The sequence below is a fragment of the Brackiella oedipodis DSM 13743 genome (assembly GCF_000621025.1).
In the GTDB taxonomy this organism is placed as follows: Bacteria; Pseudomonadota; Gammaproteobacteria; order Burkholderiales; family Burkholderiaceae_B; genus Oligella; species Oligella oedipodis.
This window is the reverse complement of sequence record NZ_KK211205.1, coordinates 443192-500862: the sequence shown is the minus strand read 5'-3', so window position 1 is coordinate 500862 and position 57671 is coordinate 443192. Positions and strand designations below refer to the sequence as shown.

The 57671-nt window shown below is 46.5% G+C and carries 52 protein-coding genes and 1 tRNA gene (2 of these 53 running past the window's edge); 29 read left to right on the top strand and 24 right to left on the bottom strand.

The genetic code is table 11. From position 1 onward, the window contains the following. From Q335_RS0105645 to Q335_RS09450, 3 genes are all read right to left on the bottom strand, one after another. Nucleotides 1-192: the 5' portion of a response regulator gene (locus tag Q335_RS0105645; RefSeq protein ID WP_028357796.1), read on the bottom strand. It extends 459 nt beyond the left edge of the window; the window shows 192 of its 651 coding nt (coding positions 1-192); its start codon is at nucleotides 190-192; its stop codon lies beyond the left edge, outside the window. A 12-nt stretch (nucleotides 193-204) separates the two neighbouring features. Beyond that, nucleotides 205-2133: a histidine kinase gene (locus Q335_RS0105640; RefSeq protein WP_156929890.1), complete on the bottom strand. Its 1929-nt coding sequence runs from the start codon at nucleotides 2131-2133 to the stop codon at nucleotides 205-207. A gap of 315 nt (nucleotides 2134-2448) precedes the next feature. Beyond that, nucleotides 2449-3597, bottom strand: a complete 1149-nt coding sequence (locus tag Q335_RS09450) for a YbfB/YjiJ family MFS transporter (protein ID WP_051532327.1) — start codon at nucleotides 3595-3597, stop codon at nucleotides 2449-2451. A gap of 230 nt (nucleotides 3598-3827) precedes the next feature. Between Q335_RS09450 and Q335_RS0105625 the strand changes: the two genes are divergently transcribed. Continuing rightward, a complete protein-coding gene (locus Q335_RS0105625) occupies nucleotides 3828-4682 on the top strand; it encodes an AAA family ATPase (RefSeq protein WP_028357793.1) in 855 nt (284 codons plus the stop codon). 45 nt (nucleotides 4683-4727) lie between these two features. Beyond that, the gene (locus Q335_RS0105620; protein ID WP_028357792.1) at nucleotides 4728-5897 is read left to right on the top strand and encodes a vWA domain-containing protein; all 1170 of its coding nucleotides are present in this window, start codon (nucleotides 4728-4730) and stop codon (nucleotides 5895-5897) included. On the opposite strand, the gene Q335_RS0105615 is transcribed toward Q335_RS0105620, so the two are convergent. The 9 genes from Q335_RS0105615 to Q335_RS09430 all read right to left on the bottom strand — a co-directional run bounded on the left by Q335_RS0105615 (nucleotide 5890) and on the right by Q335_RS09430 (nucleotide 16454). Beyond that, a complete protein-coding gene (locus tag Q335_RS0105615; RefSeq protein ID WP_028357791.1) occupies nucleotides 5890-7161 on the bottom strand; it encodes a Y-family DNA polymerase in 1272 nt (423 codons plus the stop codon). The two genes, Q335_RS0105620 and Q335_RS0105615, sit on opposite strands and share 8 nt — an antisense overlap. Nucleotides 7162-7174: 13 nt before the next feature. Continuing rightward, the gene (locus Q335_RS10125) at nucleotides 7175-7864 is read right to left on the bottom strand and encodes a LexA family protein (protein ID WP_038369427.1); all 690 of its coding nucleotides are present in this window, start codon (nucleotides 7862-7864) and stop codon (nucleotides 7175-7177) included. 193 nt (nucleotides 7865-8057) lie between these two features. Beyond that, the gene (locus tag Q335_RS09445; RefSeq protein WP_051532326.1) at nucleotides 8058-9965 is read right to left on the bottom strand and encodes a cation:proton antiporter; all 1908 of its coding nucleotides are present in this window, start codon (nucleotides 9963-9965) and stop codon (nucleotides 8058-8060) included. 67 nt (nucleotides 9966-10032) lie between these two features. Continuing rightward, nucleotides 10033-11511 carry a phospholipase D family protein gene (locus tag Q335_RS0105600; RefSeq protein WP_051532325.1) on the bottom strand — a complete coding sequence of 493 codons (1479 nt, stop codon included), beginning with the start codon at nucleotides 11509-11511 and terminating at the stop codon, nucleotides 10033-10035. A gap of 316 nt (nucleotides 11512-11827) precedes the next feature. Continuing rightward, nucleotides 11828-13405, bottom strand: coding sequence for an acetolactate synthase large subunit (locus tag Q335_RS0105595; RefSeq protein ID WP_028357788.1), 1578 nt, complete (start codon nucleotides 13403-13405; stop codon nucleotides 11828-11830). Between the two features lie 141 nt (nucleotides 13406-13546). Continuing rightward, a complete protein-coding gene (ddpX, locus tag Q335_RS09440; RefSeq protein WP_425393516.1) occupies nucleotides 13547-14143 on the bottom strand; it encodes a D-alanyl-D-alanine dipeptidase in 597 nt (198 codons plus the stop codon). After that, on the bottom strand, nucleotides 14140-14940 hold the full coding sequence (locus tag Q335_RS09435) for a 5'-methylthioadenosine/adenosylhomocysteine nucleosidase (RefSeq protein WP_038369424.1): 801 nt from the start codon (nucleotides 14938-14940) through the stop codon (nucleotides 14140-14142). Before Q335_RS09435 ends, ddpX begins: the two co-directional genes overlap by 4 nt. Before the next feature lie 13 nt (nucleotides 14941-14953). Then, the gene (locus Q335_RS0105580; RefSeq protein WP_028357787.1) at nucleotides 14954-15907 is read right to left on the bottom strand and encodes a 5'-nucleotidase; all 954 of its coding nucleotides are present in this window, start codon (nucleotides 15905-15907) and stop codon (nucleotides 14954-14956) included. A gap of 13 nt (nucleotides 15908-15920) precedes the next feature. Next, nucleotides 15921-16454 (bottom strand): methylated-DNA--[protein]-cysteine S-methyltransferase, encoded by a 534-nt coding sequence (locus tag Q335_RS09430; RefSeq protein ID WP_084493552.1) that lies wholly within the window; start codon nucleotides 16452-16454, stop codon nucleotides 15921-15923. A gap of 70 nt (nucleotides 16455-16524) precedes the next feature. On the opposite strand from Q335_RS09430, the gene Q335_RS10335 reads away from it, so the two are divergent. Both Q335_RS10335 and Q335_RS0105560 read left to right on the top strand, forming a co-directional pair. Continuing rightward, nucleotides 16525-17022, top strand: a complete 498-nt coding sequence (locus Q335_RS10335; protein WP_211248246.1) for a hypothetical protein — start codon at nucleotides 16525-16527, stop codon at nucleotides 17020-17022. 215 nt (nucleotides 17023-17237) lie between these two features. Further along, a tRNA-Pro gene (locus Q335_RS0105560) sits at nucleotides 17238-17314 on the top strand. Between the two features lie 488 nt (nucleotides 17315-17802). Here Q335_RS0105560 and pnp read toward each other — a convergent pair. Next, nucleotides 17803-19968, bottom strand: coding sequence for a polyribonucleotide nucleotidyltransferase (pnp, locus tag Q335_RS0105555; protein WP_028357785.1), 2166 nt, complete (start codon nucleotides 19966-19968; stop codon nucleotides 17803-17805). Between the two features lie 127 nt (nucleotides 19969-20095). After that, the gene (gene rpsO, locus Q335_RS0105550) at nucleotides 20096-20365 is read right to left on the bottom strand and encodes a 30S ribosomal protein S15 (protein WP_028357784.1); all 270 of its coding nucleotides are present in this window, start codon (nucleotides 20363-20365) and stop codon (nucleotides 20096-20098) included. A gap of 439 nt (nucleotides 20366-20804) precedes the next feature. Here rpsO and Q335_RS0105545 point away from each other — a divergent pair, with 439 nt between their 5' ends. The 3 genes from Q335_RS0105545 to pssA all read left to right on the top strand — a co-directional run bounded on the left by Q335_RS0105545 (nucleotide 20805) and on the right by pssA (nucleotide 23017). Then, nucleotides 20805-21332, top strand: coding sequence for a hypothetical protein (locus Q335_RS0105545; RefSeq protein ID WP_028357783.1), 528 nt, complete (start codon nucleotides 20805-20807; stop codon nucleotides 21330-21332). 187 nt (nucleotides 21333-21519) lie between these two features. Then, complete coding sequence (locus Q335_RS0105540) at nucleotides 21520-22197, top strand: phosphatidylserine decarboxylase (protein ID WP_028357782.1); 678 nt, start codon at nucleotides 21520-21522, stop codon at nucleotides 22195-22197. Nucleotides 22198-22207: 10 nt separating this feature from the next. Continuing rightward, complete coding sequence (gene pssA, locus Q335_RS09425) at nucleotides 22208-23017, top strand: CDP-diacylglycerol--serine O-phosphatidyltransferase (RefSeq protein WP_245588287.1); 810 nt, start codon at nucleotides 22208-22210, stop codon at nucleotides 23015-23017. A 57-nt stretch (nucleotides 23018-23074) separates the two neighbouring features. On the opposite strand, the gene pcaF is transcribed toward pssA, so the two are convergent. Both pcaF and Q335_RS0105525 read right to left on the bottom strand, forming a co-directional pair. Then, nucleotides 23075-24289, bottom strand: coding sequence for a 3-oxoadipyl-CoA thiolase (pcaF, locus tag Q335_RS0105530; protein WP_028357781.1), 1215 nt, complete (start codon nucleotides 24287-24289; stop codon nucleotides 23075-23077). A gap of 215 nt (nucleotides 24290-24504) precedes the next feature. Then, entirely contained in the window at nucleotides 24505-26595 is a 2091-nt protein-coding gene (locus tag Q335_RS0105525) for a 3-hydroxyacyl-CoA dehydrogenase NAD-binding domain-containing protein (RefSeq protein ID WP_028357780.1), read from the bottom strand. Nucleotides 26596-26833: 238 nt separating this feature from the next. Here Q335_RS0105525 and Q335_RS0105520 point away from each other — a divergent pair, with 238 nt between their 5' ends. The 6 genes from Q335_RS0105520 (at nucleotide 26834) to Q335_RS0105495 (ending at nucleotide 32658) form a co-directional block, all read left to right on the top strand. Beyond that, complete coding sequence (locus Q335_RS0105520; RefSeq protein WP_028357779.1) at nucleotides 26834-28027, top strand: acyl-CoA dehydrogenase family protein; 1194 nt, start codon at nucleotides 26834-26836, stop codon at nucleotides 28025-28027. A gap of 15 nt (nucleotides 28028-28042) precedes the next feature. Continuing rightward, nucleotides 28043-29167, top strand: coding sequence for an acyl-CoA dehydrogenase family protein (locus tag Q335_RS0105515; protein WP_028357778.1), 1125 nt, complete (start codon nucleotides 28043-28045; stop codon nucleotides 29165-29167). Nucleotides 29168-29172: 5 nt separating this feature from the next. Then, entirely contained in the window at nucleotides 29173-29607 is a 435-nt protein-coding gene (locus Q335_RS0105510) for a PaaI family thioesterase (protein WP_028357777.1), read from the top strand. Between the two features lie 78 nt (nucleotides 29608-29685). Next, nucleotides 29686-30663: an NAD(P)H-dependent flavin oxidoreductase gene (locus Q335_RS0105505; RefSeq protein WP_028357776.1), complete on the top strand. Its 978-nt coding sequence runs from the start codon at nucleotides 29686-29688 to the stop codon at nucleotides 30661-30663. Between the two features lie 66 nt (nucleotides 30664-30729). After that, nucleotides 30730-31881 carry an acyl-CoA dehydrogenase family protein gene (locus tag Q335_RS0105500; protein WP_028357775.1) on the top strand — a complete coding sequence of 384 codons (1152 nt, stop codon included), beginning with the start codon at nucleotides 30730-30732 and terminating at the stop codon, nucleotides 31879-31881. A gap of 174 nt (nucleotides 31882-32055) precedes the next feature. Then, the gene (locus Q335_RS0105495) at nucleotides 32056-32658 is read left to right on the top strand and encodes a nitroreductase family protein (RefSeq protein ID WP_028357774.1); all 603 of its coding nucleotides are present in this window, start codon (nucleotides 32056-32058) and stop codon (nucleotides 32656-32658) included. Nucleotides 32659-32908: 250 nt separating this feature from the next. Here Q335_RS0105495 and Q335_RS09420 read toward each other — a convergent pair whose 3' ends face one another. The 4 genes from Q335_RS09420 to ilvB form a co-directional block, all read right to left on the bottom strand. Beyond that, nucleotides 32909-35179: a monovalent cation:proton antiporter-2 (CPA2) family protein gene (locus Q335_RS09420; protein ID WP_084493551.1), complete on the bottom strand. Its 2271-nt coding sequence runs from the start codon at nucleotides 35177-35179 to the stop codon at nucleotides 32909-32911. Between the two features lie 158 nt (nucleotides 35180-35337). Then, entirely contained in the window at nucleotides 35338-36354 is a 1017-nt protein-coding gene (gene ilvC / locus Q335_RS0105485) for a ketol-acid reductoisomerase (protein ID WP_028357773.1), read from the bottom strand. 42 nt (nucleotides 36355-36396) lie between these two features. Then, the gene (gene ilvN, locus Q335_RS0105480; RefSeq protein WP_028357772.1) at nucleotides 36397-36891 is read right to left on the bottom strand and encodes an acetolactate synthase small subunit; all 495 of its coding nucleotides are present in this window, start codon (nucleotides 36889-36891) and stop codon (nucleotides 36397-36399) included. Between the two features lie 9 nt (nucleotides 36892-36900). Continuing rightward, complete coding sequence (gene ilvB, locus Q335_RS0105475; RefSeq protein ID WP_028357771.1) at nucleotides 36901-38616, bottom strand: biosynthetic-type acetolactate synthase large subunit; 1716 nt, start codon at nucleotides 38614-38616, stop codon at nucleotides 36901-36903. 451 nt (nucleotides 38617-39067) lie between these two features. On the opposite strand from ilvB, the gene Q335_RS09415 reads away from it, so the two are divergent. From Q335_RS09415 to Q335_RS0105455, 4 genes are all read left to right on the top strand, one after another. Continuing rightward, a complete protein-coding gene (locus Q335_RS09415) occupies nucleotides 39068-41296 on the top strand; it encodes an FUSC family protein (protein WP_051532322.1) in 2229 nt (742 codons plus the stop codon). Beyond that, complete coding sequence (locus Q335_RS0105465; protein ID WP_028357770.1) at nucleotides 41283-41867, top strand: NUDIX hydrolase; 585 nt, start codon at nucleotides 41283-41285, stop codon at nucleotides 41865-41867. The genes Q335_RS09415 and Q335_RS0105465 overlap by 14 nt, the downstream gene beginning before the upstream one ends. Then, complete coding sequence (aat, locus tag Q335_RS09410) at nucleotides 41842-42615, top strand: leucyl/phenylalanyl-tRNA--protein transferase (protein ID WP_051532321.1); 774 nt, start codon at nucleotides 41842-41844, stop codon at nucleotides 42613-42615. Before Q335_RS0105465 ends, aat begins: the two co-directional genes overlap by 26 nt. Nucleotides 42616-42686: 71 nt before the next feature. Beyond that, on the top strand, nucleotides 42687-43733 hold the full coding sequence (locus Q335_RS0105455; RefSeq protein ID WP_038369422.1) for a quinone-dependent dihydroorotate dehydrogenase: 1047 nt from the start codon (nucleotides 42687-42689) through the stop codon (nucleotides 43731-43733). A gap of 6 nt (nucleotides 43734-43739) precedes the next feature. On the opposite strand, the gene Q335_RS0105450 is transcribed toward Q335_RS0105455, so the two are convergent. Beyond that, nucleotides 43740-44132, bottom strand: coding sequence for a thioredoxin family protein (locus Q335_RS0105450; RefSeq protein ID WP_028357768.1), 393 nt, complete (start codon nucleotides 44130-44132; stop codon nucleotides 43740-43742). Between the two features lie 97 nt (nucleotides 44133-44229). Between Q335_RS0105450 and Q335_RS0105445 the strand changes: the two genes are divergently transcribed. Further along, nucleotides 44230-45021: a competence/damage-inducible protein A gene (locus Q335_RS0105445; protein ID WP_028357767.1), complete on the top strand. Its 792-nt coding sequence runs from the start codon at nucleotides 44230-44232 to the stop codon at nucleotides 45019-45021. Nucleotides 45022-45228: 207 nt separating this feature from the next. Next, nucleotides 45229-45828: a TIGR01841 family phasin gene (phaP, locus tag Q335_RS0105440; RefSeq protein WP_028357766.1), complete on the top strand. Its 600-nt coding sequence runs from the start codon at nucleotides 45229-45231 to the stop codon at nucleotides 45826-45828. A gap of 48 nt (nucleotides 45829-45876) precedes the next feature. Here phaP and Q335_RS0105435 read toward each other — a convergent pair whose 3' ends face one another. Continuing rightward, entirely contained in the window at nucleotides 45877-47283 is a 1407-nt protein-coding gene (locus Q335_RS0105435; protein WP_245588286.1) for a DEAD/DEAH box helicase, read from the bottom strand. 430 nt (nucleotides 47284-47713) lie between these two features. Here Q335_RS0105435 and Q335_RS0105430 point away from each other — a divergent pair, with 430 nt between their 5' ends. Further along, a complete protein-coding gene (locus tag Q335_RS0105430) occupies nucleotides 47714-47926 on the top strand; it encodes a zinc-finger domain-containing protein (RefSeq protein ID WP_028357764.1) in 213 nt (70 codons plus the stop codon). Nucleotides 47927-47991: 65 nt separating this feature from the next. On the opposite strand, the gene Q335_RS09405 is transcribed toward Q335_RS0105430, so the two are convergent. Then, on the bottom strand, nucleotides 47992-48927 hold the full coding sequence (locus Q335_RS09405) for a cytochrome c oxidase assembly protein (protein ID WP_038369420.1): 936 nt from the start codon (nucleotides 48925-48927) through the stop codon (nucleotides 47992-47994). 135 nt (nucleotides 48928-49062) lie between these two features. On the opposite strand from Q335_RS09405, the gene dusB reads away from it, so the two are divergent. Genes dusB through ruvB form a run of 6 tightly spaced genes read left to right on the top strand, consistent with a single transcriptional unit; the run spans nucleotide 49063 to nucleotide 54159 of the window. Beyond that, nucleotides 49063-50052, top strand: coding sequence for a tRNA dihydrouridine synthase DusB (gene dusB / locus Q335_RS0105420; protein WP_028357763.1), 990 nt, complete (start codon nucleotides 49063-49065; stop codon nucleotides 50050-50052). Nucleotides 50053-50087: 35 nt separating this feature from the next. After that, nucleotides 50088-50327, top strand: a complete 240-nt coding sequence (locus Q335_RS0105415; RefSeq protein WP_028357762.1) for a helix-turn-helix domain-containing protein — start codon at nucleotides 50088-50090, stop codon at nucleotides 50325-50327. 3 nt (nucleotides 50328-50330) lie between these two features. Then, nucleotides 50331-51920, top strand: a complete 1590-nt coding sequence (gene purH / locus Q335_RS0105410; RefSeq protein WP_028357761.1) for a bifunctional phosphoribosylaminoimidazolecarboxamide formyltransferase/IMP cyclohydrolase — start codon at nucleotides 50331-50333, stop codon at nucleotides 51918-51920. Nucleotides 51921-51932: 12 nt separating this feature from the next. Beyond that, entirely contained in the window at nucleotides 51933-52472 is a 540-nt protein-coding gene (ruvC, locus tag Q335_RS0105405) for a crossover junction endodeoxyribonuclease RuvC (protein ID WP_028357760.1), read from the top strand. A gap of 15 nt (nucleotides 52473-52487) precedes the next feature. Next, nucleotides 52488-53054: a Holliday junction branch migration protein RuvA gene (gene ruvA / locus Q335_RS0105400; protein WP_028357759.1), complete on the top strand. Its 567-nt coding sequence runs from the start codon at nucleotides 52488-52490 to the stop codon at nucleotides 53052-53054. 49 nt (nucleotides 53055-53103) lie between these two features. Beyond that, nucleotides 53104-54159 (top strand): Holliday junction branch migration DNA helicase RuvB, encoded by a 1056-nt coding sequence (ruvB, locus tag Q335_RS0105395; protein WP_028357758.1) that lies wholly within the window; start codon nucleotides 53104-53106, stop codon nucleotides 54157-54159. On the opposite strand, the gene recQ is transcribed toward ruvB, so the two are convergent. After that, nucleotides 54151-55998 carry a DNA helicase RecQ gene (gene recQ, locus Q335_RS0105390; RefSeq protein ID WP_028357757.1) on the bottom strand — a complete coding sequence of 616 codons (1848 nt, stop codon included), beginning with the start codon at nucleotides 55996-55998 and terminating at the stop codon, nucleotides 54151-54153. The genes ruvB and recQ overlap by 9 nt on opposite strands. Nucleotides 55999-56065: 67 nt before the next feature. Here recQ and Q335_RS0105385 point away from each other — a divergent pair, with 67 nt between their 5' ends. The 3 genes in view from Q335_RS0105385 to Q335_RS0105375 are tightly spaced (at most 12 nt apart) and all read left to right on the top strand, a layout consistent with a single transcriptional unit that may run on beyond the window. After that, nucleotides 56066-57163 carry an FAD-dependent oxidoreductase gene (locus Q335_RS0105385; RefSeq protein WP_028357756.1) on the top strand — a complete coding sequence of 366 codons (1098 nt, stop codon included), beginning with the start codon at nucleotides 56066-56068 and terminating at the stop codon, nucleotides 57161-57163. Nucleotides 57164-57175: 12 nt separating this feature from the next. Next, entirely contained in the window at nucleotides 57176-57388 is a 213-nt protein-coding gene (gene thiS / locus Q335_RS0105380) for a sulfur carrier protein ThiS (RefSeq protein WP_028357755.1), read from the top strand. A gap of 2 nt (nucleotides 57389-57390) precedes the next feature. Beyond that, nucleotides 57391-57671: the start of a thiazole synthase gene (locus Q335_RS0105375; protein ID WP_028357754.1), read on the top strand. The gene runs 532 nt beyond the window's last position; only the first 281 of its 813 coding nucleotides appear in the window; its start codon is at nucleotides 57391-57393; the stop codon falls past the right edge of the window.

The following is a 57671-nucleotide window of genomic DNA, read 5'->3' as shown; positions in this document are numbered from 1 at the left end:
CATGACCGGCATATTAAGATCGAGCAACACAATATCAGGTTGACTTTGCTGCATCTTTTTGATGCCATCTAAGCCATTGACGGCTTCGTCACAAACCTCGAAGGTATCCGTGCTCTGAATCAAAAACTTAAGACCAGAACGGAATAAACTGTGATCATCTATTAATAAGATACGCGGTTTAGAAGTAGTCATAAATTACTAAAATTAAACAGGATTCGTCTTAAAACTTAAGCTTACCAAAGTGCCTTGATGCGGATGCGATTGAATGCTTAAGTGACCATGAATACTATGCGCGCGTTCTTGCATAATCCGAGTGCCCACATGGTCTGGTTGCTGTGTATCCTGCAAGGTTTGCATATCAAAGCCGACCCCATCATCGGCGATGTTTAAACAAAACTGCCCATCCTGCTGTTGCAGACGAATAGTAACGTGTCGAGCCGAAGCATGCTTACGTATATTCGATAAGGCTTCTTGCAAAATAAAAACCGTTTGCAACTGTTGCTCAGGGCTCAAAGATTGGTTTTGCTTGGGCATCTCTATGCCTACCGCTATCTTGGTCTGCGCCTTAAAGCGTTGTACCACCTCCTGAATAGAGTCTTCAAATGAGCGTTGGCTTAATTGCACCCTGAAGTTATTGAGCAATTCACGCACATTCTCATACGACTCTTGAATGCCGGCCTTTAAGAAGCGCATGGCTTGCTCGCTAGTGTGTTTATCTTGTTTTTGTAGGGATTTTTCGAGCACTTGCATTTGCATATTCAGAAAGGATAGATTTTGGGCGATACTGTCATGCAAACCCTGAGCCATAAAATTACGTTCTTCTAGGACTGCCAAATACTTATTGAGTTGATTAAGACGTAGATTCTCTAACGCTATCGCAAATTGCGCCGCAATCGTTTTGAGTAACTGAATACTGTGCTTATTGAGTACTTGTCGCTCAGCGAAAAACAGCACCAATACGCCTGCATTACCATTACTCTGCTCTATCAATAAACTCATATAAGTGTCCAAGCCCGCTTTTTGCAGCGCCGTGTGTTGCGCAAGATTGAGGGGCAAGTCCGAACAGCGCTGTAATCGCAGGTTCTCTAAATTAGCAGAGGTTGAACCCGCCCGATCTTTGAGTAATTGCAAAAAACGATGTTCTAAAAACTCAGCGGCTAAGCCTTTGCCTTTAAGGACATTGATTTTGAGGCCTTTGGTGGCGTCTTGCAAACTAAAAGCACTGGCCTTGGCACCAGAGTAATGGATTAAATGATTCAAAAAGGTTGCCGTTAAATCATCCAAATTGTGGTGATATTGCAATACGGTAGAAGTTTTGTACAAAAACGCTAAGGAGCGATTACGCTTTGATAGGCGAATAGTTTTGGCCTGCACCATCTCCTCTAGATGTGTATACATACTGTTAATCTGTGCGGCCATGCGATTAAAGCCACGCGTCACGCTACCAAATTCATTATTAATGTTGATCGGAATGCGCACCGCAAAATCCCCTTGACGTATTTTGTCCATGCCACGCCACAACGTATAAAGCGGTTGAATGACCAAGTACCGTAATAAAAATAAGGATAGGGCAGCAGACAAAATCGCCATCACAATTAACGCATATTGATAAATGCGCAAAAATCGAATGGAGTCTGTATTATCTTCTTCAAATAGCAGCACCACTTGGTCAATCCCCTGCTCCAATTGTGCGCCTGTGCGCACATAGTCTTGGTGACTCAGAGCTTCTGGGCTACGGCCGTGTTTCAGCATTTGCCTTTTAAAGGCCAAAAACAGCTGCTGCACACGCGGCAAATCCTGCTGCAGTTGAGCATAGCGCTTATGCTTTACAAAATCCTCTGGCGCTACGCTGTCCAAATGATGCAAGATTTGTTCAAAATCTCTAAGATCTTGGCGCAATGAAGGCGCCCGCTCAGCATCAAAAGCGTATAGCATCATACGATACACACGCTTGCGTAAACTACCGATCTCATTGATGGTATGACCTTTATTTTCGAGGTTCCAGGACGTATGTAGACTCATGCCGACCAGGCTCGTAGCACCGAGCAACCAGCCAAAAATCAAAATAATAAGGACAGTAGATAAATGATGTTTGGTCGCCAATAAAGCACGCCAACATGGAGCTATTCGCACTTTTAGTAACCTATGGGTGAGTACCTTTACACAGTGGCTAAGAACAGCCTACAAGTAGCGCTAGCCAGTGCAAAGACGTCAATAATGAATCAAAGTAATCTTTTTATTGTAGAGGAATTCAAGCTGACTTTATATAGTTATTTTGGGGGAGAAACCGCAGCCATATCCCTAATTTGGAACCAGAATGCGATCGCTATATACAATGCCAAAGCAACGCAGATTAGAACCGAGATAGCGCTGACTGCTTGCAGCCACAGCTATCTACAGTTAAAAAGCACAGAGTCACGCGATAGCAGAATCTAAAACGCTAGATCATTACAGGCTGACTGTGAGATTTTGCTCTTTACCTAAATAAATGGCCCCAAGATAGAGCATCAGACCCAAGGCAATCGCCACAGCACTGAGGGCAAAGGCTCCTCGAATACTGTGTGCCAAAAACAAAGCAACCATGACCGGCCCTACTACCTGTCCCCAACTATACCAAGTCGTCATTGCCGCCGCGGCACTAGGAATGTGATACTGTGCCGCTATACGGATAGACATCATAGAAATACCTATAAAGGTACCTCCAAAAAATACGGCAGCAATAATGGCAGCCGTCGCACTTTGCCAGACAACAGGTACGCCAATACCGAGGCATTGTAGTAAAAAGGCCAGTGCGAGCGCTTTATGCATACCAATTTTTTCGGTAACAAAGGTCCATATCCCCGTAGAAACCATAAGGCAGGCGCCCGCGATAATCCAGACGACAGGTGCTGCTGCGGCCCCTAGCAGCGGTTTAGCTAAGACCACTAAATAAGTACCCACAATAATATAGCCAAAACCCTCAAGCATATAACTCGCTTTCAGGAGCCAGTGGCTTAACGGCACCTTCTGAGTACTCAACGACACCTTGGGATGCTGTGACACATGCGGTGCATGAACAATCGGCCAGTTAATAACGAGTAACGACAGGATCAGGGCAATACTGCCCGTGATATACCAAAGCTGTTGCCAATTTTGCCCATTGCTAGCAAGCAAGACGATCAGACCAGAAACAATAATCCCTATCCCTACCCCTGCATACGCAATGCCCGTGGCGGCCCGAGCTTGTGGCAAATTAGCGAGCGTGTTAGAAATATGCACAAAAATAATGGCGGAGGCTATGCCCGCCAAACCGCGATTTAAAATAAACCAACTATTGTGTTGTATAAGAGGATAGCTTAGCAATAACAACACGTTAGCGATCAAACTAAAACGAAAGGTGCGCACCTGTATCCAGTGGTAGTTGCGTTTGAGCCCCCACGAACCCAGTAGATAACCAATGAAATTAGCCGCTGCAATAATGGCGCTCATGGCATTGCTCATAGGCAGCATGACTAACATAATGGGTAACACGGGGGTATAAAAAAATCGACCTAAGCCCATCGCGACACTTAGAGCGATATTACCTTTGAGACCAATTTGCAACGGTGACTGATTCATAATTTTCTCGTACGGGATGAATGGTAAGCGATCTTTGATGGCAGCTTACTGAGGAGCTACTCAACCAAGGAGGCTAGTTAAAAACCACTCGTTTTTATAAAAACCACAGGTTAGAGTAGCTCATCACCCTTCTGCTTTTACTGTAAACCCTGATACCTTGTCAATTCGTTATTACGCTAGAATAATAGCCATCGTTTCTTATTTTATTTACACCTAAGACGTTGATTTCTATGACAAATACACCAGAACAATTTAGTGGCACCGATCACTACGTCGCCACCGATGATCTTAAACTTGCGGTAAATGCGGCTCTCACACTGCAACGGCCATTGCTAGTTAAAGGTGAGCCTGGTACGGGCAAAACTATGCTGGCAGAACAAGTGGCTGCCAGTCTGGGGCGCCCTTTGCTCCAGTGGCATATTAAATCCACTACTAAAGCCCAACAGGGCTTATATGAATATGATGCCGTTTCACGTTTGCGCGACTCTCAATTAGGCGAAGACCGGGTTCACGATATCAAGAATTACATCCGCCAAGGGGTGCTATGGCAGGCTTTTACAGCAGAGCAACCCGCCGTCGTATTAATCGACGAAATCGACAAGGCGGATATTGAATTCCCAAATGACTTATTGCGTGAACTTGATCAAATGGAATTCCACGTTTACGAAACGGGCCAGACGATCCAAGCTAAGCAGCGCCCTTTGGTGATTATCACCTCCAATAACGAAAAAGACCTCCCTGACGCTTTTTTACGACGTTGCTTTTTTCATTACATTCAGTTTCCTGACCCAGAAACTTTGGCACAAATTGTCCATGTGCATTATCCGCATATCGACACAGAACTTCTACAAGCCGCGTTAACCCATTTCTTTAGTTTGCGCGCCACCGATGGGCTCAAGAAAAAACCTTCGACCTCTGAGTTTTTGGATTGGTTAGCCTTACTCACTGCTCATCAAATTGATGCCGAGGACTTAGCCCACCAAAAAGTTCCTCCTATGCTTGGTGCCTTACTCAAGAACGAACAGGATCTCAATTTAGTACAGCGTTTGGTCGCCATGGCCGGTCATTTCCAAAAACGCAGCTAAGGATATAGCCCCGAGTCGACACCATATTCATAGGGTTTGATAATGATTTTGTTGGACTTTTTCTATCATTTACGCAAAAGCGGCTTGCCGGTCTCGGTCAAAGAATTCCTGACCCTGCTGGAGGTGCTACGCCAAGCCATCATGCCGCCCACCTTAAATGATTTTTATGTGACGGCGCGGATGACGCTAATTAAGGATGAGTCGCTCTACGATCGCTACGATCGGGCTTTTTCAAGTTTTGTAAAGGGCGCCGAACCCATCTTCGAAACGTTCAAAGAAATTCCGGCTGATTGGCTCATCAGTAAATTCAAAAAAGAACTCAGCGATGCCGAAAAAGCCGCCATCGAAAAACATGGGCTCGATAAACTCATGCAGATGTTTCGCGAACGCCTAGAAGAGCAACAGGAGCGTCATGCGGGGGGTAACCGCTGGATTGGTACGGGGGGAACCTCACCCTTTGGCAACAGTGGCTATCATCCCGAAGGGATCCGCGTAGGCGGCGCTTCTGCCAATCGAAGCGCAGTTAAGGTTTGGGATGAGCGCTTGTTCCAAGAATATGATAATCAACAGGAATTAGGCGCTCGTAACTTTAAGATGGCCCTGCGCAAACTGCGCAATTTGGCGCGTGAAGGGGTGCCCGAAGAACTGGATTTAGACGGTACGATTCGTAGCACCGCCAATAATGCAGGTTACCTTGATCTCAAGATGCTGGCCAAAAAGCGTAATAATGTTAAAGTACTGATGTTGTTAGATACCGGTGGCAGCATGGATGATCATGTGCAGCGTGTCGAGCAATTATTTACCGCGGCAAGCAGCGAATTTAGGCACCTTGAGGTGTATTACTTTCATAATTGTGTGTATGAACGTGTCTGGCGCTATAACGCCAATGGCCGCCGCAACTATACCGATACTTGGCATCTGATTCATACGTATAACCCCGAATGGAAATTGATTTTTGTCGGCGACGCTTCTATGGGGCCTTACGAAATCATGTATCCGGGTGGCTCCATTGAGCATATGAACGAAGAAACTGGCGCCACCTGGTTACAGCGCTTAACCGAGCATTTCGATAAGTCCATTTGGCTCAATCCAGAGCCACAAGGTTTTTGGCAATACCGGCATTCAATTGCAATTATTCATGAGCTTATGCAAAAGCATATGTATTCCGTCACAGTATCGGGACTAAATGACGGCATGAAGTATCTTTCTAAATAACCGGAATATCACACCAACGGGTCGTAAAGCATGGGCTCAAAAAATTTCTTTGCATGCGCCAATCATTCGGCCCCAAAGCGTGACCTAATTGTAAGGCTTGGCGCCCAAAACGCTGACTTAACTCATCCCATACCTGCATTAGGGCCGTATGATCAGGCAAGTTCTGAGCCTGCCATAAATCGATTTGTTGAGCCTGCGTGCTAGTTTCGAGAGCGGTCAGTTCGACACCACATTTTTTGTATTGCACCTGATCGTTATAAATCCGCTGCAAAACCTGTTGAGCCAGCTGATTGAGTACTAGGGTATCGTCGCTGGCGCAATGCAAAGCGGCATGTCCGACGCCATGATATTGTGCTAAGTCCTCACGAAAGCGATTACTATGAATAAAAACCCGCACCAACCCTGCCCTGAGATGATGCTGCCGTAAATGAGCGGCCGCATCTTGCACATGATGGCTTAGCGCCGCTTGCAAGCTGGGCAAGCTCGTGACCATTTGCGCAAAACTGCGACTGCGTACAATCGATTGCTTAGGATCCTCGGTGACCACTAAATCCTCACACACAATGCCACGCATCTCACGCTGCGTGCGTTCAAGCATCACGCCGAACTGCCGCCGCAAGGTAGGCGTATGCGCCTGCACAAAATCCCAAGCGGTCTGGATGCTTTGTGCTTGTAATTTTCGACCGATGCGACGCCCAATGCCCCAGATTTCAGTGACAGGGGCGCTTCTCAAGGCTCTTTCTTGAATAGCGGGTGACCAATCATCCCACACCACCACGCCCGCAAAAAACTGTTTATGACGCTTGGCTAAGAAATTACAGAATTTTGCCAAGGTCTTGGTGCGCGCAATGCCGACACAAGTCGGCAACCCCACCCACTGCCAGACTCGCGCTTTGATGGCTAGCCCCAAAGGACGCAAGGCACTGATAGCGTGTAATTGCCCCATATCGGCAAACGATTCATCGATGGAATAAACTTCTACCTCTGGTACCAAGGAGCGAATGCTTTGTACCATACGATCAGAAAAATTATGATAGAGCTCATAATTACTGCTAAATACAGTGAGGCGTTTTTGTTTGACGAGATGCTGGACCTGAAAAAAAGGCGTTCCCATCGCCACGCCCATGGCCTTAGTCTCTTCGCTACGTGCCACAACACAACCATCGTTATTGGAGAGCACCGCCACGGCCTTATGTCGTAAATCAGGTCGAAAAACTCGCTCACAAGAACAATAAAAGTTATTGGCATCGATTAAAGCAAACATAATGCTAGCCAACCTACCGGCGCTGAGCGTCTTTGATGATGTAGGTCACCACACCCACAATCATCAGTTGATCATTATCCTTAAAACTAAAATTTGGGTAGCATTGTTGCTTATTTTCGGAGTGCAGCTCGACGCCGCCATCGGCTTTTTTGATGAGGCGTTTGATAGTGTATTCATTGCCTAGATCGGCCATTACAATATCGCGATGCTTGGCCTCTTGGGAGCGATCAATCACCAGTAAATCGTTTTTGTCTATGCCTGCATTGAGCATAGACTCGCCACCACTTCGCACCACAATCGTAGCCGCACGATTCTTAATCAGATACTCATTAAAATCTAAATAATCCTCTGCATAAGATTGTGCTGGACTCGGAAAACCAGCAGGTATTTTGTCACTCGCTAGAGGCACTTGCGCTTGCGATAACAAAGGCGCCAGTGCTAGGAAGTCACCAATACCCTCGTGAAGAGCGGCAGCCGTAGGCGCTACTGAGGCATGATTGGCCACTTGCACTTGCTGGGCTTGGGTCAATTGCGTGATTAAGTTGTCAATTTGTGGCACGATTTGCTGCGGCACACGTTTAACAATCATGGGCTGCCCCGTTTTGCTTTTGCGACCCGCACCTTGTCGGGCACCGCCGCGACCTAGACGCGCCGGTGCCGGGCGCTGTTTAGGAGGATCGCTGACTGTTTTGTTTGAACTCATGGCTAACCGTATTTTGATTTAGTAACGTTTTCATTATAATCAAAAATACCTAGTCAATCGTCAGTTAGCTATGCTTTTTTTCATAAATCCATGCCTACAGCCCCAGCCCCCTCAAAGCGCTCAGCACATCAAAAAAAACGCCACCCTAGTCACAGACTACGATGGCGCGTTGTAAGACGATTCGGCAAGCAAACTACGTGTGGCTTGGTGATGCCGATGGCGTTTGCTTTGTGGTGTTAGCTACCGTGGATGCTGGCTTGTTGAACGCCGCTTTGGACTTATCCAAAGCGTCTGCTTTAGGGGCATTTTTCGGCTGCGAAGGTTTATTGTCAGGCACCATAGAAATTAATTTAAAACCGCCCTCTACTTCCTGCAAATGGGTATGATCGGTAATCGGCTTTAAGTCATTATTTTTATCAATAAAAAACAAGGGGACGGCTTTTTTGTTGGCCTCGCGGTAATCCTGATAGGTATAGGTTTTGTTGATACTGGTGGTTTTGAGCTTAGCGCCTTTGGCCAACAAACTCGCCAACTTATTAAAGGTCACATCCTTACCAAACAATCGATGCGAGACCAGATCTTTGGCACGTTGCTGCGCATCAGACACATTGGCCTCATTACCAATACTCAGTCTATAAATATGACGCTCACCAAACTCATGCCTAAAATGCATTTCGGCTAAGGTATTGAGTTCCTTATCGGTACTCATCGCAAACAAATGACCCATGCCTACTAAATCCATATTTAGTTCTGCGTGATTCGACACTGGATTGCCATAGTAGGTGCGCAGTCCCTCCATACGGGCTTTGGCAATATTCGAATAGTTGGGGTCGGCCATCAAGACCTCATACCCCGCTTCTTTAATCAACTGCGCCACCTTTAGGGAGACCTTATTGGCCCCGACTATCAACACACCACTATTAGACGGTTGACGCACTTTGAGTAAGGTAGCGATGATTTTAGAGCCTAAGCCCTGAATAATCACAGTACCCATAATCACTAAAAACACTAGTGGGACGAGTAAATGCACGCCTTCTAGGTCAGTATCTTTGAGACGAATGGCAAACAAAGAAGAGACGGCGGCGGCCACAATACCGCGCGGTCCTATCCAACTAATCATGAGTTTTTCGTTGAATTTGAGATTAGACCCGATTGAGCATAACCATACGGTTAGTGGTCGAGCGATAAACATCACGATTAATAAGAGAATAATGCCGTTAATACCGACGCCATACAAATCCGTCAAATTGATGCGTGCCGCCAAAATAATAAACAACACTGATATCAATAAAGTGGTGATCGATTCGTGAAACTCCAATAAATGATCACGCGGAAAGCCCTTCCAATTGGCCAAGATCACACCCAAAATCGTCACGGTCAGTAAGCCAGATTCACTCTCAAGATGGTTGGAAACAGCAAACATGAGTAAGACGTACGCCAAGGTAAAGACAGCACGCAAATACTCGGGTACCCAATAACGTTTAATCAAAAACGCCAGAATCAAAGCACCAAAAAAGCCTAGGATAGAGGCCAGCAAGACAATCTTGCCAAAAACCAATAAGGAGTGGCCTTGATTACCCCCAGAGACAATATATTCATACACCAAAACGACAGCAATGGCGCCTAAAGGATCGATAATAATGCCTTCCCATTTCAGGACATTACTAATGTTTTTGTTGGGGCGAACACTGCGCAATAAGGGCTGAATCACGGTCGGGCCGGTGACACACACCAAGGCGCCAAACAGTACGGCTACCAAGATATTCATATCAAAAAGCCAGTACGCCCCAGCCGCAATCACAGCCACGGTACTCAAAATACCAATCGTGACCAGATTTTGGACCACGCGGCCATGCTGCTTAATTTCGTGTAGATTCAGCGTGAGCGAGCCTTCAAACAAAATCACCGCCACGCCCAAAGAGATGAAAGGAAATAGTAAATCACCTAGCAACTCATCGGGTTGGAAATAATTTAAGACAGGGCCAACAATAATACCAATGATTAATAAAAATAAAATGGAGGGTTGTTTGAGAGCCCAGGCTAACCATTGAGCCCCAATACCGAGGGCGAGTAAGACAGTTAAAAGTAAAGCGATATCCATTCGTCGTCCTTTTGCTACTTGATCTGAACGCTGTGATTGACAGTAATCAGACGCTAGAGATCATTACTTAAAGAAGCCATTCAATAGGCAGAAAACCATAAATTTTGAGTAGAGTTCGTTTAAATAAATTCGTATGCGGTTCTGTATCGAAACGAATCACTTGCCCCGCTTCAACCGTACTCCATTGCAAATGGCCGGCCGGCGTCAAACTCACTTTGTAGACGCTTTCCGAGTGCGCTGCAAGGTTTTGCGTCATTTTTTGGGCTAGCTCTGGCACTGTAAAAATCGCCCCTAATTCAGTATTGAGTTGTGCTGAGCGCGGATCCATATTGAAGGAACCGACAAACAGTTGCTGATCGTCGATTTCAAAAGTTTTAGCATGCAAACTTGCGCCCCCACTCTTACGGAACGTGTCATTTTTTTGGCGTACGGTGACCTCGGGTTTAAGTTCGTAGAGCTTAATACCCGCTTTGAGTAGACGCTCACGGTATTTGGTATAACCGGAATGCACTAAGCCGACATCATTAGCTGCATAAGAATTGGTCAGCACAGAGACATCCACACCGCGCCCAGCAATGCTCTCCAAAAGATCACACCCCTTGTCCGTCGGCACAAAGTAAGGTGACACAATCACTAAGTGCTTTTTAGCCGCTTGCATGATGGGCACGAGCTCGGCTAAGACATTTTCGGTGTCCTTGCTTTGAGCCAACCCCTTGGCTGGATTATCACTCACAAAAGTGGAATCAGCCCAGATAAAACTTATATCTTGGTGCGCTATTTTTTGGGCAAAATCACTTTTTTGCAGACGTTGCACATAATCTTGAGTCTCGCCATCGAGCTCATGCTGCACTGGGAAAGGCTTATCGACAGGCTTATTGACAATTAAATCAATGGGATATGACGATTGACTATTCCAATAACGATCAAAGTCCTGCGCGATTTCGGGCACAATCGCCCCAATAACCGCCACATCCATGTCGGCAAACACCACACCATTGCCTGCATTGAAGTACTCATCACCGATGTTACGACCACCAATAATACTGGTCACGCCATCCACCGTGAGTGACTTATTGTGCATACGACGATTAAGTCGAGAAAAATCCGTCAAAAAGCCTAAATAACGTAACTTTCTTTGCATAAACGGATTAAAGAGACGGACTTCGATATTTTTGTGGGCATTGAGCTGCATCAGCAAGTCATCCTTGCCGGCGCCATTATTATCATCCAAAAGCAGACGGACGCGCACACCGCGCTGAGCCGCCTGATAAATATGCTGGAACAATAAATGCCCAGAAATATCGTCATGCCAAATATAATATTGCAAATCGAGCGAATCATGAGCCGCATCCACTAAGGCCAGCCGCGCGATAAAAGCATCCTTACCATCGGCCAGCGGATAGACACCACTTTGCTCGGGATGCTCTTCTGTCAAAGGTAAAATGCCTTTGACCAAGACGCTGTCTTGATTGATCGGCAAGACTTGACTGTCTTGGCGAGATAGCAATGAAGGTAAATCCTTAGAGGCGATACAAGCCGTGATCATGACGATAAATCCTAAAGTGAGAATACAAAAAAGAATACGTTTAAGCAAAGGATGCTCCCGCCCAAATTTAATAAAGCTAGTATTTTAAGTAAATTAAATGTATTTATAATGAATTTAATAACTATTCTGTAATTTTCTTGTGTTTTAGACGGTTCTTTGCAGAAATTAACAACTTTTTTATGCAGCAATGAGTTCTGAGCTCTCCGAGTCAGCTTAGTACCGTGCTCACACCTACCAAGAAAAAACCGTCAAATCCAAGTTTATAGACTTAACGGTTTTTCTGGTTTACGCCACTCTAAAGACCAGCGCGGAGGATTTATTTGCTGGGCTTGTGAAGTTTGCCAACTCGTAAATCAATCAAAAATGGCCCGTCCGCTTTAAAGCTATCTTGGAGCAGTTGATTAAATTGCTCCAAGTTATTGGCAGTGGCAGCACGAACACCCATGGCTTTAGCCATACTGACCCAATCAATGGCAGGATTATCCAGATCGAGCATATTCATCGCTGTTTGACCCGGCTCGGCCCCCACATTATAGTATTCACCGATCAGGATTTGATATTGACTATTATTAATGATGACGGTGGTCACTGGCAGCTGCTCACGCGCCTGGGTCCATAGGGATTGCACGGTATACATAGCGGAACCGTCCGCTTGCATATTTAAGACGCGGCGTCCCTGTTTCTTAGAGGCCACCGCCGCTCCAGTCGCTAATGGTGGGCCACCTCCGATAGCTCCGCCAACGACATGCAACCAGGTATGCGCTGGCGCATTCGCGGTATTTTTGTAGAACCCACGACCAAAGGTGATACTTTCATCGACAATAATCGTACCCTCTGGAATAACCGCGGCGATACTCTGAGCGACATTTTCTGCACTCAACTCGCCCGTCGCAAGGGCTGGACGCTTACCGATAGCGGGTTTTTCTGCCTTAGACAAGTCAATCGCTAAGGCCTTAGCGACGGCTTTGAGAGCCACAATGGGATCTTGGTTCGGACGCGTTAATGTATGCAACACGGTATCGGCACGGTACTTAGTAGAAGGCATCCCTGGATAAGCAAAAAAGCCCACAGGTGCCTTGGCATTGACCAAGACAATATGATCATAAGGTTTGAGTACCTCTAGAGAGCCACCTAGGACATAAGGTAGGCGCTCTATGGGTGGACGTCCTTGACCACGTTCCACATGCCCGATTTGATAGTCAAACAAGATATCCACGCCTTGCGCTTGAGCAATTTGCCAAGCCATGATTTGTGCTTCTTTGCGGCAAGCCATACCCCCCAGCAGAATAAGTACTTTAGAGGCTTCACGCAGAATCTCTGCAGCCTCTTGCACCGCCTGAGGATTCAAATCGGCGGCGGCACCCGCAGTGGGTATCTGCTCCGGTACGACACCGCCCTCTTCCCATGAGGCATTGGCGGGCAAGATCAAAGAAGCGATCTTGCCGGGAAAGGTATTGGCGACTTGTACGGCCTGAGCCGCATCACGGCCGACATCTTCGGGTTTGTGACTGGTGCGCACCCAGTCAGAAATCGCGGTGCAAAGTGCTTCTGTATCTCCAGTGAGCGGAGCATCATAAGGTCGATGAAAAGTAGCCTGATCACCGACAATATTGACCATCGCAGACTCGCCGCGATGGGCATTATGGATATTAGACCATCCATTGGCCAGGCCAGGGCTACAATGCAGTAGCGTACATGCGGCTTTACCCGTCACGCGGTAATAACCATCGGCCATCCCCGTGACCACATTTTCTTGTAAGCCTAACACGCATTTCATGCCGGGAATTTGATCTAAAGCCGCCACAAAATGCATTTCACTCGTTCCTGGATTCGCAAAGCAGGTATCTACCCCCGCTTGCAGCAAGGTATTCACTAAGCTTTTAGCGCCGTTCATAATGCTTCTGTCTCCTGTTGTATGGTGGTTGCACTCATGCTTTTATTGTTATGCAGGCAATTGCCCTACAATTTTTGTCTTTTTGAGTGTAGCAGATATCAAATCGCACTGCCCGAGAGCCACTACAAGCCAGTATTAGCCCTAGTCTTTGGTAGGTAGCCAAACATCCTCATACGTGCAGGTTGGTACCACTTCACTATCGATAAGTGGATAGCGTTTGAGGGCATTGGGCAATTCATAATGCCACCATTCGGTGGCCAAATGCTGCATGCCAGCCGCGGCCATAATGGCGATCAATAATAAGCGATTGTGGTAGACCTGCGCACTTAGGTCTGGGGCAAAATGGTGTGAGGCCGTTTCCATACTATCAAAGCCTGTGCCCATATCCAGCTCTTGGCCATTGGCATCGACCAGGGTCAAATCAAGCGCCACACCACGGGTATGATTTGAGCCGATTTGCGGCGGCTTGACATAGGTGGCATCGGGCAAAGCATGCCACAACTGCCATTGCGCCGCGGCCGGACGATAGCCATCAAAGACCTTTAGTTGTAAGCCCGCTTGCGCGGCTAGCTTTACAGCTTGCCGCAACACTTGGGCGGCATCTGGGTGCAGTGCTAACACAGGGGCTTGATAAATAGGTCGAGCCGTAATGTTGTGATGGGTGGCGTACGGCATATCAATAATAATAGGCAAATCTTGAGGGCTGATAATTTCTAACACCGCTTCACTCATGCTCAGTCTCCTACTGTCGTTGTGTTTGGGACCTGGACTTGGTGCTGCAAAAATTGCTGCAAAATACCAGCGCCCATAAATTTAGCAACACTATTTAAAAAACCATCAAAATCAATATGGGCTTGACCATCGGCAAGGTCAGAAATCACTCTCAATACCGCAAATGGTAGCCCATACTCATAACATACCTGCGCCACGGCAGCCCCTTCCATCTCGACACATAATGCCTCTGGCCACGCCGCATGCACACGATCGAACGACTGACCTTGTTGAATAAAACGATCACCACTGAGTATTTGGCCGTGCCAGACCTTGGGCTGATGTTGACAGTAGGCAGATAAACTTCCAGCGTCTAAGTCTCGTGCCATGTGCTGCTCGATATACGTATGGGCGGCTTGATCTAGCGCCTGGCTGAGGGTCTGATTACTCTGAAACTGGCTGAGGCCCAGTAAAGGGATTTCATAGCGCGGGAAAAATGGACTCGCATCCATATCGTGCTGACTCAGGCTAGTCGCAATCACCACATCCCCTATACCCAGTTGCGCATTGAGCGCCCCCGCTGTCCCGGTGAATACTAAAGCGTCAATCTTAAACACGTTGATCATGGTGGCTGTGCTGGCCGCTGCCGCCACCTTACCGACACGCGCCAGAACAATAACACAATCAACACCATGTATTTGTCCTGTATAGTAGTCGCGTTTGGCAATGGTTTGTTTTTCTAGATTGTTTTCTATCAGAGAGAGCAACATGGCGAGTTCTTGTGGTAGGGCCGCCATAATGCCAAGACGTTGGTATGGTTTCATGAATGTCTAAGCGTTAATTGGGTTCTGGTATCTGAGCAGACTCCTGGTTACGTACCCCAAATGGAATGTGCACCGCAGGGACAAACTGCTGAGCCTTCTCGATGTGGCTGATCTGATCTTCAAAATAAATATGCGGTTTCAGTACTTCTAAAATACATCCCTTATTAATACCGCCTAAGAAAAAAGCATCATTCAAACGCACGCCCCAGTCTTCGAGGGTTTTGATAGCGCGCTCGTGAGCTGGCGCATTACGAGCCGTGACCAAAGACACTCGCAAACGGTTTTGGTAGTGTTTGTCAGTGCGTTTTCGCGTTTCTTCGAGATTTTGGATTCTGTTAATCTTGACCAAAAAATCCTTAAGCGGCCCAGGATTGTGAGGCGTCAGAACATTTTGTACCTCATGATCCTGAAAGCCATCTAAACCCCGTTGTGCAAAAATCGCTTCAGATTCGTCGCTCGCAATCACACCATCAAAGTCAAAAGCGATGCGTAACACATAATCCTCTTCGTCATCGACAAACTTGGAATCTAGCACTAAGCCCGCTGGAAAACTCGCTTCAATGGCGGTTTTGACATCGCTGGCATTGCCAGATAAAAATAAAGAGATATTCAGGGCTTTGATATATTCATATGGCGCTTTACCTTGGGTAAAAATCGCCCGGGTAATATTGAGTCCATAATGCTTAATCGTTTCCATGACCCGTAATCCCGTATCTGGATCATTACGAGACAATAAAATCACTTCGACTAAGGGATCATCAGGACTCTGCAGCGAGTTGAGTTCCAACATGCGCCGTATGAAGGGATAGGCGATGCCCTTTGGTAATGGCTTATAGAGATTCTCTTTTTGGTAGAGACGGTATTTCTCCTCACCTTTTTGTTGGAAAACGCTGTCGGATTCCTTGAGATCAAAGACGGCACTAGAGGCAACACCAATGACCAAACGATTCTGCAAGTCGTAAGGCATACGAACCCTTTACTTAAAACTGCAATTGTGAATTTTCTAATTCTAGCAAAGCTTTTTTGCGATCTGTACCCGCACTATACCCTACTAATTTACCCGTACTACCAATCACGCGATGACAAGGCACCAAAATCGCGATCTTATTGGCGCCATTGGCCGCCGCCACAGCGCGTACCGCCTGAGGCCGTTGTAGGGCGTTGGCCTGCTGCTGATAACTCCACGTTTGACCATAAGGAATTTGCAACAACATTTGCCAAACTTGTCTTTGAAAATCGGTCCCGATAAATTCTATCGGTACACTAAATTGTTGTAGTTGTCGCGCAAAATACAGATCTAGTTCACGCGTCAATAATGGGTATAAGGGCGCCTCTTGGGCACAATACTTACGGCCTAAAGCGTTCGCTAGCTTTTGCAGCATGACCTCGATATTGGCTTCGTTGGCAAACGCTAAAAAACACAGCGCTTGCTCATTAAAGACCGCCACCATAGGGCCTAGCGGTGTCTTAAGAACGTTCTTGTAAAGCGATTTTTGCTTACGATTCTCTGTCATGGAGATACTAGGAAGTCACAAAAAAGTATAGGATAATCTGTTAATACCATCGTTATCATACACGCCTATCATGTTTAAATTTTTAATCCCAAGACGCAAGCCGTCTACTTCATCATACCGACGATTATTGAGTGCTATTGCTTGCCTTAGCGTCGTCGCCCTGACGGCCTGTGTCTCGCCTACACACGATGGTGTCGGCTATTACGGCAGCCGCACGGTCTATCATCGCCAACCAAATACATACTACGCTCAACCTTATTTCGGCCCCCGCTACTACCACTACTACGATTATTACGATGATTATTATGGGCCTAGATACCGTGCCGATTCGCGTTATTACAAAGAAATGCGCAAGCGCTACTACGAAGCCGAGGAGCGTCGCATCACTGAACATAACCTACGCCAAGCCGCTCGCATCATGGAAGCACAACGTCAAGGCCGCACACCGCCCGCTTATGAACCACCGGCCATGCCTAGCGCGGCCATACGGCCCCCTAGCCCTAGCCCTGCGCTTCGTCAGCCTCCCGCCACAAGACCCTCACCCATGCACCGTTACGGCATAAACTAATAAACTAATCGGGCTGTCATCATTTTTGATGAATAATCAAACAAGCATTGCCTTTTAGGAAATTTTTGGGTAGAATGCTCCTTTACCTTTTGTGAGCAAGCCACTCATTTAGAATTACTATTAGGTAATCATCAATTAAGGTAGATTTCTAAAAATAATTTTAAAAAAAGCTTGCATAAATTTACAAACAGTGTAGAATAGATAGCTTAATGATTCGGGGCATAGCGCAGCCTGGTAGCGCATCTGGTTTGGGACCAGAGGGTCGTAGGTTCGAATCCTACTGTCCCGACCAATCATTACATCGGCTTAGTAAATTAATCTTTAGTAATTAATTTTTATGATGGCCAGATATCCACTGTCAGCAGTTTAAGAACCTTTTTAGTATTGGCTTTTTTTGAGCAACACTAAAAAGGTTTTTTTATTGCCTGGAAGATTTACAGATACATCTACACATCACTGTCTATTTATCAAAATCATGACTTCTAAAGTCGTACAAAACCTCAGAAAGCTTACAGAACAATAAAAGCAAGGGCGGCCAAAGAAGGAGACAAAAAAGACTTTACACCTACCTTTCTTGTCTAATGTGACTTCCTCTAGTTAAGTCCTAGTACTATTACTTTATTATCTTCACCTGTCGTGTATAGCAATGTGCATCGACGATCTCATTCTGACTGCACATAAAAAAACTCCCCCACTGTCATGGAGGAGTTTAGGATGGGCTAGCACTTAAGCAAGCAGATGATCAACACTCACCTGCTCGTCTTTAGGCTCAGCCTGGGTTTAGTTCTGTGCTTGATTATCAGCATTACCAGACTCAGAATCGATCGGGTGTGAGCCCTCAAGCCCTTCCAATCCACCTAAGGCTTTAGCAGATAAGCGGATACGACCGCGATCATCGGTTTCGATGACTTTAACTTTGACTTTTTGACCGACTTTTAGGACATCATTAATGTCTTTGATACGGTAGTTGGCAATTTCAGAAATGTGTAATAAGCCATCTTTGCCAGGCAAGATTTGCACAATACCACCAAAGTCTAATAAACGTTGCACAGTCCCTTCATAGACTTGACCCACTTCGACCACCGCTGTTAAATCAGCAATGCGTTGCTGCGCTGCTTGCGCTTGCTCGAGGTCAGCACTCGAAATAGTAACCACACCTTCGTCACTAATATCGATTTGACAACCCGTTTCTTCAGTCAAGGCACGGATAGTCGCCCCGCCTTTACCGATGATGTCGCGGATTTTGTCGGGGTTGACTTTCATGGTGATCATGCGTGGTGCGAAGTCAGAGAGTTCTTGGCGAGAACCACCGATGGCTTCTTGCATTTTACCTAGAATGTGCATGCGACCTTCATTGGCTTGTTGTAGCGCCACTTGCATGATTTCTTTAGTGATACCTTGGATCTTGATATCCATTTGTAAGGCGGTAATACCGTTTTTGGTACCGGCCACTTTAAAGTCCATATCCCCTAGATGATCCTCATCACCAAGAATATCGGTCAACACGGCAAATTTATTACCTTCTTTGATGAGACCCATGGCAACGCCCGCAACGTGATCAGTCACAGGGACGCCGGCATCCATCATGGCTAAGCAACCACCGCATACGGACGCCATAGATGACGAGCCATTAGACTCGGTAATTTCAGACACAAGGCGAATGGTGTACTGGAACTCTTCGCTATTGGGTAGCGTCGCGACCAGTGCACGCTTAGCCAAACGACCATGACCGATTTCACGACGTTTTGGTGAACCAAAGCGACCCGCTTCACCGGTAGCAAATGGCGGCATATTGTAGTGCATCAAGAATGAATCACGGTACTCACCCATCACAGAATCAATGATTTGTTCGTCTGATTTAGTACCTAAGGTGGCCACAACTAAGGCTTGCGTTTCGCCACGTGTAAATAAAGCACTACCATGTGTGCGCGGTAAAACCCCTAGGCGGATAGAAATCGGACGTACGGTGCGAGTATCACGACCATCAATACGTGGTTCACCATTTAGAATTTGACCACGCACGACAGCGGCTTCTAAATCAAAAATAATGCTATCGACTTCAACCTCATCGATTTCTTGCTCGCTATTAGCGGCTTGTTCTTGTAGTTTTTGTTTGACGTTCGCGCTGATTTCTTTAAGTTTGGCTGAACGCTCTTGTTTTTGGCGAATTTTGAAAGCCTGAACAAGCTCTTCTTGAGCCAAGCCTTTGATGGTGTTGATCAGTTCTTGATTTTTGGGGGCGGCTTGCCAATCCCATTCAGGTTTGCCCGCTTTTTCGACAAGATTGTGAATCGCGTTAATAGCCACTTGCATTTGTTCGTGACCAAACACAACTGCACCCAGCATCACTTCTTCTGATAGTTGTTGGGCTTCAGATTCCACCATCAGTACAGCACTTTCGGTGCCGGCTACCACTAAATCCATTTGTGATTGCTTAAGTTGATCGACAGTTGGATTTAATACATAGTTGTTATTGACATAAGCCACACGTGCGGCACCAATAGGACCATTAAATGGAATACCAGAGATTGCCAAGGCCGCAGAACTACCAATCATGGCTGGAATATCGGGATCGATTTGTGGATCCACAGATAAGACATGCACAATCACTTGCACGTCGTTATAAAAACCTTCTGGGAATAATGGGCGTAAAGGACGATCAATTAAACGAGACGTTAAGGTTTCTTTCTCTGAAGGTTTACCTTCACGTTTGAAAAAGCCACCCGGGATTTTGCCGGCAGCGTAGGTTTTTTCGACATAGTCAACGGTCAAAGGGAAGAAGTTTTGGCCTGCTTTGGCTTCAGCAGCAGCGACTACAGTGGCCAATACCACAGTATCGCCCATAGAGACGACTACCGCACCAGAGGCTTGACGAGCAATCTCACCCGTTTCGAGAACGACTGTATGATCACCATACTGAAAGGTTTCGGAGAATTTATTAAACATTGAATTTCCTTTACACAATAAAAGCTAGCACATATCACGATACCATATGCACTAGGTAATAACAAAAAGCCGTCCACAGCACTAGGTGCCGCGACGGCCTTTCAAAAAAAGAGTTACCTTTTTAAGCTTACTTACGTAAACCTAATTTTTGGATCAAATCACGATAAGCATTAGCGTCACGTTTTTTGAGGTAATCCAATAATTTACGACGGCGGCTAACCATGCGTAACAAACCACGACGAGAGTGGTGGTCTTTTTTGTGTTCTTTGAAATGAGGGGTTAACTCGTTGATGCGTGCGGTTAAAAGAGCAATTTGCACCTCTGGAGAACCGGTGTCATTTTGGGAACGTGCAAAATCAGAAACGATTTGCGCTTTGTTGATATCTTGAACTGACATTATCTATCCTTATAAATAACAAGCGTTGACACAAGATGAATTGCCAACGTGAATAAAACAAAAACCATGCTTAAGACCCACTGTAAAATGAGCAACAATGAACGCATCATTCAAGATAGCCCCCTAATGAAACCTCCTAACAAAGCTTCTTAGGTAGCGCCTGTACTATTACGCGTACTGGCAGGAGCCTATGCATCTGTATGCAAAACTATATATGCGCTATATATGCATACGATATAGGCTTGTTGAGCTCATAAGTCGTAAGATACTCATAAGATGCTTATAAGATACTCACAAGCGGTCTTAATAATGGCTGATTTAATCAGTTTACTACCTGCTAGCTCAATGGCTTAGGTGTAACTGTACAAATTAAATCAGCTTGCTATTATAACCTGTTTATAATGGATAGGTTAGGGTTTTACTTAGTAAGGAACAAAACATGTGTCTGAACCGTCTTTCTCAGCCAATCTTAGGCCGCTTAATCAAGCTGCTCCCTATAGCAGCCGTAGTGAGTTTAGGCGCTTGTTCGACGTATCTAGATGTGCCCCCCAACAGCCCTCTCTCGGAAGTCGAGCGGATCATGGGCAAGCCGCGTTATAGCTGCCCGCTGCCTGACAACAAAACCAAATTGATTTGGAATAATCAGCCAATGGGACAGTATGGCTATGCCGCTGTCATGGACCAACAAGGGCTTGTCGATCGGGTTTATTCGAGTCTACGCGACGATAATATCCGGCGTTTAGGCTCAGGGGTGTGGAGCAAACAACGTGTTTGGTGTGAATTTGGCCCCCCTCAAGATATTGAGCGCGTAGGTTTAGGCGAAAAAAATGAAGTCGTCTGGTCCTATCGCTATAAACAAGCCAATGTTTGGAACTCTAAGCTTTATATATTTATGGGCAAAGATGGCGAGCAGGTCACGCACTATTATTCAGGTCCTGATCCTGCCTGGGATTGGCTCGGTGACTAGTGCTTGTGTTGTTATGACGTCGATAATGGCGATGATTGCACCCATTCTTAGTACCCTGGCTACCCTTCGTTTGTGTAGTACCATGAATAAACAGCGAGTGATGGCTTGACTACATATAGTCCCACTTTAGCAACATGCTAGAATTGTAGGTATTAACCACTATTTAAAGCAACAATTGACTTAAATTATGCAAATTTATAAGCCCCAAAGCCACCCAATGATTGCCAAAGAGGGTTGGCCTTTTATTGGACTGGCCTTGATTTTATTTATTATTACCGCGCTTTGGTCAGTTTGGTTATCCTTGCCTTTTTTACTGATTTTGGTATTTGTGGTGCAATTTTTTCGTGATCCTGCGCGTGTGGTTCCGCATGGTGATCATTTAGTGCTATCGCCCGCTGACGGTAAAATTGTCGCCATTAGCGAAGCTCATGACCCGTATGCTAAGCGTCAAGCCCTGAAAATCAGCGTTTTTATGAATGTTTTTAATGTGCATTCTAATCGCATGCCAGTCTCTGGCCATATTGTAGATATTAAGTATTTCAAAGGCTCATTTGTCAATGCCGATCTAGATAAGGCATCCCTAGAAAACGAACGAAATGCGATGTTGATCGAAACCAAATCTCAACAAACCGTCACTTGCGTGCAGGTGGCCGGTTTAGTCGCCCGACGTATTTTATGTTATGCCAAAGAAGGTATGAAGTTGGGGAGCGGTGATCGTTATGGTTTTATTCGTTTTGGATCCCGTGTCGATGTCTATTTGCCGTTACAGGCCAAACCTGCCGTTATGATCGGAGACAAAGTGAAAGCCACCGAAACGGTCTTGGCGTATTTAGCTGAAGATAGCCAAACAACTACCACTGAATAGGATGAATCATATGCGAACGCAAAGCCAACCGCCTAATCATCCTGCCTATTTTTTGCTGCCCAATGCCTTTACCACAGCAAATTTATTTGGTGGTTTCTACTCCATGTTAGCGGCCATGAACCAAAAGTTCGAACTCGCCGCCATTGCTTTGTTTGCCGCAATGATTATGGATGCAATGGATGGACGAGTGGCCCGTCTCACCCATACGCAATCCACCTTTGGTGAACAATACGATTCTATGGCGGATATCGTGTCCTTCGGGATCGCGCCCGCGGTCCTAACCTACTCCTATGTCTTACACGACATTGGTCGTTTAGGCTGGATGGCTGCATTTATTTATGTTGCTGGCGCCGCAATTCGTTTAGCGCGTTTCAATACCAATATCGAAGTGGTAGATAGTCGCTTCTTCCAGGGCCTCCCGAGCCCATCGGCCGCAGCGCTTACCGCCGGTTTTGTTTGGCTATCGGTAGACAATAAGCTGCCGATTTATAGTCATTCCATGACCGTTTGGTTAGCCTTTGCTATTACTGTGTATGCGGGGATTAGTATGATTTCTAATGCCCCTTTTTTCAGTGGTAAATCCATGCAAAAAGGCAATAAGAAATTTCCTGCCGCACTAATGGTCTTGTTGGTATTAGCCTTTGCGCTACTTTTACTGAATCCACCCATTACTATTTCTGTGTTTTTCTTAACCTATGCGCTATCAGGCTGGGTGCTTTATTTTATTCATATTCGGCGCGCCAAAAAACTCGGACGTCGCTACAAAGCCAACCGTTTATTACTGAAACCTAAGGACGAGTCCGAAAACATAGAACCCTAACTAAAAAAGCCTATCTACTCAGAGATAGGCTTTTTTTTGGCTGACTGTCTATAACCTCTAGACTTGATCGTCGACGCGCTCCAAAATGACCGCAGCGCCTTGACCTACACCAATACACATTGTGCACAAAGCGTACTTACCGCCACTACGTTGTAATTGATACAAAGCCGTAGTGACTAAACGAGCGCCAGAAGCCCCCAAGGGGTGACCTAATGCGATCGCCCCGCCATTAGGATTGACTTTTTCGGAGTCGTCAGGCAGACCTAAGTCGCGCATGCAAGCCAACCCTTGAGCCGCAAACGCCTCATTCAGTTCAACTAAATCCATTTGTTCAATACTCAAACCGGCTCTTTTGAGCGCTTTACGAGCCGCTGGAATCGGGCCAACACCCATCACCCGCGGTTCAACACCCGCCACGGCCATCGTGACCACTTTGGCGCGAGGTGTAAGACCATAAGCTTTGACCGCTTGCTCAGACGCCAATAGTACAGCGCAAGCACCATCATTGACGCCAGAAGCATTACCCGCCGTAATCGTACCGTCTGGACGCACAATGGGTTTGAGTTTAGCCAGCGCCTCGGCACTGGTCGCCCGCGGATGTTCATCCGTATCAACGACAATGGGATCGCCCTTGCGCTGAGGCACTTCAACTGGCACGATCTCTTCTTTAAATAAACCCGCCTGAATGGCTTTGGCGGCGCGCTCTTGACTGCGTAAGGCAAACGCATCTTGATCGGCACGACTGACATGATAATCATCCGCGACATTTTCGGCTGTCTCAGGCATAGAATCGATGCCATATTGTTTTTGCATTTTTGGATTGACAAAACGCCAACCAATCGTGGTGTCTTCGATCGTAGCACTACGCGAAAAAGCTTTGCTAGCTTTACCTACAACAAAAGGCGCACGAGACATACTCTCGACACCGCCTGCAATTATGAGATCGGCTTCTCCAGCCTTGATGGCGCGGGCGGCGGTACCAATGGCATCCAGGCTAGAGGCACATAAACGATTAATCGTGGCGCCTGGTACTTCTACCGGCAAACCCGCTAATAATAAGGCCATGCGTGCTACATTGCGATTGTCCTCGCCTGCCTGATTCGCACAACCTAATAAGACGTCATCCAATTGACTCCAATCGACCTTGGGATTGCGTTCTACTAGGGCTTTGATAGGGATAGCGGCTAAATCATCGGTGCGAACTGAAGATAAGGCCCCACCATATTTACCGAAAGGGGTGCGAATTGCATCACAAATATAGGCAACTGCCATAGCTTGACTCCTTTATTATTAAACATAATTATTGTACGTAGGTACTGTTTCCCTCAACCTGGGGACGGCTATCACTATGATAGCCCAGCGCTTTGCTGTGAGTAGGATTTGTAACAGCACCCTTTAATTTTTTCTAAAAAATAAGCGCCGTGACAGTAAGACGGCGCTTATTTGAGTGAATCACGCAGTGACTCAAGTTGACTTAAGCGACTGCGTTATTTGAGCGGTTTGCCGCTTTGGGCGTGCTCTTGGATGAGTTTAGGCACTTTCCAGAAATCCGCATGCTCAGGGTCATCATGTGCGAACCACTTCATACTGCGTTCTACATTGTATAAACCGACTTGTTGCGCATAGTTCATTGGACCGCCGGTGTGTGCTGGGAAGCCATAACCGTAGATATAGACCACGTCAATATCGGAAGCACGGGCGGCAATGCCCTCTTCGAGAATTTTGGCGCCTTCGCTAACCAGTGCATAGACACAACGATCGACAATTTCTTGATCGCTAAACTTGCGAGGGGTAATGCCTTGTTTTTGGCGGAATTCATCGATTAATGCCAATACTTCTGGATCCTCAATTGGCGTACGGTTGCCTTGTTCGTAAATATACCAACCACGACCGGTTTTTTGACCGAAGCGACCTTTTTCGCAGATGCGATCACTCACAGATTCAGGAATATTTGCCTCTGGATTCTCTTGACGTTGGCGTTTGCGAATTGCCCAACCAATATCGAGACCAGCCAGGTCACCTACGCGGAAAGGTCCCATGGCAAAACCAAATTTCTCGAGGGCGGTATCGATTTCTTTTGGGGTCGCACCTGCCATCATGATTTGTTCGGAAGCTTCACGATATTTAGCTAACATGCGGTTACCGATAAAGCCGTCGCAGACCCCAGATACCACCGGTTGTTTGCCAATATATTTACCAATTTGTAGCGCCGTGACTAAGACGTCTGGAGCGGTTTTATCACCGCGAACGACTTCTAGTAACTTCATGACGTTAGCTGGACTAAAGAAGTGCATGCCCACGACATCTTCTGGTCGCTGAGTAAAACTAGCGATCTTGTTGATATCAAGCGTTGAGGTGTTACTGGCCAAAATCGCACCTTTTTTGGCGATCTTATCGAGGTTTTCAAAGATGGTTTGTTTGACAGACATTTCTTCGAAAACGGCCTCGATGATGAGATCACAATCGGCTAGATCTTTGAGGTCCAGGGTAGTGCTTAGTAAGCTGAGGTTTTTGTCGACTTGTTCAAAAGTGATACGGCCTTTTTTGGCGGTATTTTCGTAGTTTTTGCGGATGATACCTAGACCACGATCCAAGGCTTCTTGTTTGGTTTCGGCGATGATGACAGGAATGCCTTTGCTAAGAAAGTTCATGGTAATGCCACCACCCATCGTACCGGCACCGACCACGCCCACTTTCTTGATATCACGCGGCTTGGTATCGGCGTCGATATCTGGGACCTTGAGAGCTTGGCGTTCGGAGAAGAAGATATGACGTAGAGCTTGAGATTCTGGACTCATGACCAGTTGATTAAATAAGTCACGCTCACGTTTAAGACCTTCTGGGAATGGCAAGGTACAACTACCGATAACGGCTTCTAGACATAGCTTAGGCGCTGGCATGTGCTTGCTGCGTTTATCATTTTCAAGCATGGTTTTAGCTTGGTTGTACATTTCTTTGTACATCACCTTACCTGCTGGTTCTTGGGCTCGTAAGTGTGGCCAAGGTTTGTTATCGGCATTTTCGAGGACGACTTTGATCCCCGCAGCGACCACGTCGTCATCAACTAAGGCTGAGAATAATTTAGGTAGTTTCTCGGCACGTTGGAATTTACCTTGGAGGATCATCTCTAGGGCTTTGGGAAGACCCACCGCACGCGGTAAGCGTTGGGTACCGCCACCCCCCGGTAAGAGCCCGATTTTGACCTCTGGTAGACCCACTGTCGCGTCTTTTTTGGCGACCCTGAAATGACAACCTAGAGCCAATTCGAAACCACCCCCTAAGCAATTACCACTAATCGCCGCACAAACTGGCTTGCGACTTTTTTCGAGGATTTCAATCAGTTGGCGTAAGTTCGGCGCCATATTGGCTTTTGGGGTGTTGAACTCGGTAATGTCTGCCCCTGCAGAAAAAAACTTAGCATTGCCAGTAATGACAATGCCTTTGATTTGTGGATCGAGCAGCGCCTTATCTAGGCTATCGACAATACCACGACGCAATTCCATGCTCAGTGCATTTGCGGGTGGATTGTTCATTTCTATAACAGCGACGCCTTGTTCTGTTTTGTAGTTAACTGCCATATATTCCTCCTAATTATAGAATGCGAAGCGTTGGACTTTGATTCAGGAATCATAACTGATAAACATTTGCTCTTATATACATGATAACCCGTTAATTGCGGGCTATTAGCGCTTGATCGCTCTATTTTGGCGACAGAATCAGGCTGTATTAATACTGGGGTTTTCATGAATTGAAGCTAAAAAAGAGTTATTTACAATGAATTCATAATGTTAAAAAGCAAAACAAGGAACTCAATATATGCAATTGCAAGATACTCCTGAGCAAGCCAAATTTCGGCAAGAAGTACAAGCTTTTCTAGAAAAAAATATCACTGACGAATTACGTCGTAAAGCCCAATCCCAAGAGCCACACTCCAAAGAGGACATTCTCAACTGGCAAAAAACGCTCTACCAACAAGGCTGGGGCGCGCCTAACTGGCCCAAGGAATTTGGTGGTACCGGCTGGGATGCTATCCAGAAGTACATCTTCGAAGAAGAATGTGCCAAATACGGGGCTCCTTTGCAATTACCCTTTGGCCTCAAAATGGTCGCGCCTGTCATTCAACGCTACGGTAACCAAGCCCAACAAGAATATTTTTTACCGCGCATCATCAAGGGTGAAGACTGGTGGTGTCAAGGGTACTCCGAACCTAATGCCGGCTCGGACTTAGCCTCACTTTCTACCCGTGCTGTACGCGAAGGCGATCATTACATCGTCAACGGCCAAAAAACCTGGACTACTCTGGCCCAACATGCTGATTGGATTTTCTGCTTGGTACGCACCAATACCGAAGTCAAAAAGCAAGCAGGTATTTCTTTCCTATTAATCGACATGAAAACCCCTGGCATTACGGTGCGACCAATTATCATGTTAGACAACGGTCACGAGGTCAATGAGGTCTTCTTTGATAATGTCAAAGTGCCTGTCGAAAACCTCATTGGCGAAGAGGACAAAGGCTGGACCTATGCCAAATACTTATTGGGTCACGAACGCACCAATATTGCACAAGTGGGCCATTCTAAATCACTACTAAAACGTCTCAAAAAAATCGCGGCATCACAACCTGGTGATGAGGGCGGTTCACTCCTAGAAGATACGCGTTTTCGCGACCAGATCGCTTGGGTTGAGCTAGAATTACGGGCGCTCGAAATTACCAATCTCAAGCTGCTGAGCAATGATCAAAAAGGTCCAGGCCCAGAGGCTTCCATTCTTAAGCTCAAGGGTTCCTTAATCCAACAACAAATTGCCGATCTAGGGGCGCGCGCCTTGGGTGGATATGGGGTTGCACAACGCGTCAATGTGGCCCAAAGCAATTCAGAGGCGATCGAAGCCTTCCCTGCCGCTTATAACTACTTGACTGACCGTTACTTAAACACTCGTAAGACAACGATTTATGGTGGCTCAGACGAAGTCCAACGTAGCATTATTTGCAAAATGATCTTAGGTGTTTAAGTAAAGGGGGAAAACATGGATTTAAATTTCACAGAAGAACAATCAGCATTAAGCGATACTCTACAACGATTTGGCCAAAAAGATTACAGCTTTGAACAGCGCCAAAAACGTCTTAAAGATAATCAACGTTACAACGAGCAAACTTGGCAAACCTTCGCAGAATTCGGTATTTTGGCGCTGCCATTTAGCGAAGAAGACGGTGGTCTCAATGGTAACTCTGTCGATACGCACGTCGCCATCAGTGCTTTAGCGCCTGCGCTTGTGCTTGAGCCATTAATCAGCACGTCTGTCTTGGCAGCAAGCCTGATCCAACAAGCTGACCAAAGCGACTTGCGAGCCCAACTCATCGAAGCGATAGCGAGTGGTCAATCTCGTTTTGCTTTTGCACACTATGAACCACAGCTGCGCTATAACACCCAAGATTTACAAACGCAAGCTAGCCAAAAAGACGGCAAAATTGTACTTAATGGTCACAAAGCCCACGTCGCTGATGCACCGGTAGCGACCCATTTGTTAGTCAGTGCCAAAAACGAATCTGGTCAACTAGGTGTTTACCTTGTCAAACAAGATGCTCAAGGTGTCAAACTGACGGACTACCCTTGTCATGACAATACCACCGCGGCCGAGGTATCTCTTGAGAATGTCGAGGTAGAATCTAATGCGGCCTTGATTAGCCCAGCGGAAGCTGCCATTGAATGGGCTTTGGCGCTTACCATCAATGCCCAAGTGGCCGAAGCAGCCAGCCTGGCTAAGGTCATGACGCAACACACCATCGAGTACCTTAAGACTCGTAAGCAATTCGGTGTACCGCTCAGTAATTTCCAGGCTTTACAACATCGTTTAGCCGAGATGATGACGGCAGCTACGCAAGCCGAGTCCATGGCCTTACTTTGTGCTATTAACTTACAGGACCGTGAACAGGCTGATCTAGCTTTAGTGCATGGCGCCAAAGCACATGTCTTCAAACTGGCCAAACAGATTGGCCAAGAAGCTATCCAAATGCATGGTGGCGTGGGTGTCACTGATGAGCTCGCCGTCTCTCATCTCTTTAAGCGTGTGATTAACCAGAGTATGCGTTACGGTGATGTCAATTATCACATCGCTCAATATAGCCATAGTCTGCTCACATCTGGCAAATAGTTATTATGACCCAAGCACACAACACTCAGTTTCAACCACCTGCTGGATTTGAACGCATCCGATCAGAGAGCCCGTTCAACGAACTTACGGGTCCTTATTATCTTGCCCTTCAAAACCAGCAGTTTGTGGCCTTGGGTATGCATGTCCAGGACAAGCACCTCAACCGCCTTGGCATTGTCCATGGCGGTACCTATATGACATTTGCCGACAATGCTTTTGGTCAAGCCATACTGGCACACTTTGACGGCCATGATGTGTCTTTTGTGACGGCCAATCTTGAGAGTCAATTTATGGCCGGCAGCCAGTTAGGGGATTGGCTCGAGGCCAAGGTCAATCTTAACCGGGTTGGCAAGACGCTTATCTTCGCAGAGTGCAAGCTTTACAACCAAGCGCAAATCGTCTTTGCCGCACAAGCGATTTTTGTAATCCCACGTAAATAGTCACTCCATAACGCTTCAACCCTATCGTTAGACGAGTACAGCGGCTATCACAGCCGCATTTTTATTTAAGGAAGATCTATGGCTACCTCTTTACATCCCACCGTTGCCAAACTGTACCAAGACATGCGTTTGCCAGTCATCTGCTCCCCCCTATTTATTATTTCCAATCCCAAGCTGCTGATTCAGCAATGCTTGAATGGAGTTATCGGCTCCATGCCGGCGCTCAATGCGCGGCCAGCCGAGCAATTCGAGGAATGGATGGCCGAAATACACAACACCCTTAGCCAAGCTAAGGCCGAGCAGCCAGACGCTAAGATTGCTCCTTATGCCATTAACCAAATCATTCATAAATCAAATGATCGCCTTGCCCATGATTTGGACGTCTGTGAGCAGTATCAAACCCCCATTATTATTACCAGTCTGGGTAAACCCACCGATGTCGTCAAAAAAGTACATGCCTGGGGCGGCTTAGTATTTCATGATGTCATTAGCAAAAAACATGCCCTCAAAGCTATCGAAGCCGGTGTGGATGGCATTATTGTGGTGGCGGCGGGGGCAGGCGGGCACGCCGGTCAACTCAGCCCTTTTGCTTTAGTCGCCGAAATTCGTGAAATATTTGACGGTCCGATTGTCTTATCGGGCGCGATTACCACGGGCCAGCATATTCTTGCAGCGCGCGCTATGGGCGCAGACTTTGCTTACATGGGTACGCGCTTTATTGCTACTCCCGAAGCGCGGGCTGTCGATGCTTATAAGCAAATGCTGGTCGATAGTTATGCCGAAGATATTCTCTACACGCCTTACTTTACTGGCATTCCGGGTAATTATTTGAGCCCAAGCGTCGTGGCCGCAGGTCTGGATCCGCAGCATCTCGATCTCGCCGACAAAGCCAAGACGAATTTTGGTTCGGATCGCAAAAAAGCCTGGAAAGATATTTGGGGCGCCGGCCAAGGGGTAGGGTCGATCAAAGCCATCATGCCCACTGCACAAGTCATCGCACAATTGCAAGAACAATACCTAGCCGCTAAACAAGCCTTACTCGACAGTAATATGTGATTGGGCGGCTTGGACAGTGATTATCGTTATAATAATCAGAGGATTAATTATCAATAGCAAGCTACTATGATTCGAGATCAAGAAACACAAAGTATTTTAGAAGATAGTTTATGGCGTTTTATCCAAGAGATTTTAGTACCTGCCGAAGAAGAAATTGCCGAAACCGATGAAATTCCAGACCGCATTATTCAGCAAATGCGGGAATTAGGCTTATTTGGTCTTACCCTTCCAGAAGAATACGGTGGGTTAGGACTAACCATGGAGGAAGAAGTCCGTATTGCCATGTTACTCGGCCAAACATCTCCTGCCTTTCGCTCTTATATCGGTACCAATAATGGGATTGGTAGTAGTGGTATTGTCATCGACGGTACGGAAGAACAAAAACAAAAGTACCTGCCTAAACTCGCCAGTGGCGAATTGATTGGTTCTTTTGCCCTAACCGAACCCAATGCCGGTTCCGATGCGGGTTCATTACGTACCACAGCAACTAAGGACGGTGACCATTACATTATCAATGGCACCAAACGCTTTATTACCAATTCGCCCCACGCCGGTATTTTTACAGTCATGGCGCGCACCTCAAAAGACATCAAAGGCTCAGCCGCTATCTCTGCCTTTGTCGTAGAAGCCAGTACCCCTGGCATCACCATCGGTAAAATTGACAAAAAAATGGGGCAAAAAGGGGCTCACACCGCCGATGTGATTTTTGAGAACTGCCGTGTGCCGGCTGCTGCCTTGATTGGCGGCAAAGAAGGCGTAGGCTTTAAAACCGCCATGAAAGTCTTAGACAAAGGACGTCTACATATTTCTGCCGTGGCCACTGGTTGCGCCAAACGTATGCTCCGCGATGCGCTCAATTACGCCCAAGAACGTCAGCAATTTGGACGCCCTATCGCTGACTTTCAATTAATTCAAGGGATGTTAGCCGACAGCAAAGCCGAGATTTATGCGGCTGAATGTATGATTGTCGATGCAGCGCGCCGTCGCGACCAAAAAGAAAACGTCTCCGCACTGGCTTCTTGCGCCAAATATTTCGCTACCGAAATGTGCGGCCGTGTGGCCGATCGTGCAGTGCAGATTTTTGGAGGTGCGGGCTACATTTCTGAATATGGTATCGAACGCTTTTATCGTGATGTGCGCTTATTCCGTCTCTATGAGGGCACCTCACAAATTCAGCAAGTGATTATTGCTAAGGATCTCCTCAAAAACGGTCTCTAATGACTTAGTCACTTAGCATTAACCGCCGTTCAATCCACGTCCACCAACGCCAACGCTCTACCCTAAGCGTTGGCGTCTTTTGTGTTTCATATCTTGGGTTTCTGGTTTGCTAAGCAAAATCAGACGCCTTATACTGGAACTATCGATAACACTAATAACGTATAAGGAAGGACTATGTCATTTATTGATAATCTAAAAAAACGTCGCACTATTTATCACTTAAGTAATCAACTAGATGTCGATAATCAAGAGCTAGTTGAATACATCAAAGAAGCTGTGCGTCACTCACCATCAGCATTTAATTCGCAAAGCTCCCGTGTAGTCATCCTTTTAGGTGATGAGCACAAAAAATTATGGCAGTTTTTCTTAGACGCCCTCAAAGAAGTCTCCAAAAGTGAAGAAGCCTTTGCGGGTACTAAACAACGTCTCGAAAACGGCATGATCTCTGCCTATGGCACTGTCTTGTTCTTTGAAGACACCGAAGTGGTCAAAGCCTTGCAAGCACAATATCCAACGTATGCTGATAATTTCCCTAAATGGTCAGAGCATTCTTCTGCCATTGCCCAATTATCTGTCTGGACGGCGCTTGCCGATCGTGGCATTGGTGCTAATTTACAGCACTATCATCCACTCGCCCAACAAAAAATTTATGATGAATGGCAAATCCCTAGTACCTGGAATTTCATCGCCCAAATGCCATTTGGTAAAATTGTTGAACCGGCTGGTCCTAAAGACTTTATGGATGATGATAAACGTTTCAAAGTCTTTGGTGCCTAAGCCAATCGGCGTAAGTGACTCGAGGTTGTTGCGCGTTGCTAGCGGTTCTCAGGCCTACAACAATGGCTAAGGCATACGAGCTTGAGCCGCTTCTCCAGACTTAGTCGATCACTGCAACGACACTACCTTGCAAGGACTTTACGAACAAAACCTCTTTATGAATTTCATAAAGAGGTTTTTATGTAGGCAAACGCCCCTTAGAGAGATCGGCGTTGATAATAAGTTCCTAAGTACCGAGAATTGAATTTAATTAGCCCTTTGGTGGCGTCTCTTCATCCTCTGGATCAGGCGTATAAATATAATTTTCGTTATTAAAGTGCTCTAAAGGTAATTGATTAGATTCGATAATATCGTCTTCTGCTTCTTCAGTTTCCGGATTCGCGCTCTGAGCGGTCGTTTCGTCCTCGTCGGCGTCATACTCAGTCTCATGTGACAACGCATTGGCTAACAATGACTCAGGCGTATCGGACGCATTTGGCGTCGCATTTTTGGCGTGTTTGCCTTTTTTGAGAACGGCCGGCCAGAGTTTGTTAAGCATACCCTCTGGTAGATTAGATAAATTATGCGGATCCTCAACTGACTCCTGAGCATTAACCTGATTGGCGCGTTGTGAAAGATTGCGCAACATTAGAAACTGATCATGTTGATCAATATCCTGATTTTGCGACAATTCGGACACCCCTTCTTGATCCAACTCTTCCCACAATTGCTGCATTAATTCGCTGGTTTCATTGAGATGCTCCCTGGCGATATCTTGCATATCAGTGTTTTCTATGCTTGGAATTTCGGGGTTATAGGCATCGGCCATCTCACGCGTCATGAGGCGATCACGAATGGCATAGAATTCAGCGAGCTCCTTGGCTTTGTAGTGATCAATACCGAGAATCTCGAGCGCATAGCTGGCACTACGAATGGCCGAATCAAAGGTCTCACGGACAATGCTATTGGCGCCAGCATAGTACAAATCATAGGTATGACTACGATCATAAGAGCGCGCAATGATTTTTAGTTTAGGAAAAGCCAGGCGCGCCTCACGCACTAAGGAGATACTTTGCTCTTGGTTATCAATCGCCACCACTAATAAACGCGCTTTATTGAGGCCTGCTGTGGCTAAAAGTTCAAGACGACTACCATCACCAAAATAGGTTTTGATGCCGACGCGATTAAGACCATCCACCGTGGTAGGATCATTATCAATAATGGTCGTCTCAAAGCCTAAAGAGTTAATCATGCTATTGACAACCTGACCATAGCGCCCGTGACCCACAATAATAATGGGATTGGATTCTTCGATGGCATCGGCTTCGCGGTTTTTGTTGCCCTTGAGCGTCCAAGGAACGATGACTTTGTCATAGGCAATAAAGCACAGCGGTGTTAAGAGCATAGAAATGGTCACAATCATCGATAAATTATCGCTAATGTGATCAGGTAAGACTTGGTTATGATGTCCCAATTCAATCAACACAAAACCAAATTCACCGGCTTGTGCCAGCGCCAACATAAACAAGAAACGATCATTGGTACGCAGTTTAAAGATCAGTGCCAAGAGATATAACACCAGCATCTTGATCAGCATTAAACCAATGGTGGCGCCAATAATCAAAAAGAACTTGTTGTACAGCAAGTGATAATTAATGCCGGCGCCAACCGTCATAAAGAACAAGCCCATAAGTAAGCCTTTGAAGGGCTCTAAATTGCTCTCAAGAACGTGGCGATACTGGCTATTGGCGAGCACCATCCCGGCGATAAAGGCCCCTAATGCAGGTGATAGACCAATCATTGACATGAGGATGGCAATACCAATCACCAAGGCCAATGTAAATAAGGTAAAGACCTCACGCAGACGCACCTGCGCTAAGAATTTAAGAATGGGATTGGATAAAAAGTGCTCAACCACCACCAATAAGGCAATCACGACCACCGTCACAATGGTTTTGACATAACCACTCATACCGGTGAGTAAGTCGATATTGTCTGCTGAATGAATGTTGCTTGGGGTAGTCACGGCCAAAGCTAACAGCGGTAGCAAGGCCATCATGGGAATGGAGGCGATATCTTGAAAGAGCAACACAGCAAATGACGATTGACCGCCAGGGCTGCTATTGAGATTTTTTTCGTCGAGGGTTTGTAGCACAATCGCCGTGGATGACAACGACATAATACAGCCAATCGCCACACTTGTTTGCCACGGTTGATCAAAAATATAATAGCAGCTCAACCCAATCGCTATGATTGATAGCGCGATCTGCAAGCCTCCTAAACCGATGAGTTTGTAGCGCAATTCCCATAATTTACTGGGTTTGAGCTCGAGCCCGACCAAGAATAACATCATGACCACGCCGAACTCGGCCACCTGCTGCAGACTCTCGGTCTCTTCGCCGGCGATCCCCAACACCGGTCCAATCACAATCCCTGCTAACAAGTAACCTAGTACTGTACCTAAGCCTAAACGTTTGCAGATAGGCACTGAAACGACGGCTGTGAATAGGTAAATAAAGGCACCAATAAGCAGATAATTCATAGAGTTAGGTTTTTATAATTGCTAGAAGAAGACACAGCCTTGGCTGCTAAATGGGTTCTTTTTAAGATACCGAAAAGTCTTTAAAAAATCAATTAAAAAGCCTTCGTGCAGCGCAGCGAACCACGTCTGGACACGAAGGCGTTAGGGGACTGATTTACTTAGTTTTTAGTTTGGTCAACCAGTTTATTTTTGGCAATCCAAGGCATCATTTCTCGAAGTTTGCCGCCCACTTGCTCGATTTGAGATTCAGCATTGATGCGACGACGGGAAGTCAGTGTTGGCGCCCCCGCATTGTTTTCGAGAATAAAGCTTTTAGCGTACTCACCCGTTTGGATGTCTTTTAGGCATTTACGCATCGCTTTTTTGGACTCTTCATTGACTACGCGAGGACCCGTCACATATTCACCATACTCTGCATTATTAGAGATAGAGTAATTCATGTTCGCGATCCCGCCTTCGTAGATGAGGTCAACGATTAATTTGAGTTCATGTAAACACTCGAAATAAGCCATCTCAGGTGCATAACCGGCTTCGACTAAGGTTTCAAAACCAGCCTTAATAAGTTCGACCGTACCCCCACAAAGCACAGCTTGTTCACCAAACAAATCGGTTTCAGTTTCTTCGCGGAAGCTGGTTTGGATCACCCCTGCTCGGCCACTACCAATCGCGCTCGCATAAGACAAGGCAACGTCACGAGCCGAACCCGATTTATCTTGGTGAATGGCAATGAGTGAAGGCACACCACCGCCTTGCGAATAAGTGCTGCGTACGGTATGACCTGGCGCTTTAGGCGCAATCATAAAGACATCAACGTCATCGCGTGGCACGACTTGACCGTAGTGAATATTGAAACCATGGGCAAAGGCTAAAGCCGCTCCAGATTTCAGATTGTCATGGATGTGCTCTTTGTAAACTGCAGGAATATTTTCGTCTGGCAATAACACCATCACCACATCAGCTTCTTTGACGGCGTCAGCCACTTCGGCGACTTTGAGACCCGCATTCTCGGCTTTGGACCATGATGCACCATTTTTGCGCAGACCTACCACCACGTTCACGCCAGATTCGTGCAAATTAAGTGCATGGGCATGACCTTGCGAGCCATAACCAATAATGGCCACTTGCTTACCTTTAATTAATGACAAATCACAATCTTTATCGTAAAAAACTTTCATAATCTTCCTTTTTGTAAAAATAAATCTTTGCAGATTTAGCACTTAAATACGTAAAATGCGTTGTTCGCCTCGGCCAATTCCAGAAATACCCGTGCGTACGGTTTCCAGAATGGAACTCGGTTCGAGGATATTGATGAATGATTGAATTTTTTCGCTGGTACCACTCAGTTCAATGGTGTAGGTCTTGCGACTCACATCCACAATATTGCCTCTAAAGATTTGGCTCAGTCGCATGATCTCCTCACGCTCTTTGCCTAACGCTCTGACCTTGATAAGCAATAATTCGCGCTCAATATGCGCACCTTCATTGAGGTCAACCACCTTGACCACATCGACAAGCCGATTGAGCTGCTTGGTGATTTGCTCAATAATATCTTCGGCGCCTAGGGTAGTAATCGTCACCCTTGATAAGCTACCATCCTCAGTGGGGGCAACGTTAAGTGTCTCGATGTTATAACCACGGGCAGAGAATAAACCCACAACTCTGGATAATGCGCCTGGGGCATTTTCTAATAATATAGCGATACTATGTTTCATATTGCCCCCTTAAACCGCTTGACCATTAATCAACATATCAGTCAGGCCCTTGCCACTTTGCACCATTGGCCATACATTGGCATCGCGATCAGTGTAAATATCTAAGAACACCAAGCGGTCTTTGTGTTTACCAAAAAAGGCTTCTTTGAGGGCGGGCTCAACATCAGCAGGCTTTGTAATTTGTATGCCAATATGGCCGTAACTCTCTACCAATTTAACAAAATCTGGCAAGGACTCCATATACGATTCTGAATAGCGTTTCTCATAATCAAGCTCTTGCCATTGTCTGACCATGCCTAAGTAACGATTATTGAGACAAATGATTTTTGGGGTGAAGTGATATTGTTTGCAGGTAGCCAGCTCTTGGATATTCATTTGAATAGAGCCTTCGCCAGTAATCACGGCCACTTGCTGACCTGGATTGGCCATCTGTACGCCCATCGCATAAGGTAAACCTACGCCCATCGTGCCCAAGCCGCCAGAATTAATCCAATGCCTAGGTTGTTCGAAACCATAATATTGGGCTGCCCACATCTGATGCTGCCCGACATCTGAGGCGACAAAGGCATTGCCTTGAGTAAGCTCACAGAGTTTTTGGATCACAAATTGCGGTTTGATTAATTCCTCCGAATATTCATAAGCAAGACATTGACGATCACGCCAGTGTTCAATCTGCTGCCACCAGCCATCGAGTGATTTAGTGGTCTTGTTATCTTTATTCTGTAATTGCTCCATCAAGGCCTGCAGGACATTTTTGACATCCCCAACAATTGGGATATCGGCTTTGACGCGTTTGGAGATCGATGAAGGATCCACATCAATATGGATGATTTTGCGATCGATTTGTCTAAAGTGTTTGACATTCCCGATCACCCGATCATCAAAACGAGTGCCCACGGCAATCACGACATCACTGTTTTGTAATGCCATATTGGCTTCATAGTAGCCGTGCATGCCTGGCATACCCACATAGTTCGGATGACTGGCATTCAGCCCTCCCAAGGCCATCAATGTGGTCGTACAAGGCGCATTCAGTAATTCTGTAAAGGCGCGTAACTCCTTGGCAGCATCGGCGAGAATCACACCGCCGCCCGCATAAATAATAGGACGATTGGCTTGACGAATTGCTTGCGCGGCTTTTTTGATTTGGCCCATATGCCCTTTGGTCACAGGGGCATAAGAACGCATGGTTACCGGCCCTTTGGGGGCAGAATATTTGCAATTGGCGAGCGAGACGTCTTTGGGAATATCCACCAATACTGGGCCTGGACGACCGCTTTTGGCGATATAAAAGGCCTTGCGCATAGTGGCCGCGAGGTCTTTGACATCGCGCACCAAAAAATTATGTTTGACACAGGGACGCGTAATACCTACCGCATCACATTCTTGAAAGGCATCCTCCCCGATTAACTTGGTGCCCACTTGACCACTAATAATGACCAGCGGAATAGAGTCCATGTACGCAGTGGCAATACCAGTGACGGCATTGGTTAGGCCAGGACCACTAGTGACCAGACAGACACCCACTTGGTTAGAGGATCGAGAATACGCATCGGCCGCATGTACAGCCGCTTGCTCGTGACGCACTAAGATGTGCTTGAAGTCTTTTTGTTTGAAGATGGCATCGTAGATATAAAGTACGGCGCCGCCAGGATATCCAAACACATGTTTGACACCTTGTTCGGCAAGGCACTTGACTACGATATCAGCACCGATTAAGTCCATGATTGTTCCTTTCATAACCATCACGATTCTTAAGAAGGCTAGCGCCGCCACAGCTACCCGTCTCCTATTGCCTAGCAACGCTTTTAATCTCACTGAGATTATCCACTTACCAAACAATAAGTCGAAATACCCATGATTCTTAAGATTGTGATGAGCCTAAATGACCGAGTTTGAAATGAATGGCCCACTTAAGTTTGTGACCTAAGTCGCCCCCAAATCTATAAGAATATTTTATGTGTAACAAAATGTTCTTATGTTGCAGTAAAGTAGTACTTATACTGTTATGTACAATGGTATATTGCCCATAAGATTTAAAATTTACCTGATACATTTACAAAATGCAATCCTAATTTATACTGTTACTTAAATATTTTGTTTTTATGTTGCAAAACACGATCTATCCTCAAAAAATCACTTTTTTTGATAGGTGTTAACCCTTAGGTTGTGCGTCATGGACTCGTACTCAGATAGTTTTATCAAGTTTATTTATGGCCCTAATTTATATTTTGGGCTCCGCAAAGGACTGGGTTTATTTTTTGCCATTTCCTTGTTTTTTATCTTATTCCCCAATTTTGAAGTAGGCTTTGCCTTTGCCACTGGCGTGCTCTGCGAAAGTTTTATTGATACGTCCAACAATACCTACCGGGTGCGTATGAACGAGCTGCTAGTGGGTGGGTTATTGATTATTTTTGGGATTTATATTGCCAATCTCGTATCGACGTTTCCGATCTGGTCTTGGTTGGTGATCACCCTGTTGGTATTTGCTTATTCAATGTTGGCAGTCTATGGCAAGGTGGGATCTTTAATTTGTTTCTCGGCACTGCTAGCAACGCTGACCACCTACACTCGCTCTTATCCCATTGATAGCGCACTCGAATATACCCTGATTGGTGCCGCGGGAGTGCTGTTGTATTTTGCTTATAGCGCTTTTTTTGGTTTTATTTTTATTCAGCACGAACGACGCCAAATCATGGCCACCGCCTTATATGACACGGCGAATTACATTCACTTTCGCGCCAATTTATTTGATATCAATAAAAACCTGGATGATACCTACAAAAAACTCATTCCACGTCTCTCCAAAATGGTCGAGAGCCAAGGGATTGCACGAGAAATGGTGCTACGGATTTTCGGTCAAGCCAACGAAAAGAATCAAAAAAGAATCCGTCTTTGGAATATATACGTAGAGATGGATTCAATTCTAGATAGCATGGTCTCGACGCAAACCGATTATGCCTACTTACATGAACGCTTAGGCAATCACGATGCCATGCTGTTTATGCGTGACACCCTCAAAAAACTGGCCCAAACCTTAGATCATGCCGCGACTGACTTGCTACGCCATCGGCCTTTGTCGTACCGCAATAGTGTCAAAGCCGAATTACGCGCTCTGGAGTTCGAAATCGAAACCTTTCGTCAAGAGCGTCTACCCGATACCGATCCCGACCTATATGGGCTGATGATTAAAGTTTTACGACGCTTACGGCATGCCAATTTTTGTGTCAATACCATCTCTGATAACCTGCGCGCGGATCAAACCCTGGAATTCAAAAGTACCTACAATCGTGACAAGAGTCTTTTGCACTTACGCACGTCTCAACGTTACAAAATCAGCACACTATTTAAAAACCTTAATCCCCAATCCTCCGCTTTTCGATATGCAGTACGTATTAGTACCTTGGTATTTCTTGTGCTCATCTTTAACTCCGTAGTGGCCTTAATTCCGATAAATAAAGAGTTGCATGAGAACTTACTGGGACACGCCAATTGGATCTTGTTTACGATTATTTTGATTATGCGATCGGGCTTTGCGACGACTTCGCAACGCTCTAGTTGGCGCCTGGTCGGTACCCTAATCGGCTGTCTTTTGACCTTGGGGTTCTTGTTATTGACCCGCAATACCGTGGTAATTTTTATCTTTTTCTTTATCTGTATTATTCTCTCTAATACCTTTTCACCGACCAATCTGCGACTCGGGTCGATCTTTACGACCGCTTATGTCTTAATCGGTTTTTATTTTATTACGCCTGATTTCTATTGGGTGGTCGGACAACGCCTAATCGATACGATTGTGGCGTCTATCTTGTGTTATATCTTTAGTTTTGTGCTGCCGCGCTGGGAAAAAGATCTTATCCCTAATTTAACGCAAAAGGCAGTCGATTGTGTCACCGCTTATCTGTACTATGCCTTACGCTATAGTGAATCTATTCATAATCCCACTGGCGCACTGTCGCCGCAAGAGCTCAAGGCGCATGCAGACAATCAAGAATACGTCAATCTACAAGTGGCCCGCAAAGACATGCAATCGAGTTATCGCGCCTTTACAGAGAGTTTTTCGCGCATGATGAATGAGCCTAAACGGCAACAGCTGGATGTAGTGAGCCTTAATAATATTCAGATTCAACTCGATGCCATGGCCAACCAAATCAGTGCCACTATTCCTATTCTGGAATCCTATGAAGTGATCCCAGAATCTATTTATAATAATTTGAATTACATCCAATCTATACTCGAAGGCAAAGCTGAGCAACGTAAGGATCCGATCGCGGATATTTCTAACGAAAATATCAATTTACGCTTTCCCATCAAGCAAATGTTTATTTCTGCTAGCCAGATTCAACAAGAGCTCCTTAAATTAGACTTTGCCAAACCCAAGGAAATTGCGCATGAAGCCAGCTGATCCGTCTTTTTTCTTCCCAGCACCGGTCTTACAAAAATTCTGTACGCAATGTGGAGGGCAACTGACGCGCTTGGTCCTCGAAGGAGATCATGCCCCACGCGATGTCTGTTTACACTGTGGTGCGGTGCATTATCGTAATCCTCTGGTGGTAGTGGGCGCCATCCCGGTATATCGCAATAAAATCTTACTCTGTCAGCGCGCCATTGAACCGCGCTACGGCACGTGGACCTTTCCTTCTGGATTTATGGAACTGAATGAGAGTAGTGCCGAAGGCGCGGCTCGTGAGACGCTTGAAGAAGCAGGCGCCACAGTACAGATCGGTAATTTGCATTGCGTCATCAATATTCCAGACATCAGTCAAATTCACATTTATTATTTGGCGCATTGTAGTAGTGATTATCTGGATCCAGGCCCCGAAAGCCTTGCGGCGGGCTTTTATGATCTCGCCGAGATCCCATGGGAGAATTTAGCCTTCCGCTCGATTCGTACGGCGCTTGAGCATTATGTTAATGACCTCAACCTTGAAAAACCACAACCACATATTTATGAGCTCAGAAAAAAAGACTTTTAACTTTCTAGAACGCTATCAATCTTTACTGCTCAAGACTATTCCCCAACTTCACGCCATCCATTTTGACGAAGCCCTCCCTGTGGGGCTGCTTGCTTACAGTGAACATCTGCATACCGATTATCTGCAGCATGCCTATGCCATAGGTGCTTTTCCTTGGTCACACCCCGATCAAGCGGTGGTGTTATGGTGGTATCCTCCACAACGCATGGTCTTACCCGTGGCCAATTTTCATATCAGTCATTCACTCAAAAAAACGCTCAAAAAAATTATTCAACAAGGTTCGCAAAGTCCTATTCAAGTAACCACTGATCGCTGCTTTCACAACGTACTCCGTTGTTGTGCGCAACTGCGCCAAGAGGAAGGCACTTGGATCACACCAGAATTCGCGCAATGCTATGGCGACTTATATCGCATGGGCTTGGCGCATAGTATAGAGGTCTGGCAAGACGAACATTTGATTGGCGGTTTATATGGGGTCTGCATCGGTAAGATGTTTTATGGTGAATCCATGTTCAGTATCCAAAGCAATGCCTCTAAAATCGCTCTTGCAGGCTTAGTCAGTTTATTACGAGACAAAGGCATCGATCTCATCGATTGCCAACAAGACACGGCTCATCTCAGACGTATGGGCGCAGCGACCATCGACGCTCAACATTTTTTTGCAGCCTTGCAGGCTCGTGTGACTCAATCCAGCGTCAGTTGGAATCCCGAAACGATCACCCTGCACAATTTATTTGCTGCCACCTAGCCATCCGTACCCAATGACCACCTCGCCTTTATATAATTTTGGATAAGCACATTTATAACGACTGAACTATTATGCGTTTACAACTCGATTTATCGCCTTTATATCCCCTCATTAAGCCCTTGTTATTTGCGATGGACGCCGAGGCTGCCCATCACTTTACACTCAAGAGCCTGGCTAAATGGCAGCAATTGAGCCCTAGCAAACCTGAGTTTGCTGGACAAGCGCAGACGGTGATGGGACTGCAGTTTCCTAACCGCGTCGGTTTAGCCGCTGGACTCGACAAGAATGGCGCCTATATCGATGCCCTTGGTGCACTGGGCTTTGGTTTTTTAGAAGTCGGTACCGTCACACCCAAACCCCAAGCTGGCAACCCCAAACCTCGACTCTTTCGCGTTCCCCAAGTGCATGGCATTATTAATCGAATGGGCTTTAATAACGACGGCCTAGAAACATTTTTGGATAATGTCAAAAAAAGCCAATGGCGTAGTCATGGGGGCATTTTAGGATTAAATATTGGCAAAAATGCGACGACACCTATAGAACGCGCCCATGAGGACTATTTAATAGGTCTTCGTGGTGTTTATCCCTATGCTGATTATGTCAGTGTCAATATTTCCTCACCAAATACCAAGAATCTGCGTGATTTACAACAAGGCGAGTCATTGGGCGTCTTACTTTCTGCCTTGCAAGCTGAGCGCGAGCAATTACAGCAACAACATGGCTTTAAGGTTCCCTTACTCCTAAAAATCGCGCCTGACCTCGATAGCGAGCAGGTCACACAGATTGCCGAGTTGGTGCTCAAACATCATATCGACGGCATTATTGCGTGCAATACCACCTTATCGCGGCGCACCATTGCGGATCTCAAGATAGCCCAAGAAGCCGGTGGTTTATCGGGGCCTGCGGTACACGAAATGTCGCTGCAAGTCATTCGGCAGCTGCGTCAGGTACTTGGCCAAGACGTCGCGATTATTGGCGTGGGCGGCATAGAAAACCGCAGCCAAGCCGTTGCCAAAATTGCCGCGGGTGCAGATTTAGTACAAATTTATACGGGGTTAATCTATCAAGGCCCAGCCTTAATTAGCGATTGCGCTGCAGCCTTAGCACATAGCAAATAACTGCATCTAGGCACTCAAATCCAGTAATTCAGACCAAGCGCGTGGCCCCTCTACCACATGGTTTGAGGGCTCGGTTTGAGCGTTTTGGATGAGTCGTTGCAAATGACTGATATGCGGCAACATGGTGCCAAAAAACAGGTTCTGACCGTTTTTTTGGATGAGTAACGTAGGAAAATTATCTACGTCGAAATCATCCAATAACTCCGGTTCGTCCTCTATATCGCACCACACAAAAAGCACCTCCGGCATTTGTTGGTGCAGCTGCTCAAAATCTATACGGTACTGCTCACAGCTACGACACCAAGCAGCACAATAACAGACGACTAGCAATTGCTCAGGATTAGATAAATAAGCTTGGAGTTCTTTTTTGTAGTTATTGGATTCGGAATAAAATACCATAATAAAACTAAAGGTTGCGATGTCATTAAGCCTAAGCTTAGTTAATTAAATTGTAGCCTAATCCCCTTGTCACAATACCTATTTAAGGAACGCGCACATGTCAAAAGACCGTGATATTGGTTTATTTATTATTGGTGATGAAATCCTTTCGGGACGGCGCCAGGATAAGCATTTTTCCAAGGTCGTCGAAATGCTCAAGCAACGTGGTCTACAGCTTTCTTGGGCCATGATCCTACCCGACGATCTAGAGGTGCTGGTCAGAGCATTTAATAAGACCCTAGAGGCTGGGGATATTGTTTTTAGCTGTGGTGGCATTGGCGCGACCCCAGACGATAAAACGCGTGAAGCTATTGCCAAAGCCTTAGGTGTGCCTTTGGAATTACATCCTGAGGCCGAAAAACTGATTTCTGAGCGTTTTATAACACTCGCCAAAGAGGGCCGCGGCTCCTGGGACCCGGGCAGCCCCGAAAATCAACGCCGCTTGGCTATGGGCGTGTTTCCTGAAGGCGCCGAAATTGTGCCCAATCCTTATAACCAAATACCCGGCTTTTTTATTCAAGACCATACCTTTGTACCCGGTTTCCCTGAGATGGCCTGGCCCATGTTAGAGTGGACCTTGGATCATCGCTATGCGGATATGCAACGTCAAGCCCTCACCCACCTCTCTGTCATTGCCTATTATTTGCCAGAGTCACGCATTACTCCAGCCCTAGAGTACATCGAACTGCATTGGCCAGGCGTGCACACCTTTAGTCTGCCCACCGTGCCTAGAGACGACCAACCCGGCTTTATTGACTTAGGTGTCAAAGGCCCCGAAACCCTCGTGCATGAGGCTTTTGATTACCTCAAAGGCCAAGTTTTACGTGAAGGCGGCCGCTTCAAAGCATAGTCTCGGCACCAGGGTTATACACAAGCAAAATTTATTTAGCTGCGTCCTAAATTGATTGTTTGCAACGCTTAAAACTGCTACATTAAAACTTGTAATTCTATGTTTTTATTAGGATTTTTCGATTGCAAGCGGCACAGATGGGCGCAGCTGCAGTCATGATCGTGGTTTTCTCTATTTGTTCCCACCCTACTCTACGGAGGTTCCATTATGGCAGTCATTCCAGATCAACTCGCTAAGCAACATCAAGATAATGTCAACACGTATCTTACCGCCCAAAAGTCATTATTTGATGGCTTTGAAAAACTTGTTAATCTTAACCTTCAAACCATGAAAGCCGCCTTGCAAGAGCAAGAGAATCTTTTCAAAAAAGTCGGTGAATTCAAAGAGCCCAAAGAAGCCATTGCTTTAGCTGCTAGCAGCAGTCAACCCAACGCCGAAAAAGCGGTGAATTATTCGCGTTCTGTCTACGATATTTTTGCCAATGTTAGTAATGAATTAGCTCAACTTGCCGAAAAACAAAGCCAACAAACTCGCCAACAGCTCAATGAGTTCGTCGATCAACTCGCTAAAAATGCACCAACAGGCTCTGAAGGTGCGGTCGCCATTCTTAAATCCTCTATTGCCACCGCTAACAATGCCTTTGATTCAATTAATCAAAGCGCTAAACAAGCGACTGAAGCCGCTTCTAGTCATTGGCAAAATGCTACAAATGCCTCACTAAAAGCCACTGAACAAGTTAGCCAAGCCGCTACTGCTGCCGCCACCAGTGCCACGAATGCTGCTAACGCCAGCGCTAACAAAGCCTAATCGGCGTAACCAGTCACACTAAAAACGGGTGCTTAAGCACCCGTTTTTTTAGTCGTGTGATGAGGGCTTACCCCCTAATAAAACGGCCAGCTCTGGCATGTGCTTTCTTTCCTCTTCTTGTTTTTTGTGCTGTTCGAGGATTTGTTTCATACTTGGTTGAGCCGGCCCCTTGCCCGCTGTTTGCTCAGGTTCATAAGGTTTATAAAAGAATTCATCAATCGGTGCTAATCTCGCCTTTGAAAAAACGCGTGCCACACGATGATGACTCTGCTCCTCAGCGCGACTTAAAAATACCTCCGGCAAATTTAAGGTCTGCACCTTAATGCTTTGCTTGGTCAATGTCTCTATTTGCGCCAATAATTGCTCATCATCTTGCGAACTACAAAAAGACACAGCCTCACCTCTAGCGCCGGCGCGACCGGTTCGACCAATACGATGCACATAATCTTCGGCATTAAAAGGTAAGTCGTAATTAATCACAGCCGATAAGCCCGCCACATCCAAGCCACGCGCGGCCACATCGGTCGCGACCAACACTTGCAACTGGGCTTGTTTGAATTGTTCAAGCGTCCGTAAACGTTCTTGCTGAGTTTTGTCACCGTGAATTGGTGCGGCTTTAATGCTTTCTCGGTCTAAAAAACGACTCAAACGATTGGCTTCCAATTTAGTATTGGTAAAGACAATAGTTTGTTGGCTATAGCGAGTTTTGAGTAAAAATAATAAAGCAGCTCTTTTGTGCGCAGCGGGTAGATGTACGACGCTTTGGCTAACATTTTTGGACGTTTTGTTCTGCGCCTGGATCGTGATCTCAGTGGGGTGTTGCAATAAGGAGCGCCCCAATTTGCGAATATCAGGACTGAAAGTCGCTGAAAACAGCAGATTCTGACGCTGTTGCGGTAACTGATGCAAAATGCGTTCAATATCGGGCATAAAGCCCATATCAAGCATACGATCAGCCTCATCGAGAACCAATATACCGACCTGGCTTAAATTAACCGTTTTTTGTTCAATATGATCGAGCAAACGCCCAGGTGTCGCAATCAAGAATTCACAGCCTTGGCGTAGCAAGTCTTTTTGGGGCTTGATATCCACACCCCCAAACACCACCGCCGATTTAATGGGTGTATGTTGTGCATAGCGTTTGACATTTTCAGCCACTTGATCCGCTAATTCGCGAGTAGGCGTCAAGACCAAAGCTCGTACTGGATGCTTAGCCGGCGAAGTACTATAACTCGCGAGCGGCATAATGCGGTGCAGAACAGGCAGCGTAAACGCCGCTGTTTTGCCCGTACCCGTTTGGGCCGCGCCCATCACATCTTGGCCTTGCAAAATCACTGGCAAGGCTTGGGCTTGGATTGGCGTAGGCTTGGTGTAGCCACTTTCGGCAACCGCTTTTAGAATATCTGGGTGTAGTCCAAAATCAGTAAAACTTTGTGGCTCAGATGATGTTTGCAATGAAATAACCAACTCCTAACGATAAATAATAAGTGTGAGGTGCAAAACAGATGAATGAGCTGACTCGCAAATAAATATTGAGTAGTGGGTAGTGCATACTCAATCATCTTCAATCACTATCTACGCAATCTGTCGTAATCTGTAATAGTGTAATAGTCAACAGTATGGATCAACTGTGTCATTAAATGACTTCAATTAAATAAGCTAAGTATAACCCATGATTTTACTATGCTGAGTCAGGCTTTGTGACGATTTATAAGAGGCTGGGGTGCTATTAGTCCTTGTTTTTACTCATTTTCTTGGCCGCCAGGCCGCTCAATATTGACCTATTGCTGAGCAAATGACCCCAGCCAAGCCGATAGCCACAAGACTAAGCTAAAATAATATTTATCACCTTAATAACCGTGCTTACTATTTAGCAGGAGTAATTATGTCTAATTCAGATACCAAAAATAACCAAGAACACCAACGCTTTGAGGTCAGCGCTAGCGATTTGCCAGTTTACTGTCCAGGGCCTCAATCCCCTCGCTGGAGTATGCATCCGCGTGTTTTTTTGGATGTAGCCACATCAGGCCAAGCGCAATGTCCTTACTGTGGCGCCGTGTACGCCCTCAAAGCTGGTGAGGTCGTACACAGTCACTAATTGGCCTGGCCCTGCATCAGGTCACTGACTGGCTAGCCGATAATTTGGTACAAGCCCGCATAGGCTTAATGGCTTTTTTGAGACGCTTGCCAAGTGACACGACGATGGGGTGGTGCCGCAAGCGCCAAACGTCCTCTCGCCGACAGACGCACAGCCGTCATAACAGCCACCACAATGCCAAAGGTTTCTACCACCGCTGCAGGGACCCACATAATCAAGCCCCCCAGGTTTTGGTCCTGCACAGCAGAAATATCCAAGGCACGACCACACAAATCAAATAAGGGATAGATATCCTGAGAGGAAAACGCTAAAAAAGCACCGGCGATGATTTGCGGCACCATTGTAAAAATTGGAGACAGCGCGCGTTCACGAAGTGACATCGCCGCCGGATAACCTGCTTTATTTAGTGACTCCAAGCAGCGTCCCAGCAGACTGCTGCTTTTGAGGTCGGGGGCGATGCTAGGGCGCCGATCCAAAATCAATTGCCAATACAAAAAGCCACTAATAACGACCGACCAATTCATGAGTCGGTATAAGTGCGAATTTAGCATCGAATAAAATTGGATAGTCGGAAACAACCAAATAATCACCAAGAACACAAACATGAATGGAATCAGTAGTTTGTGAGTGAGCAAGGCCGACACACAGCGACCTTTGTCGCTTCGTCTAAATCGATAAAGTCTAGCGCGCCAAGTCAAAGGCAAACCGGCGCGTAGCACCTGCCAAGGATAGGCGGCCATGACGAGTAGCGGGGCTAAATGATGTAAAAAAACATGCTGGATCCTGTGCGCAAAAAACAAACGCTCTGCGAAGTAATCCACATGTGTATGCAGGCACAAATAGAGTAGTACATAACCCGCCCAAAAAAGCAGTTGGCGCGAGCGGCTCACAGAAATAACACCGCAGCCCCTAATGAATAACAGCGCCGCCACGGCAAAACAAAACAACAGCGTTGGCGAAAATTCCCACGGCTGTAGCCATTGACTGAGATTTAAATCCATAAAAACAAGGTCTTGACTCTCTAAAACTGATGACTATTTTACAATGATCATAAAGTGGCTATTTGATGTGAATTAAGCCGCCGTATTTTAGTAAAATAGCGCTTTTGCTTTGCACTTTCTATCCATTTATACGCCATGCAAATAGGTTCTTGGACCCTGTCAGACCCTGTTTTTGTTGCGCCCATGGCGGGTGTAACCGATCGCCCTTTTCGACGCTTATGCAAAGAATTAGGCGCCGCTTATGCTGTCTCGGAAATGGCCGCCAGTAATCCGCAACTCTGGCAAAGTGTCAAGACCGCAAGGCGTTTAAATCACGATGGCGAGAGTGAACCCGTGGCTGTACAAATTACAGGGGCAGATCCATATATGCTCGCTGAGGCCGCCGTCTTTAATATTGGTAAAGGCGCCCAGATTATCGATATTAATATGGGGTGTCCGGCCAAAAAAGTCTGTAAAACCGCCTCAGGCTCTGCGCTTTTGCGGGACGAAAAACTCGTCGCCCAGATTCTACACACCGTGGTGACGGCCTGTGAACCCTATGGTATCCCGGTCACCCTCAAAACCCGTACGGGTTGGGACCGACACTCTAAAAACGCCCTAACCATTGCTCAAATGGCGTATGACTTAGGTATTGCTGCTCTAACCTTACATGGTCGTACTCGCTGTGATTTTTATACGGGTCAGGCCGAGTACGAAACCATCGCCGAGGTCAAATCTAGGGTTAAAATACCTCTGATTGCGAATGGTGATATTGATTCACCCCAAAAGGCTCGCTTCGTTTTAGACTATACTAAAGCTGACGCGGTGATGATTGGTCGAGCAGCCCAGGGCAACCCGTGGATTTTTCAGCAAATTAATCACTATTTACGTACCCACGAGGAATTACCTCGCCCCAATCTAGCACAAATGCAAGCGGTCTTACTCAAGCACCTTGATGAACACTATGAATTTTATGGTGATTACACAGGTGTACGCACTGCACGCAAACATTTAGCTTGGTATTTACAAGATTTACCCAATACCGCTGATTTACGCCATCGCTTAAATCAAGCCACTTGTCCGCAACAGCAAAAGCAATTATTGCAAGACTGGTTTGCACAGCAATTAGACGCAGCCGCTGTGTAGACCTTGATACTCCCTAAGCACAAAGAATTTTAATTATGAACAACTCCCAAAACTTAGAACAAAGCGTGCGTAAAAGTCTAGAGGAATATTTTCGCCAATTAGGTGACGAAACGCCCGAAAATATCTGGCAAATGGTCGCGCATTGTGTCGAAAAAGCGACCCTTGAGACGGTCATGCAAAAAGCTGACGGCAATCAAACCAAAGCGGCCGCCATGCTCGGCATGACGCGCACTACCCTTCGCAAAAAACTATTGAATCATCAATTATCGAAATAAATCATGACTACACAAACCGCATTAATTTCTGTTTCTGACAAAACTGGCATCACGGAATTTGCTCAAGCCTTAGCGCAACGCGGCATCCGTTTACTCTCCACGGGCGGCACCGCTAAACTGCTCCAAGAAGCGGGACTGGAGGTCACCGAAGTCGCTGAGCATACAGGTTTTGCAGAGATTCTCGATGGTCGCGTCAAAACCCTACACCCAACAATTCATGCCGGTTTGTTAGCGCGTCGCAACGATCAAACGCATATGCAGACATTGACAAATTTGGGCATCGATACCATTGATTTTTTGGTGGTTAATCTTTATCCCTTCGTGCAAACCATTAGCAAAGATAATTGCAGCTTTGAGGACGCCATCGAAAATATTGATATCGGCGGTCCGGCTATGCTGAGAGCTGCTGCCAAAAACCATGGCGATCGACAAGGGGGCGTCACTGTGCTGACCGATCCTAGCGATTATCCAGCGGTTTTGGCGGAATTGGATCAACACGGTCATACCTCTCTAGGCTTACGCTTACGGCTAGCTAGCAAAGTTTACGCGCACACCGCGGCTTATGACGGCGCCATTGCCAACTATTTGACCTCATTACAAGAGGCCGAGCCCCAAGCCTCTGCGACTCCGCAACGCTCAGCCTGGTCCCGAACCTTGAACTTGCAATTGCAACTTAAACAAAGCCTACGCTACGGTGAAAATCCACACCAAGCGGCAGCCTTTTATGTGGATTCACAGGTGGGTGCGGGCCTGTTGAGTAGCTTTGAACAATTACAAGGCAAGGAATTATCCTTTAATAATATCGCCGATGCCGATGCAGCTTGGGAAGCGGTCAGAAGCTTTACAGCACCCGCTTGTGTGATTGTGAAGCACGCCAATCCTTGTGGCGTGGCGGTCGCCTCCAATAGCCATCAGGCCTATCTCAAGGCCTTTAAAACCGATCCGACGTCCGCCTTTGGTGGCATCATTGCCTTTAATCACGAGGTTGACGCCGCTACCGCACAAGCCATCAGCCAGCAATTTCTTGAAGTCTTATTAGCGCCTAGCTACAGTGCTGAAGCACTAGAGATCCTCAGTGCCAAAAAGAACACCCGTCTTCTAAAAATTGCTTTGGGTACAGCCCACAATCCTTATGATGTGAAACGTGTTGGCGGTGGTTGGCTATTACAAGATCCGGATCGCAATCACTTGCGTCAAGAACAGCTACAGGTCGTGAGCAAAAAACAGCCGACACCAGCGCAGCTCAATGATTTGATGTTCGCATGGCAAGTGGCGCAATTTGTAAAATCCAATGCCATCGTATTTTGTACCGATGGCATGACCATGGGGGTGGGTGCCGGCCAAATGAGTCGCCTCGATTCGGCTAAAATCGCCGCCATTAAGGCGCAAAGCAATGGCCTTAGTCTGCAAAACACCGCCGTCGCTTCGGATGCCTTCTTCCCCTTCCGTGATGGTCTCGATGTTGTCGTCGAAGCCGGTGCCACGGCGATTATCCAGCCCGGCGGCAGTATTCGTGACGATGAAGTGATTGCTGCGGCCGATGAACACGAGGTTGTCATGGTCTTTACAGGTCAACGACATTTCCGTCACTAAGTAAGGATTAGTATGAAAATCTTGGCGATTGACCCTGGTCTACGACGTACGGGTTACGGCATTATTGCCGTCGAACAAAACCGTTTGCAATACGTCACTAGCGGCACCATCGTGGTGCCTACAGAGCGCTCATTAGCGTGGCGCCTCCAGGAAATCGCCCAGAACATCAATGCCATTGCGCACCAATATCAGCCAGATGTGGCTGCCATCGAAAAAGTTTTTGTCAATAATAATCCGCAATCGACGCTACTACTCGGCCATGCGCGTGGTACGGCCATGTGCACCTTGGCCCTATTGGGTTTAGCGGTCAGCGAGTATACGGCATTACAAATAAAAAAATCGGTCGTCGGTAAAGGGCACGCCACTAAAGAACAAGTGCAAAGCATGGTGCAATACCTGCTTAAACTGCAACAAGCGCCTAGCTCAGACTCCGGTGATGCCCTGGCCTGTGCGATTTGTCACGCCCATGCGGCTCCTCTCAATCAACGGCTTCAGGGCATTGGTAATTTTGGCCATCGGGCCAGCATGCGTGGTGGTCGCGTCATTAATTAAATTTTAAACAGTATTATGATTGGTCGAATTAGCGGCATTCTACTAGAAAAAACACCGCCTCTTATTTGTGTTGACGTCAATGGTGTAGGCTACGATATCGACGTGCCGATGAACACCTTTTACAATTTGCCAGACATCGGCGCTAAAGTCTCACTCTACACACATTTAGCGATTCGCGACGATGCACATCAATTATTTGGCTTTGCCAATGCTAATGACCGCGCTACCTTTAGAGCCCTCATTAAAGTCTCTGGAATTGGCACCCGCATGGCCTTAGCCATTCTTTCGGGCAGCAGCACAGAAGACTTAAGTATGGCGGTAGAACGCCAGGATAGTCTTTACCTCACTAAGATTCCCGGCATTGGTAAAAAAACGGCCGAGAGATTATTATTAGAGTTACGCGGTAAGCTTAGCCCTGCTGTCGCCACTAGTGCCGCTGTACAAAGCCATCAAGACATTCTGAATGCCTTACTGACCCTGGGTTATGCCGACAAGGACGCACGTCGCGTCCTCAAAGAACTCGCCCCAGATGTCGAGGTGGCCCAAGGTATCAAGCAAGCCCTTAAATTATTGTCTTCTTAGCGCTGACGTTTCTAGCCGCATTGCTATTGTCTAAAGAGTATTACCTACCATGCCTATTTACTCGGAAAACCTCAACCATCAGCCTGAAGCCCGATTAATTTCTGCACGCTCAAATCAGGCGGAGGACTCCATAGAACGTGCCTTACGACCAAAGACACTGCAAGAATACACAGGCCAAGCCAAGGTTCGTTCGCAATTAGAGATTTTTATTACGGCCGCCAAAAAACGTCAAGAAGCCTTAGATCATGTCTTGTTGTTTGGTCCACCCGGTTTGGGCAAAACAACGCTGGCACATATTATTGCTAACGAAATGGGCACGCAAATGCACCAAACCTCGGGTCCCGTGCTCGAAAAACCCGGGGATTTAGCGGCGCTACTCACTAATTTAGAGGCCAACGATGTCTTATTCATCGATGAGATTCATCGTCTATCGCCGGTTGTCGAAGAAATTCTCTATCCCGCCCTCGAAGACTATCAAATTGATATTTTGATCGGCGAAGGCCCTGGAGCCCGCAGTGTCAAGATTGACCTACAACCCTTTACTTTAGTGGGCGCCACCACAAGGGCAGGTATGCTGACTAATCCCTTAAGGGATCGTTTTGGTATTACCTCACGCTTGGAGTTTTATAGTGCAGAAGACTTAAGATCGATTATCAGTCGTAGTGCGCAGCTGTTAAATGCTCAGATTGAGCCGGAAGGCGCCATAGAAATTGCTAAGCGCTCACGCGGCACACCTCGTATCGCCAACCGTTTGCTGCGTCGCGTGCGTGATTTTGCGGATGTCAAAAACCAAGGTTTGATTACTCAAGTCATAGCTCAACAAGCCTTAAGTATGCTGGATGTGGACCCTTGTGGTTTAGATCAAATGGACCGTCAATTGCTCGAAGTCATTATCCACAAATTTAATGGTGGTCCCGTGGGCGTCGATAATCTCGCCGCTGCCATCGGTGAAGAACGTGACACGATTGAGGATGTGATCGAACCCTATTTGATCCAAAACGGCTACCTACAACGCACGCCCAGAGGCCGTTTAGCGACGGCTATCGCCTGGCAGCATCTCGGTCTACAGGTCCCTCATACCTCAAGCAGCGGCCAGTTATTTTAGGTATTGTGTATGCACACTTTGCAGACACAACAGAATCGCGGCACCATATAAGCGCAGTTTGTGCTCGCCAATGCCATCCACTTCTCGTAACTCTTCTAAATTCTCAGGCGGGTATTTAGCAATATCGATGAGGGTTTCATCTTTGAGAATCCTATAAGCGGGCACCTTGTGCGCTAGGGCTAGTTGATGGCGCCACTGCCTAAGGGCATCAAAGCGTCTTAAGGTAAGCGCTGATAAATCCTGATGGACACGTTGTTTGCTAGGTAAACGGTTTTTTGAGGGTTGACGGATGGCCCTGAGACGAATGCGTTGCTGTGACTTTAGTACAGGAATGCTTTTTTTAGTGAGTGCCAAGGTCTGAAAGCCATCCACATCGTTTTTAAGATAGCCTTGCACCAATAATTGTTGAATCACTGAACGCCACGTATCTGTACTTAGGTCTTTACCCACACCAAACACTGAGAGACTATTGAAATTGCGCTCACGCACCTTGTTGGTCTCTTTGCCCTGCAAAATATCAATAATTTGCGTGCTGCCATACTGCTTGTGAAAGCTCTGATTGAGCCGATAAATAGTGGACATGACTTTTTGGGCAGCAATCGTACCATCCCAAAGAGTGGGTGGATTTAAACAAATATCACAATCGCCACAAGGCTGCGCTGTCTGGCCAAAATAATTCAGCAATAACTGGCGTCGACAGGAACTACTTTCACAGTAAGCTAGCATGCTATTGAGCGCTTGTAAGGCCCGTTCTTTATAGACATCGTCACCGTCAGACTGATAAATCATACGGCGCTGTTGTTGCACATCATTCAGACCATATACCATCCAGGCGGTGGCCGCTAAACCATCGCGCCCCGCCCGCCCCGTTTCTTGATAGTAAGCTTCTAGCGATTTAGGGATATCGACATGTGCCACAAAACGCACATTGGGCTTATTAATGCCCATACCAAAGGCAATTGTCGCGACCATGACCAAATTATCTTCTGACTGAAAGCGCCTTTGGTAATCAGCGCGTACCTCATGACTAAGTTGAGCATGGTAGGGTAAGGCATTAATACCGTTGTTACGTAAAAATTCGGCGTATTTTTCTGTTTTCTTGCGACTCAAACAGTAAACAATCCCTGAATCACCGTAATGCCGCAGCGAAATAAAGTTCAGTAATTGTTTTTGCTCATCGACTTTTTCTTCGACTTCATACTTGATATTAGGTCGATTAAAGTCAGAGATAAAAACCTTGGCCTGTTGCAATTGCAAGTTTTGGATGATTTCTTCGCGCGTCTCGTGGGTCGCCGTCGCGGTTAAGGCTAAGCGCGGAACCTGGGGCCAATACTGCGGTAGCACGGATAATTTTAGGTAATCTGGTCTAAAATCATGGCCCCATTTAGCTACACAATGCGCCTCATCAATGGCAAATAAAGCAATTTGCATACGTTTGAGCAGATTCATGCAAGCGGCACTCAAGAGACGTTCGGGCGCAATATATAAAAATTTCAGTTGCCCTTGCAGCGCTTGGTTCGTAATCCAACGGCGCTCTTCATCACTTTTGGAGGAGTCCAAACTGGCCGCTGTAACACCCAGTTCTTGTAAAGCATCGACTTGATCTTGCATAAGAGCGATTAAAGGTGAGATCACGACTGTCGTGCCCTGACGTACAAGACCTGGAATTTGATAACACAAGGATTTGCCTGCACCAGTTGGCATAAGTACCAAGGCATCCCTACCAGCGATGATTTCGTCGATGATCTCGGCTTGTTGACCGCGGAAGGACTTATAGCCAAATACCTGTTGTAGGGTTTCTAGGGCAAGATGGGTGGCAGGCTGTTTATAATTATTCATGGGTTTATGAATTTTAACGCATTGTCTTATAATAAATAGTACTTTAGTCAGGAGGTGTAACATAACCATGAAAATTGCGATCGCTGGGGCAGGTTTATCAGGTCGATTATTAGCCTTTATTTTAAGCCATCAGCATGAAGTATCGGTGTTTGATCCCGCCACCGATAGTCAACAACATTTAGCCGCCGGTTGGACGGCCGCCGGTATGCTCAGCCCTCTAGCTGAACTTGAGAGCAGTAACTTAGATGTCTATCGACTAGGGCAACGATCGATACAATTATGGTCGCAATTACAGGCGTTTTTGTTGCAACAAAACCAACAACAATTGGACGATAGCAACAATCTAGAACTCAAACTTAACGGCAGCCTGATGGTAGCTCATCGTGGCGACGAAGGTGCCGCGGATCGTTTGATCTCTTTGCTCAGTCACAAAGCCCCTAAAGACGATCTTCCGACACCGATTACCATCGAACAACTCAAACAGCTTGAAGCCGATATTCACGGTCCTGCGCATGCCTGGTTACTCCAAAAAGAGGGGCAAATCAATACCGTGCGTGCCATGAGCGTACTGCAACGACAAGCGTCTAATGTCCATTGGCATTGGGGGCAAACAGTCACGCAGCTCAAACCGCACCGAATTCGCTTGGATGATAATAGCGAGCATGAATTTGACTGGGTCTTTGATTGTCGCGGCGTGGGAGCCAGACGCTTTAAATCCGCTAATCCGCATAGCTTATCTTGCCAAAATGTCCGTGGTGTTCGTGGTGAAGTGCTGTGGTTGCAAACATCAGAAGTCAAATTGCAACGCCCAATTCGTTTACTACACCCTCGTTACCGAGTGTATATCGTGCACCGTGCCCCCGATCTCTTAGTGGTGGGGGCCAGTGAACTCGAAAGCGAAGACCGCTCACCCATTTCGGTCAGAACATGTGTCGAATTACTGACCGCGGCACATAGCGTTTTACCGGGCATTGCCGAAGCACGTATTATTCACACCGAAACCAATCTACGCCCTGCCCTGGTTGATAATCTACCCCGCATCGAAAACGAAACTGGACTCACGCGCATCAATGGCTTATTTAGGCACGGTTGGTTGATCTCTCCGGCGCTTATTGAGCAAGCACTCCAGGCAATCTGGCCTGACCAGGCCCTATTGCCACTCTAAAAGGAAGTATTCATGTTTATTAATGTCTATATCAATGGTCTGCAGCAACAAGTCACCGAAGGCTCGTCTCTCCAAGATTTACTCAGTGAGTTATCCAAAGAGCACGATACCGAAATGACAGCGACGGCGGTTAATGAGATTTTTATCCCTAAAACACAACGGGCTCAACACACGCTCAAGCCCGAAGATCGCATCGCCATCTTTTCACCCATTACTGGGGGCTAAGCATGACCGATACATTACAAATCGATGGTAAAACCCTTCAGAGTCGTTTCTTTTTGGGCACCGCTACTTATCCCTCTCCCAAGGTTTTACAAGAGGCCATCGACGCTGCCCAGGCAGATGTGGTGACCGTAGGCCTCAAACGGTTTCTCCCAGGCTCGGCCAATCCCCTAACCCAAAGCACGACTGACGGCGTGGACAATCAATTTTTTGCCATGCTCAAAGCCAGTGGTCGCCAGCTCCTACCCAATACCGCTGGTTGTAAAACCGCGACCGAAGCCATCAC

What these genes read in the sequence shown, in the direction of transcription:
- thiS (WP_028357755.1), top strand. Translation starts at nt 57,176, where the DNA reads ATGTTTATTAATGTCTATATCAATGGTCTGCAGCAACAAGTCACCGAA.
- Q335_RS0105540 (WP_028357782.1), top strand. Translation starts at nt 21,520, where the DNA reads ATGCAAATTTATAAGCCCCAAAGCCACCCAATGATTGCCAAAGAGGGT.
- purH (WP_028357761.1), top strand. Translation starts at nt 50,331, where the DNA reads ATGACTACACAAACCGCATTAATTTCTGTTTCTGACAAAACTGGCATC.
- Q335_RS0105385 (WP_028357756.1), top strand. Translation starts at nt 56,066, where the DNA reads ATGAAAATTGCGATCGCTGGGGCAGGTTTATCAGGTCGATTATTAGCC.
- Q335_RS09415 (WP_051532322.1), top strand. Translation starts at nt 39,068, where the DNA reads ATGGACTCGTACTCAGATAGTTTTATCAAGTTTATTTATGGCCCTAAT.
- ruvA (WP_028357759.1), top strand. Translation starts at nt 52,488, where the DNA reads ATGATTGGTCGAATTAGCGGCATTCTACTAGAAAAAACACCGCCTCTT.
- Q335_RS0105580 (WP_028357787.1), bottom strand. Translation starts at nt 15,907, where the DNA reads ATGCCTTACGACTTGCAGAATCGTTTGGTCATTGGTGTTGCCTCTAGT.
- dusB (WP_028357763.1), top strand. Translation starts at nt 49,063, where the DNA reads ATGCAAATAGGTTCTTGGACCCTGTCAGACCCTGTTTTTGTTGCGCCC.
- Q335_RS0105495 (WP_028357774.1), top strand. Translation starts at nt 32,056, where the DNA reads ATGTCATTTATTGATAATCTAAAAAAACGTCGCACTATTTATCACTTA.
- Q335_RS0105520 (WP_028357779.1), top strand. Translation starts at nt 26,834, where the DNA reads ATGCAATTGCAAGATACTCCTGAGCAAGCCAAATTTCGGCAAGAAGTA.
- Q335_RS0105450 (WP_028357768.1), bottom strand. Translation starts at nt 44,132, where the DNA reads ATGGTATTTTATTCCGAATCCAATAACTACAAAAAAGAACTCCAAGCT.
- Q335_RS09405 (WP_038369420.1), bottom strand. Translation starts at nt 48,927, where the DNA reads ATGGATTTAAATCTCAGTCAATGGCTACAGCCGTGGGAATTTTCGCCA.
- recQ (WP_028357757.1), bottom strand. Translation starts at nt 55,998, where the DNA reads ATGAATAATTATAAACAGCCTGCCACCCATCTTGCCCTAGAAACCCTA.
- Q335_RS0105505 (WP_028357776.1), top strand. Translation starts at nt 29,686, where the DNA reads ATGGCTACCTCTTTACATCCCACCGTTGCCAAACTGTACCAAGACATG.
- Q335_RS09450 (WP_051532327.1), bottom strand. Translation starts at nt 3,597, where the DNA reads ATGAATCAGTCACCGTTGCAAATTGGTCTCAAAGGTAATATCGCTCTA.
- ruvB (WP_028357758.1), top strand. Translation starts at nt 53,104, where the DNA reads ATGCCTATTTACTCGGAAAACCTCAACCATCAGCCTGAAGCCCGATTA.
- Q335_RS0105615 (WP_028357791.1), bottom strand. Translation starts at nt 7,161, where the DNA reads ATGTTTGCTTTAATCGATGCCAATAACTTTTATTGTTCTTGTGAGCGA.
- Q335_RS0105415 (WP_028357762.1), top strand. Translation starts at nt 50,088, where the DNA reads ATGAACAACTCCCAAAACTTAGAACAAAGCGTGCGTAAAAGTCTAGAG.
- pcaF (WP_028357781.1), bottom strand. Translation starts at nt 24,289, where the DNA reads ATGGCAGTTGCCTATATTTGTGATGCAATTCGCACCCCTTTCGGTAAA.
- Q335_RS0105595 (WP_028357788.1), bottom strand. Translation starts at nt 13,405, where the DNA reads ATGAACGGCGCTAAAAGCTTAGTGAATACCTTGCTGCAAGCGGGGGTA.
- Q335_RS09445 (WP_051532326.1), bottom strand. Translation starts at nt 9,965, where the DNA reads ATGGATATCGCTTTACTTTTAACTGTCTTACTCGCCCTCGGTATTGGG.
- aat (WP_051532321.1), top strand. Translation starts at nt 41,842, where the DNA reads ATGAGCTCAGAAAAAAAGACTTTTAACTTTCTAGAACGCTATCAATCT.
- ilvC (WP_028357773.1), bottom strand. Translation starts at nt 36,354, where the DNA reads ATGAAAGTTTTTTACGATAAAGATTGTGATTTGTCATTAATTAAAGGT.
- ruvC (WP_028357760.1), top strand. Translation starts at nt 51,933, where the DNA reads ATGAAAATCTTGGCGATTGACCCTGGTCTACGACGTACGGGTTACGGC.
- pssA (WP_245588287.1), top strand. Translation starts at nt 22,208, where the DNA reads ATGCGAACGCAAAGCCAACCGCCTAATCATCCTGCCTATTTTTTGCTG.
- rpsO (WP_028357784.1), bottom strand. Translation starts at nt 20,365, where the DNA reads ATGTCAGTTCAAGATATCAACAAAGCGCAAATCGTTTCTGATTTTGCA.
- Q335_RS0105545 (WP_028357783.1), top strand. Translation starts at nt 20,805, where the DNA reads ATGTGTCTGAACCGTCTTTCTCAGCCAATCTTAGGCCGCTTAATCAAG.
- Q335_RS10335 (WP_211248246.1), top strand. Translation starts at nt 16,525, where the DNA reads ATGTTTAAATTTTTAATCCCAAGACGCAAGCCGTCTACTTCATCATAC.
- Q335_RS0105600 (WP_051532325.1), bottom strand. Translation starts at nt 11,511, where the DNA reads ATGATCACGGCTTGTATCGCCTCTAAGGATTTACCTTCATTGCTATCT.
- Q335_RS0105500 (WP_028357775.1), top strand. Translation starts at nt 30,730, where the DNA reads ATGATTCGAGATCAAGAAACACAAAGTATTTTAGAAGATAGTTTATGG.
- phaP (WP_028357766.1), top strand. Translation starts at nt 45,229, where the DNA reads ATGGCAGTCATTCCAGATCAACTCGCTAAGCAACATCAAGATAATGTC.
- Q335_RS09420 (WP_084493551.1), bottom strand. Translation starts at nt 35,179, where the DNA reads ATGAATTATCTGCTTATTGGTGCCTTTATTTACCTATTCACAGCCGTC.
- Q335_RS10125 (WP_038369427.1), bottom strand. Translation starts at nt 7,864, where the DNA reads ATGAGTTCAAACAAAACAGTCAGCGATCCTCCTAAACAGCGCCCGGCA.
- Q335_RS0105455 (WP_038369422.1), top strand. Translation starts at nt 42,687, where the DNA reads ATGCGTTTACAACTCGATTTATCGCCTTTATATCCCCTCATTAAGCCC.
- Q335_RS0105465 (WP_028357770.1), top strand. Translation starts at nt 41,283, where the DNA reads ATGAAGCCAGCTGATCCGTCTTTTTTCTTCCCAGCACCGGTCTTACAA.
- Q335_RS09430 (WP_084493552.1), bottom strand. Translation starts at nt 16,454, where the DNA reads ATGACAGAGAATCGTAAGCAAAAATCGCTTTACAAGAACGTTCTTAAG.
- Q335_RS0105625 (WP_028357793.1), top strand. Translation starts at nt 3,828, where the DNA reads ATGACAAATACACCAGAACAATTTAGTGGCACCGATCACTACGTCGCC.
- pnp (WP_028357785.1), bottom strand. Translation starts at nt 19,968, where the DNA reads ATGTTTAATAAATTCTCCGAAACCTTTCAGTATGGTGATCATACAGTC.
- Q335_RS0105525 (WP_028357780.1), bottom strand. Translation starts at nt 26,595, where the DNA reads ATGGCAGTTAACTACAAAACAGAACAAGGCGTCGCTGTTATAGAAATG.
- Q335_RS0105430 (WP_028357764.1), top strand. Translation starts at nt 47,714, where the DNA reads ATGTCTAATTCAGATACCAAAAATAACCAAGAACACCAACGCTTTGAG.
- Q335_RS0105510 (WP_028357777.1), top strand. Translation starts at nt 29,173, where the DNA reads ATGACCCAAGCACACAACACTCAGTTTCAACCACCTGCTGGATTTGAA.
- Q335_RS0105445 (WP_028357767.1), top strand. Translation starts at nt 44,230, where the DNA reads ATGTCAAAAGACCGTGATATTGGTTTATTTATTATTGGTGATGAAATC.
- ilvN (WP_028357772.1), bottom strand. Translation starts at nt 36,891, where the DNA reads ATGAAACATAGTATCGCTATATTATTAGAAAATGCCCCAGGCGCATTA.
- ilvB (WP_028357771.1), bottom strand. Translation starts at nt 38,616, where the DNA reads ATGGACTTAATCGGTGCTGATATCGTAGTCAAGTGCCTTGCCGAACAA.
- Q335_RS09435 (WP_038369424.1), bottom strand. Translation starts at nt 14,940, where the DNA reads ATGAAACCATACCAACGTCTTGGCATTATGGCGGCCCTACCACAAGAA.
- Q335_RS0105515 (WP_028357778.1), top strand. Translation starts at nt 28,043, where the DNA reads ATGGATTTAAATTTCACAGAAGAACAATCAGCATTAAGCGATACTCTA.